Raw genomic sequence first — 57671 nt, forward strand, 5'->3', positions numbered from 1 at the left:
CGATCGCAAGGCGCCGGAAGGTCCTTGTAGCGGAGCTACCAGGGCCTTTCGGCAACGCCGCGAGCGTGCGTGCCGGGCGTCGCGAGCCGGGCGCCCCTTTTGTTCGCAGCTCTGAAGCGGGGCGGGGTCGGCGGGGGAGAACACATGCGACGGGCCCGCGCCGTCGGGGGATGTGCGGCGCGGACCCGTCGGTCCTGATGCCCTGCGGACAAGCCTCCCGGGCCTGTCGGCCTGCGGCCTGGCAGCCTCTGGCCTGTCGGCTTGGCAGCGTCTGGCGTGTAGGCCTGTCCGTCCGCTGGCCTGGCGGCCTGCTGGACGGCGGCCTGCTGGACGGCGGTCTGCCGGCCCGCGCCGGTGCGGCGGGTGGGCGGCCTTCGTCCGTGCGGCCGAGGGAGGGCCCCAGTCTGCCGACCGCCTCTGGAGAACGGCTCGAACAGCGGTCGGCGGACCGTGCCCCGCTCAGCGGGGTCCGTCGGGGCGGTCCGGGACGAGCCGCTGCGGCGCCGTCCAGGTGAGGCCGGTCGACTCGCAGGCGGTGGCGGGCCCGGCCCAGGGGTCCTCGCCGTGGATGTCGAGGATCTGCTCGCGCAGCCACAGGTCGAAGGGGTCCTTCGACTCCGCCCAGCGCTTCCTGGTCCGCTCCGGGTCCGCGGTCTCGAACTCCACGATCACGTGGTCCCGGTTCGGGCGCGGGTCGATGCGCAGCACCTCGTGGGTGATGCCCAGCCGCCGCCGGGAGGCCTCGTACTCGCGCAGGCGCGGCCCTTGCAGCTCCTGGGTGAGCCGGTGCCAGGCCATGGGCTTGCCGTTGCGCAGCGGCACGGTGCGCACCACGGACCGGGTGCCCTTCTCGCTGCGCCGGCCGCCCTTGCGGGGCGCCAGCATCCGCATGCCGAGCGCGGAGAACAGGTTGGACGCCACCCCGTGCGCCCAGCGCTCGGCGATCCTGCCCTCCTCGTCGAACCGCCAGACGACGATGCCGACGGAGACGAACGAGCGGCCGGTGGGCGCGACGCCCAGCAGGTCGCCGAGGTGGGTGCCGCGCCAGGTGTTGTGGATGACGACCATGTCGCCGTGCGCGCTGATGTCCTCGATGGTGACGTGGAAGTCGGGGAACGCCTCACGCAGTCCGCCGATGGTGTACTTCACGCCCTCGCGGCCCTGGGGCGCCCCGGGCAGGCCCTCGTGGTCGACGACGTCCGGCCGGTACAGCTCGTCGACGACGGAGAAGTCGCCCCGGTTGACGAACTCGGCGAAGACGCGCCGGATGCTCGCCTTGTTGCGTTCCTCGGTACTCTCCCACGCCGTCAGCGCGGGGTTCACGGTGGTCGCGGTGGTCACAGCGGCAGTCCTCTCTTCCTGGGCGTTCACGAACGCGCTCACGCCGCGGCGGCGGTGTTCGAGGCCCACCGCGTGGCATAGGCGACGTGTTCCTGTTCCGTGGTGCGCAAGGTGCGGGCCCAGCCGAGCTTCAGCACCCGGTCGCGCAGCCAGATGGCGGCCGGGTTCTGCAGCGCGCCCATCACGCCGATGCGGTGGGCGAGCAGCTGCATGGGCCGGGTGCGCTCCTGCCGCTCGGCCTCGTAGTCGCGCAGTGCCTCGGGGACGGTGGCGCCGGGCGCGGCGAGGTGTTCGGCCAGCACGAGGGCGTCCTCGACGGCGAGGCAGGCGCCCTGTCCGATGTTGAAGCTGACGGCGTGCGCGGCGTCGCCGAGCAGGGTGACCCGGCCCCGGCCCCAGACCGGGTCGGGTCTGCGGTCCACCACGTCGCCGCGGATGATGCTCTCCGGCACGGTGGCGTCGAGGATCCGCCGCACCGGGTCGACCCAGCCGGCGTGCCGGGCACGCAGCATGTCCAGGGTCTGCTCGGGCGTGCCCTCGTCGCGGCCGCCCGCCGGGCCGTTGGCGACGCTCATCCAGTGCACGACGCCGGGCGCGATGTCGTAGTACGTGAAGCGGGTGCCGGGGCCGAACAGGGCCTGGAAACTGCCGGGTTCGAACTCCTCGGCGCTCATCTTCGCGTGACCGCGCCAGGCGATGTAGCCGGTGTAGTCGGGCGGCTGGTGGCCGAGCAGGCCGGCGCGTACGGCGGAGTGGACGCCGTCGGCACCGATCAGGAGGTCCCCGTCCTCGGAGGTTCCGTCGGCGAAGTGCAGGCTCACCCCGTCGGCGTGCTCGGTGTAGCCGGTGACCTCGGCGCCGGTGACGACGGGCGCGTCCACGGCGTCGCGCAGGATGCCGTGCAGGTCGGAGCGGCCGATGGCGACGGTGGGCTGCCCGTAGCGCTCGATGAACTCGCCCACCGGGTAGCTGCCGATGGCCCGGCCGGTCGAGGTCGCGAAGCGGCACACGGACTGGACGGGGGCGATCTCGGTGACCTGCTCGGCGAGCCCGAGGTGGGCCAGGGCGAGCATGCCGTTGGTGAAGATGTGCAGTCCCGCGCCGCCGTCGCGCAGTTCGGGCGCGCGCTCGAAGACGACGGACTCGATGCCCTGCTGCTGAAGGGCCAGCGCGGTGGCGAGACCGCCGAGTCCGCCGCCGGCGATGAGGGCTCGGCGGATGGGGCGGGGTGCTGGTGCGGACATGTCCTTCTCCCGGGAGTCGGGGCGGATGGCTTGGGCGGGTGCGGGGAGCCGGTGGTTCAGCGGTTCAGCTGGGGCATCTCGGCGGCCGGGTAGCGGTCCCCGGCCGTGATGCCGTACGGGGCGATGGAGTCGATCGCCGCCAGGACGTCGTCGGTGAGCCGCACGTCGCTCGCCAGGACGTTCTCCTCCAGGTAGGTGCGGCGCTTGGTGCCGGGGATGGCGACCACGTCCTGGCCGCGGGAGAGCACCCAGGCCAGCGCCAGGCGGCCGACCGTGGTGCCGGTCGCGGCGGCGAGGTCGCTGAGCCGGTCGACCACGGGCAGGTTCCGGCGGATGTTCCCGCTCTCGAAGCGGGGCGCGATGTGCCGGAAGTCGAGGCCCTCGGGGATGTCCGAGGTGTCGCGGATGGTGCCGGTGAGGAAGCCGCGGCCGAGCGGGCTGTAGGCGACGAAGCCGATGCCCAGCTCGCGCGTGGTCTCCAGCACGCCGTTCACCTCGACGTCGCGGGTGAACAGCGAGTACTCGGTCTGCACGGCGGTCAGCGGGTGCACCGCGTGGGCGCGCCGGATGGTCGCGGCCGCCGCCTCGGAGATCCCCAGGTGCCGCACGAGCCCGGCCTCGACGAGTCCGGCGAGCGCGCCGAAGGACTCCTCCACGGGAACCTCGGGGTCGACCCGGTGCAGGTAGTAGAGGTCGAGGTGGTCGGTGCCCAGGCGGCGCAGAGTGCCCTCGATCGACCGGCGGATGTACTCGGGGCGGTTGTTGACCCGCCACGTCAGGCGGCCGTTGTCGATCTCGCTGCCCACCTTGGAGGAGAGCACGACCTGGTCGCGGCGGCCGGCGACGGCGCGCCCGATCAGCTCCTCGTTGGCGTACGGGCCGTACATGTCGGCGGTGTCGAGCAGGGTGACGCCCAGCTCCAGGGCCCGGTGGATGGTGGCCAGCGCTTCCGTCGCGTCCGCCTCGCCGTAGCCGATCGTCATGCCCATGCAGCCGAGCCCCTGGGCGGAGACGTCGAGGCCGGGCTTGCCCAGCGTGCGGTGTCCGATTGCCATGCGGTGTGTCTCCTTGGAATCACGTGGTGCGTCTGGTGTCCGGGGCGAGGACGTGCGGGCCGCGCTGCCCTGCCGGGGGGTCGGTCAGGCCGGGGCCGGTGCCTGCCAGGTCACGGAGAGGCCGGTGTAGACGTACCGGCTGGCCTCGATGCCGAGCAGCACGACGCGGTGGCCGGGGCGGATGCGTCCCGAGGTCCAGCCCGCGTCCAGCGACAGCGGCACCGCCGCGGAGCCGGTGGCCCCCACGTCGGCCAGGTTCTCCACGATCCGCCCGGTGAGCGCCCGGTTCTCCGCGGCGGACAGACCGGCGGACTCGTACTCGCCGGCGAAGTAGTCGGCGTTGCCCTCCGGCAGCACGATCGCGTCGAACTCCCCGAGCGGGCGGCCCTCCTTGCGCGTCAGCTCCTGGATCGCGCGGACGAACACCTGCGGCCCGAAGGACGAGGTGCCCGGCACGTCGATCTTCATCTGGATCAGCTGGCGGCGGCGCAGCTGCTCCGCCTGCGGCACGTCCGTACCGCCGCCGATGATCTCCATGCCCGGCTTGCGCAGACCGCCCACGCAGGCGTTGACGAAGGTGGACGCGTCCGCCCGCGGGCCGGCCGGGTCGTCGACGGGCTCGGCCCGCAGCACCACGGCCCCCGCGCCGTCGCCGAACGTGTACAGCGTCAGCCGGTCCCGCATCCGCACCCGCGCCGGGTCCTTGCCCAGGAAGAGCGGAGCCATCAGCGGCGAGACGGACTCGCTGCCCACCACGAGAGCGGTGCGCGCCGTCCCGTCGGACAGCTGCCGCCTGGCCAGGTCCAGCGCCTGCACCCAGCCCGCGCAGGCCCCGCGGATCTCGATCGCGGCGGTGCTCTCCAGGCCCAGGTAGTGCTGCAGGGTGGTGGCCACGTTGGGCAGCGTGTACTCCGGCGTCGCCGTGCACACCACGATCAGGTCGACCTCGCCGGGCTCCACACCGGCCCGCTGAAGGGCCTGGCGGGAGGCGCGCTCGGCCATCCGGCTGTTGTTGATCACGTGCTCGCCCGTGACCGGGTCGATCATCCAGTACCGGGTCCTGACCTGGATGCCGTCGAGGACGTCGTCCGGCAGCGGCCCGACGTACTTCTCCAGCGCGGCGTTGTCCAGCGGATCACCGGGCACATAGCTGCCGGTGGACAGGATCTTCACGTCGTACGCGGTGGTCATCGGCCGGACTCCGTTCTGCGCAGGGGGGCGGGGGAGAGGACGAGCGAGGTGTGGGTGCCGCCGAGGGACGAGCTGTTGACCACGACGGGGCGGTGGGCGCGGCCGTCGCGCCAGGCGCCGACGGCGAGGACCGCCGACAGGTGTGCGCCCGCGCCGGCCGGCTCGCCGAGCACCCGCTTCGGGGTCTCGAACCGCACCCGCCCCAGATCGAACACCCGCTCCACGGCGGCTCGTTCGGGGCGGTCGGCGGCGGCGAGACCGGCCGCGTTCGCCCAGACGGCGCCGACGTCCTCGGGACGCAGCCCGGCGCCGTCCAGCGCCGCGCGCATCGCCCGCTCCACGCCCTCGCCCGCCGGGTCCCAGCGGCCGATGCCGCAGGCGTCCGAGGCGGTCGCGTGGCCCAGGACCACGGCGTGGATCGTGGCACCGCGCCGCTCGGCGCTCTCGCGGCGCTCCAGCACCAGCGTGATGCCGGCCTCGGCGAGCGTGTACCGGCGCCCGGCCGCCGTACCGAACAGCGGGATGGCGCGGTACGCGTCCAGCGCACCCGGCGAGAAGGCCTCCACCGCGGGCACCAGCAGGCGCTCGGCGCGACCGGTGCGCAGCATGTCGTAGGCCGCGCCCAGGGCGGCGGCGCCCGCCGCGTGGCCCGAGGTCAGCGTCGACGTCGGCCCCTTGGTGCCGAGGGCCATGGCGACCTGGCCGGCCGCACCGTTGTACACGGTGGCCGGGAACACGGCCGGGTTCGCGGCCTGCGCGCCCCCGGACAGCACCGGCGCGGTGAACCGTTCGCTGCTCTCCATCGGACCGATCCCGGTGCCGGCCACCACGCCGGTCGCGGCCGTGGCGGCCGCGTCGCCGTCCGCGTCCGCGTGCCCCAGGGCGGCCCGGCAGGCGGCGACGGCGAGCTGGGAGACCCGGTCCATGCGCCGGCGCTCCCGTGGGGTGCCCGCGGCCGACGGGTCGAACTCGACCCGGGCCAGGCGCAGTCCGTCCTCGGTGGCACCCTGCCGCCGCCCGGCCGCGTACGCGTCCCAGAGCGCCTCGGCGCCCTCGCCCGCCGAGGTGATCACCCCGAAGCCGGTGACCACGACGTCGTCCGGGCGGGAGTCCGCGGCCGGCACGGCGGGGCCGCCGGGGCGGGCGAAGGCGACCGTGGCGTTGGCCCCGGCGAACCCGAAGTTGTTCGACAGCGCGGTGTCCAGCACCATCGGGCGGCCCGTCCCCGCGACCGGGTCGAGCCCGCACTGCGGGTCCTCCCCGGCGAAGGAGGCGGTGGGCGGCGCCATCTGGTCGCGCAGCGCCAGCACCGTGACGATGCCCTCCACCGCACCGGCCCCGCCGAGCAGATGACCGATCAGCGACTTGGTGCTGGACAGGGAGGTCTTCTCGGCGGCGTCGCCGAACGCGGCCCGCACCGCGTTGCTCTCCGCCGCGTCGTTCTTCTGCGTGCCGGTGCCGTGCCCGTTGACGTACCGGACGTCGTCGGGGGCCAGGCCCGAGGAGGCCAGGGCCGCCCGGATCGCCCGCGCCGCGCCCTCCCCCTCGGGGTGTGGCGCCGTCGGGTGGTGGCCGTCCGCGGACAGGCCGTAGCCCAGCACCTCGGCGACGACCGGCGCCCCGGTCCGCTCGGCCGCCTCCTGCGACAGCAGCACGAGCATGCCGCTGCCCTCGCCCAGCGACAGACCCGAGCGGCCCTTGGAGTAAGGGGCCGCGGGCTGCACGGAGAGCGACTCCAGGCTGCTGAACCCGGCGAACGCCGACTCGGTGAAGGCGTCGCTGCCGCCCACGAGCATCGCGTCCGCGCGCCCCGCCCTGATCACGTCCAGGGCGTGGGCGAGCGCGTGCGCGCTGGAGGCGCAGGCCGTGTTCGCGCTGAGCACCGGACCCTTGAGGCCGAAGGCGGCCGACAGCGCCTCCGCGGCGGCCTGCGGCGGTACGAACGTGTACCGGTGCCAGTCGGGGGTGCGGCCCTCCTGCACCTCCCGCAGCGCGAGTTCGGCGCTGCGCCAGCCGCCGTGGCAGGTGCCGTACGCGACACCCCAGCGTTCGGCCGGGATGTCCGTGCCCACCGTCAGGCCGGCGGCGGCCATGGCCTCCTCGGCGGCGGTCAGCGCGAAGTCCAGGCAGGAGTCGCGGACGCCGGAGCCCGGGGCGTAGTCGTAGGCGGGGCGGGGGCGTTCGGTGATCTCGCCGCCCACGGTGGTCTGGTAGCCGTCCATGGGCAGGCCGCGCACGGGCGAGATCGCGATCCGCCCCGCCCGCACCCCGTCCCACAGGGCCTCGGCGGAACCGCCCTGCGAGGTGATCGCGCCCACGGCGGCGACCACGACACGGACGGCCTGGTCCGGTACGTCACTCATGCTCTGCTTCCCTTTCTGGACGGGCCTGTCCGGCCGCTCACGCGGGCCTGGACAGACTGAGGGCCACGGCCTGGCCCTCGATGCCCCGGGCCAGCGCCATCGCGTGCGCGGGCCCGGCCTCCCGGGCGCTGCCGCGGACATGGTCCAGTGCGCACGCCGGGTCGGGGTCGTCGAGGTTGAGGGTCGCGGGCAGCGCCCCGTGGTGCAGGGCGAGCGCGCACACGGCGGCGTTCAGCGCGCCGGCGCCGCCGACGAGGTGACCCGTCTGCGGCTTCACGCTGCTCACCGGAACGGACGCGGCGGCCGTGCCCAGCGCGGTGCGCAGTCCCGCGCTCTCCGAGGCGTCCCCGAGCCGGGTGCCCGAGCCGTCGGCGGCGATGTAGCCGAGGTCGCCGGCGGACAGCCGGGCGTCCCGCAGCGCGTGCCGCACCGCCCGCGACACGCCCCGGCCCCCGGCGTCCGGCGCCGGCGGCGTACCGCAGTCGTGGCCGGCGCCGTAGCCGGTCAGCTCGGCGTAGACGCGGGCGCCGCGGCGCAGCGCCGCCTGCTTCTCCTCCAGGACCAGCAGCGCGGCACCCTCGCCGGGGACCGCGCCGCTGCGCTCCCGGTCGAAGGGCCGGTACGCCGCCTGGCCGCGGTCGTTGCGCGTGGTCAGGACGCCGAGCCGGTCGAGCAGCGTCATCGCCCACCAGTCGGTGGCGTCCTCGTAGCCGCCCGCGATCACCACGTCCGCGTCGCCGCGGCGCACCGCGCGCATGCCCCGGCCGATCGCGGTGGCCCCCGCGTCCGCGCCGCCCGCGAAGAACGCGCTGGCGCCCCGGATGCCGTACGTCTGCGAGATGTTGAACACCGCGCCGGGCTGGAGTCCTTCGACGAAGAACAGCGGCGGCATGATGACGTCCGCGTGCCGGCCGAGGTGCGCCAGGTCGGCCCGGCCGTCCGGGCGGCGGATGACCTTCAGCTCCTCGATCAGCTGGTCCATGCGGCCGATCGACTTGTTGCCCCCGAGGTAGAGGCCGGCCCGGTGGCCCAGCTCGTCGCCCCCGGCCTGGTTGTGCGGCAGGCCCGCGTCGTCGAGGGCGAGCCGGGCGGCTGCCAGCGCGAGGCGGTCGCCGCGGTTGATGGTGCGCAGTTGCCGCCTGGTGGCGAACCGGGTGGCGTCGAAGCCGGGTATCTCACCGCCCAGCCGGGTCTGCAGCGGCGACGGGTCGTAGGCCCGGATCGGGCCGATCCCGCACTCGCCCGCCACCATCGCCTTCCAGTTGGCCTCGGGGCCTTCCCCCAGGGCGGTCAGCAGGCCGATGCCGCTGACGACGACCTGGCGTCCGGTGCCGCTCATCGGTGCTCCTCCGTCTCCTCGGGCCGTCATCGCTCCGCCTTCTCGGCCCGCTCGTCCTCGTAACGCCCCACGACCAGACCGACGTTGGTGCCGCCGAAGGCGAAGGCGTTGATGAGGGCGTGGCGCACGTCGTGCTCGCGCGCCGTGTTGGGGACGAAGTCGAGGTCGAGCTTGCGGTCGGGGGTCTCCTGGTTGATGGTCGGCGGCACCAGACCGTGGTTGATCGCCCCGATCGAGGCGAACACGCTGAGCGCGGCGCCCGCCGAGGTGAGGTGGCCGGCCATCGACTTGGGCGAGCTGACCAGCAGCCGGTAGGCGTGGTCGCCGAACACCTTCTTGATCGCCGTGGTCTCCGACAGGTCGTTTCCGTGGGTGCTGGTGCCGTGTGCCGCGACGTAGTCGATGTCGGACGGTTCGAGACCGGCGTCCGCGATCGCGGCCTGCATGGACTCGACGGCCCCGCTGCCGTCCGGCGGCGAGTCGGTGACGCGCCAGGCGTTGAGGCTGGTGCCGTAGCCCAGGATCTCGGCGAGGATGTGCGCCCCGCGGGCGCGGGCCGCCTCCAGGTCCTCCAGGACGAAGGCGACGCCGCCCTCCCCGAGGACGAACCCGGACCGCTTCCCGTCGAAGGGGCGGCTGGCCCGCGTCGGGTCGTCGTTGTACTCCTTGGTCAGCGCCCCCAGCAGGCTGAAGCCCACCAGGTCGAGCCAGGAGGTCAGCGAGTCGTAGCCGCCCGCGAGCATCAGTGTCGCGTCACCCTCCTGGAGGGTGCGGAAGGCCTCTCCGATGGCGTGCGCGGAGCCCGAGCAGGCCGTGGACACGCCCAGCATCGGACCGGTCGCGTCCAGCATCCTGGCCATCGCGGCGGTGGGGACGCTCTGGCTGTAGGACAGCGAGTCCGAGGGCGCGTACGGGAAGAACGCGTCGCCGCGGCCGGTCTCCTCGCGCAGCGCCCCGACGTCCACCAGCCACTGCAGGTCCGGGCGGTCCACGCTGGCGCCCATGGCCACGCCCATGTCCGCGCCGTCGTAGGTGTCCTTGCCGACGCCCGCGTCGCGCAGCGCCTCCCAGGCCGCGCCCACGCCGAAGGTGCCCGGCCGCAGCAGCCGGCGCAGGCCGACCGAGGCGGGCACGGCCTCGGCGAGGTCGAAGTCCTTGACCTCGCCGGCGATGGTCACGTCGTGACCGGTGGTGTCGATCGAGGTCAACCGGCCGACACCGCTGCGTCCTTCGGCCAGGCCGCGCCAGGTGCTCTCGGCGTCGTTGCCGAGCGGCGTGACGGCGCCCATGCCGGTGACGACCACCCTGCGGTTCATCGCAGCGCCTCCGTCCCCGGCACCGGCCGGCGGCCGGCGCGGTCGGTCAGGTGGGACCGCATCATCGGCCTCCCTCGGTCGTGGACCGCCCCGGACCGGGCTGCGGGGTCCGGCCGTCAAGCCTCATGCCGATCGTCTCCTTCTGCGGTGGGTGTGCTGTGCGGTGCCGTGTCCGGCGTCTGGCGGGTGGGCGGCCCGGAGCCGGGGGCCGTGCCGGGCGGGTCGGCCGGGCACACCACGACGGCGTGGGCCACGGCGAGACCTCCGCTGTGGCTCAGGGAGATGTCGATGTGGTGCATGCCGAGGGCCTGCGCGAGGCTCTCCGCCTCGCCGTGCAGGCGTACCCGGGGGCGTCCGCCGCGGTCGTTGACGACCTCGATGTCCGTCCACTCCATGCTCGGGGTCATTCCGGTCCCCAGGCACTTGAGCACGGCCTCCTTGACGGCCCAGCGGCCCGCGAGGTGTTCGCCGGTGCGTCTGCGGCGGTCGCAGTAGGCCAGCTCGCGAGGGGTGAACACCTGCTCGCGCAGCCCGGGTTGCGAGGCCATCAGCTTCTCGACCCGGGCCACCTCGGCCACGTCGATGCCGGTCCGCACGCGCAGCGGCGGCGGGTCGGGGCGGTCGGGCGACCGCCCCGCGCCCGGCTCACGCAGCGGCTGCGGCGAGTGAGGCACGCTCGGCCACCAGGTCCGTCAGGTTCTGCACGGTGAACAGCGTCAGGACCTCGTCCGCCGTGAGCTTGCCGGCCAGTTCCTGCACGTCGATCTGCGGTAGGGACTTCTTGAGCTGGGCCAGGCCGACCTCGTTGATGATGTCGTCCTCGTCGGCGAACTCCTCGTCGGGGATGCCGCCCTGGAGCAGTTCGGCTATGTCCGCGACCTTGATCTTCACGTCCGAGGCCCGCTCGATGCGGAACAGGACGTCGAGCAGGTCGATGGACTCGGCGTCCAGGTCGCCCAGCAGGGTGGCCTCGGGCACGACCTCCTCGATGTCGAGGCCCAGCGCGACGGCGACGGCGTCCTGGACGATGGCGGAGAAGTCTTTCTCCTCGTACGACATGTGTTCTTACCCTTCGTGAACAGTTGTTGCGATGGGACGGGCCGGGATGGTGCGGCGGGCCGACGGCTGCCGGGATGGGTCAGGACGCCAACGGCTCCTGCCAGGTGTCCGACATGAGGGAGGAGTACAGCTGCGTCAGACGGCGCGGGTCCCCGCTGGAGCGGGTGCGGACCTCTTCGAGCGTCCGGCCGGCGAGCCCGCTGAGCACCCGGCCGGGGCCGATCTCGGTGTACGCGCTCACCGGGTGCCGTGCGGCCGTGCGCAGCACCTCGACCCAGCGGACGGGGCCGGTGAGCTGGCGCCGCAGCAGTTCCCTGGCCTCCTCGCCCGAGCGGACGTAGGTGCCGGAGACCGAGCTGATCACCGGCAGGACCGGATCGGCGAAGGGCCGGGCGGCGAGCGCCTCGGTGAACTCCTCCTCCACCGCCTGCATCAGCGAGCAGTGGAAGGGGGCGCTCACCTTCAGCGGCACGACCCGCTCGGCGCCGGCGCGCAACGCGACCCGGCCGGCCTCCTCGACGGCACGGGCGTGCCCCGAGATGACGGTCTGCAGCGGCTCGTTGTAGTTCGCGACCTGGACCAGGCCGAAGCCGTCGGCGTCGGCGCAGGAGGCCAGCACCTTGTCCGCGGGCAGGCCGAGGACGGCCGCCATCGCGCCGGGCACCTCGGCGGCCACCTCGCCCATCAGCCGGCCACGCAACCGCACCAGTTCCAGGGCCGATTCCAGGGACAGCACGCCCGCGGCCACCAGGGCCGGGTACTCGCCGAGGCTGTGGCCCGCGGTCGCCTCGGGCCGGTAGCCGGCCGTCCGCAGCACCTCCCACACGGCGAGGCTGGTCGTGGCGATGGCGGGCTGGGTGATCTCCGTGCGGGCGAGTTCCGCGGCGCTTCCGCTCACGCAGATCTGCGACAGCGGCAGGTCCAGGATCTCGTCGGCGCGGGCGAACAGCCGCCGGGCCGAAGGATAGGTGTCGAGCAGGTGCGCGGCCATGCCGGGCCGTTGCGAGCCCTGCCCTGGGAACATGGCCAGGCAGCTGGTCCGCGTGCCGTGGCCCTCGGGGCCGGTCCGAGCGGTCATCAGGTACTCCTTCCACGAGTCGGTGCGGGGGTGCGCTGCCAGCCGGCCGCGTCGGGTGCGGTGGCCGGCTCGGGGCGGTTCCAGGCGCCCGGCCCGGCCCAGCCGCGGCCGGGCGTCCGCGGCGTCTCCTGCGGGGCGGGGTCCCGGAGCACCGTGGTGAGCACGACCAGCAGCGCGGCCAGTTCCTCCGGTGTCGGGTTGCCCCGCAGCACCGACAGCGGGGCGACCGGTGGCGTGTTCACAGCGGCTCGTTGCCGTGCTTGCGCAGCGGCTGCCTGGCCCGCTTGGTGCGCAGCATGTCCAGGGACTTGATCAGCACCCGCCGGGTGTCGGCCGGGTCGATGACGTCGTCCACGTGACCGCGCCGGGCGGCGACGAAGGGGTTCATCAGCTGCTCGGTGTACTCCGCGACCAGCTCGCGGCGCGCCTTCTCCGGCTCCGCCGCCGAGCTGATCTGCCGGCGGAAGATGATGTTGGCCGCGCCGTCGGCGCCCATCACGGCCGTCTGGTTGGAGGGCCAGGCGAACGACAGGTCGGAGCCGATCGACTTGGAGTCCATGACGATGTACGCGCCGCCGAACGCCTTGCGCAGGATGACCTGCACACGCGGCACCGTCGCCTCGCAGTACGCGTACAGCAGCTTCGCGCCGCGCCGGATGATCGCGTTGTGCTCCTGGTCGGTGCCGGGCATGAACCCCGGCACGTCGACCAGCGTCACGAGCGGGATGTTGAACGCGTCGCAGGTGCGCACGAACCGTGCGGCCTTCTCCGAGGAGTCGATGTCGAGGACCCCGGCCATGGCGGCGGGCTGGTTGCCGACGATGCCCACCGTGTGGCCGTCCAGGCGGGCCAGGGCGCACACGATGTTCGGCGCCCACCTCTCCTGGACCTCCAGGTAGTCGCCGTCGTCCACGATGTGGCCGATGACCGTCCGGATGTCGTACGGCGTGCGGTCGTCGACCGGCACCAGGCGCAGCAGTTCCTCGCAGCGCCGGTCCGGTTCGTCCAGCGGCCGGGTGTACGGCGGCGTCTCGGCGTTGTTCGACGGCAGGTAGGAGAGCAGTTCCCGCACGCCCTCGAAGCAGGACTCCTCGTCCGGGGCCACGAAGCTCGCCACGCCGGTCCGCGTGCCGTGGGTGTAGGCGCCGCCCAGCTCCTCCTGGGTGATCTTCTCGCCGGTGACCGCCTGCACCACGTCGGGCCCGGTGATGAACATGTTGGCCATGCCCTCGACCATGAACGTGTAGTCGGTGAGCGCGGGGGAGTAGACCGCGCCGCCCGCGCAGGAGCCGAGGACGACGCTGATCTGCGGCACCACGCCCGAGGCGCGGACGTTGCGGGCGAAGAGCTTGCCGAAGCCGGCCAGGGCGTCGATGCCCTCCTGGATGCGGGCGCCGCCGCCGTCGTTGAGCCCGATGACCGGCGCGCCGACGGAGTCGGCGAGGTCGAGGAGCTGGTGGATCTTCGCGGCGAACGTCGCGCCCAGCGCGCCGCCGCGCACCCGGGCGTCGTGGGCGAAGACGAAGACCGTACGGCCGTCGACCTCGCCCCAGCCCGTGATCACTCCGTCGCCCTCGGGGTGGGAGTCCTCCATGCCGAAGCCCGTCGCCCGGTGCTCGGCGAACAGGCCGAGTTCGGTGAACGTGCCCGGGTCGAGCAGCGTCTCGATGCGCTGACGGGCCAGCAGCTTGCCCTTGGAGAGATGGCGGGCGTCGGCCTCCGGGTCGTGGCCGAAGTGGGCCTCCGCCCGGCGGGCGGTCAGCTCGTCGGTCAGATCCGTCATCGTCGCGGTGCGTGCCGGTGCCGTGCTCTCGGGGTCGGTCTGGTCGAGGTCAGGCAGCACGGCCTGGGGAGCGTCCGGAAGAGCCATTGCGGTCCCTCTCTGTCCTGCCCTGTCGCTTCGGGGCCTTCACAGCAACCCTCGGCCACGGGGATGGGCGCGGGTCTTGAGCGGGTCTTGACGGGACTGGAGCGCCTCTTGACGGGGGGTGTAAACCCAGGTCGGCGCCTATGAGCGGGGTGCGGTCAGGGGCCCTGGGACGCGCGCGGCAAGCTCCGCTCGGACGCCCCACGGCACCGGGGCGTGTTCCGCAAGCCCCGCCCGCCCCGCGGCGTCCGGCACGCACGCTCGCCGCGTTCGCGGGATCACCACGTACGCCTGGTACGGGGACGGCCCTCCGCCTCGCGATCGCACGCACCGGGTGCCGCGAGCTTCCCGGCCGGCCTTCCCGGTCACCGCACTAGACGGTGGGCCGGACGGCCTCGGCCGGCTCGCCGGCGCGGCCCGTCCTGAGTTCGGCCGCGAAGCTGCGCTGCAGGCCGTCCAGCCGGTAGCGGGTGGGCAGGTCGGCCGCGGGGGGCTCGGCCACGGTCAGGAAGTGGGCCTCCACCAGCTGCTCGCAGGCGTCCTCGATCGTCGCGAAGTCCTTGCCCAGCACCGGGCACGCCAGATCGGCGTCGAACTCGGACACCGTCAGGTCGGCCAGGCAGCGCAGCACCTCACGGGCGTCGTCGGGCAGCGCGTTGTAGGACGCGGTGAAGCTGGCGCGCACGCTCAGCGAGCTGTGCGTCAGCTCGTCGAGCCGCCGCCGCTCGTCGCTCAGCCGGTCCGCGTAGCGGCGCAGCGACCAGTGCGGCCGGGCGTTGAGCCGTACGGCGGCGGCGCGCAGGGCGAGCGGCAGCCCGCCGCAGTACCGGGCGATCGCGGCGGCCGCGGCCGGCTCCTGGGTGACCCGCTCGCCGCCCAGCAGCCGGGCCAGGAGCCGCACACTGTGCCCGTGCGGCAGCTCGGCCAGGGTCAGGACCCGGGCGCCGAGCGGCGTGCTGAGCCGGCCCCTGCTGGTGAGCAGCACGGCCGACTCCCCGCTGCCCGGCAGCAGCGGCTGCACCTGCTCGTCGTCGTAGGCGTCGTCGAGCGTGATCAGCAGCCGGCGCCCGGTGAGGGCGAGCCGGTAGACCTCGGCGCGCTCGTCGGGATCGGCCGGGATCTCGTCCGGCTCCGTCCCGAGGGCGCGCAGCAGCCGGCCCAGGATCGCGTGCGGATCAGCGGGACGCGCGCCGCTGCCGCGCAGCGCCGCGTACAACTGCCCGTCAGGGAAGGCGGACCGGAGCCGGTGCCCTAGACGCACGGCGAGCGCGGTCTTGCCGACCCCGCCGCCGCCGACGACCAGCACGGCGGGCGGCTGGGTCACCGAGGGGTGCGTCAACGTCCGCTGTGCGAGGTCGAGTTCGCGCTCGCGGCCGGTGAAGTCGGGCAGGTCCAGCGGCAGCATGTGCGGTACCGCGGACGGGGGCCGGGCCGGGACGGGATGCGGTCCGCCGCCGTGCGGCTCCGCGCTCCGCTCGGGCAGCGGGGCGGCAGCGGCCGCCTCGCCGCGCAGGATCGTCTCGTAGAGCTGCTGCACCCGCCGCGAGGGGTCGGTGCCCAGTTCCTTGGCGATCAGCGCGCGCATCGACTGGTAGTGCTCCAGGGCGTCGACGCTGCGGCCCTCCAGGTACAGGGCGAGCATCAGGCGTTCGCCGAGCTGCTCGGAGAGCGGGTCGGTCAGCAGGGCGGCGCGCAGTTCCGCGAGGACGGCACCGGGGCGCTCCAGCCGGATCTCGGTGTCGGCCCACTGGCTGAGTGCCTCGTGGTGCAGCTGGCGCAGCGTCTCGCGGACCCGGGCCGCCCAGTCGCTGTGCATGCCGCCCAGCGCGTCGCCCCGCCACAGGGTCAGGGCCTGCTGGAGCAGCACGCTGCGTTCCTGGTCGCCGAGCGTCTCCTGCTGGGCGTCCTTGAGCAGACGGCGGAACCGCACCAGGTCCACCGCGCCGGGATCCATCGAGACCAGGTAGCCGGCCGGCGACCTGACCAGGCCGATCGGTTCGGGCAGGTGAGCCGAGGCACGGGCCAGCGCGCGGCGCAGCCGGGTGACGTAGGTGTGGACGACGTTGCGGACCCCGGCGGGTGGCCGGTCCCCCCAGACGCGGTCGACGAGGGACTCCAGCGGCACCGGCCGCTCGGGATCGACCAGCAGGGCGCCGAGGATGCTGCGTTGCCGTGCGGGGCCGATGTCGGCCAGGGCGCTGCCCGTCCACAGTTCTATCGATCCCAGTATCCGGATCTCCATCGAAGACCACCCGTCCCTTCCGTGGCCGGAAAACTAACTCCGGCCGGTGCAGCGCTCCTCGATTCCTGCTCTGCCCCGCCGGAGCGGTTCATTCCGCTTGTCCGCCGGGACACTGGGCCGCGGACCTGCGCCCTTCCCCCGCCGCCCACGAGGGGCGGACGCGCTCCAGCGGAGCACGAGGGACAGGCGAGGGGAGCGGCCTAGCGTCACCGGACGAACCGAACAAGCCACTGCCTGAAGGAGTCCCCATGGCCACCGAGGAGCACGAGTTCACTCTGCCCGGCGCGGACCTGCCGCAGCCCGACGAGGACCTGCGCAAGCGGCGCGAGGCGGTCGTCATCGAGCACACCGTCGCCGAGGGTGCCTGGGACATCGACGGAGTGATCGCGACGTTCCCGCGCGGCGGCGTGTACCGCGTCATCCCGTTCGAGGAGTCCCCGCTGATCGGTGAAGAGGCCATCAAGAAGGGCTACTTCGCCGAACTGCAGAAGGCCTTCCCGGTCGCGGACCACAGCCTGTTCCACGTCCACCACACGCCGACCGCCGTGATCGTGGAGGCGCAGTTCCGCGCCAAGCAGGAGGCGGACTGGCGCGGCATCCCCAACCGGGGCAAGACCGTCGACGCCCCCGTGGCGATCTTCTTCCACTTCGACGGTGACGTACTGATCGACGAGACGCTCTACTTCGACATGGCCACCTTCGCCCGTCAGCTCGCCTGACCCCTCGCGCCGGGGCGCCCCCAGCCGGCGCCCCGGAGGCCCGGGTCCCGCCCACCGCCGACCGCCCACCGCCGACACGACAAGGACCACCCATGAGCGTGTCCAGGACGGACCGGAAGAAGAAGCCGCAGCCGACCCGCTCGGCGGGGGTGCGCCCGATCCTCCTCGAGGCAGCGGGCCTCACCCTGTCCGGCCTGCTGGCCGAGCCCGACGGCCCGCCCCGGGCCACCGTCGTCGCCGTGCACGGCGGTGGCATGCTCGCGGGCTACTTCGACGGGCAGGTCCACCCCGACCTGTCCCTGCTCACCCTCGGCGCCCGCCTCGGCTTCACCGTGCTCGCCCTCGACCGGCCCGGCTACGGCAGGTCCGCCCGGCAGATACCCGCCGGCATGACCCTCGGCGAGCAGTCCGCCGTGCTCTCCGCGGCACTCGGCGCCTTCGCCGCCCGGCACGCCGTGGGGCGGGGCTTCCTGCTGCTCGCCCACTCCTACGGCGGCAAGCTCGCCCTCACGACCGTCGCGGACACCCCCGGCCTGCTCGCCCTCGACGCCTCCGGCGTCGGCCACCGCTTCAGCGCCGGGCCCGCCGGCCGGCGGCTGCGCCGCAACCTCGACTGGGAGCGCAACTGGGGCCCGCTGAGCCTGTATCCGGCGGGCACCTTCCGCGCGGCCGAGGCCCTGGTCGCGCCCATGCCCGAGCGCGAGGCCTCCGAAGTGGACCTGTGGCCGGAGATGTTCGAGGAACTGGCGCCCCGGATCGACGTCCCGCTGCGGCTGACCTTCGCGGAGCACGAGGGCTGGTGGGTGCACGGGGAGGAGGACCTCGCCCACCTGGCCTCCCGGCTGTCCAAGGCACCCGTGCTCCGGATCGGGCACCAGCCCCGCGCGGGCCATAACATCAGCCTCGGCCTGGCCGCACGCTCCTATCACCTGAGCGCGTTCGCCTTCTTCGAGGAGTGCCTGCAGGCCGCCGCGGAGACCCGTCCGTGAACCCGGACGCGCGCCGTACCTCCCGGTCGGCCCCGTGCCGGCGCGGCGGCCGGGCAGGCCGGTGACGTCGGCACTCCCGCGGCCGGAGACCGGGCCGGACACCGCGCCGCCCGGCGCGGCCGGCGATGCCGCGACGCGAAAGGACGCACCGTAAAGCGGTGCCGATCGCCTGCTCGACCGCACAGGCGCGCGTCCATCCGGACACGACGCCTCGCACCTGTGCCCGCCACGCGGTGAGCACGGGTGCGGGGCGTCGTACGCGTGCCCGCCACGCGGCGGGCGCCGGCCTGCGCCCAGGAGAGAGCCCCGTCTTCGAAACACGCCCTAGAAGCCCGGTCCGTGCGGAGAAGACGCGGGTGACGGCGACGCCGCGTCCAGGCGGACCGGTTCCGTGCCCACCGCCGAGACCAGGGCACCCAGGCGACGATCCGTCAGGTCCGTGAAGTAGAGGTCCCCGAAGCGCAGCGGCGTCCCGTCCGCCCGGCCGTCCAGCGGGAGTTCCGAGAGATCGAGACGGCCGAGCGTGTCCAGATCCGTCCTGCCGATCTTGATCAGTGCCTCCTTGCGGACCCACTGACGCAGGAAGGCGCGGCCCGGGTCCGCGTCCGCCGCCACCAGGGCACGCTCGACGGGGGTGAGCGCACGGTCCATGACCCCGGGGCCGTGGACGCGTCCCAGACGCTCCACGTCGACGCCCACCGGGACACGGCCGGCGGCCGCGGCCACCACGCCGTCGGTGTGGGACAGGCTCAGATGCACGTCGGGACGGCCCGCGAGCAGCGGCCTGCCGTGGCCGGTCCCCTGGCACGTCGGGCAGCGCTGGGCGAAGGGCACCTCGTCCGGGGCGACGCCCAGCAGCCGTCCCGCGCAGAGCCGGACCAGGACGTGCGCGGCGAGGAAGTCCCGGCGGGCCGGCTCCCGGCGGAACCGCGCGAGGCGCCCCCGTTCCCGGGCGTTGAGCAGGTGCGTCCCCGCCGCCGGATGCCGCAGCACCTCGTCGGTGCCCGCCGCCACGGCCACCGGGCCGTCCGTGTCAGCCATCTTCGCGGCGCGGGTCGCCGTCAGCGGCCGTCGGCGCCGGCCAGGACGCGGTCCACCAGTCCGCCGACGGTGACCCCGGCCAGTTCGGCGCGACGGATGTTCACGCCGTACTCGCGTTGGACCGTGACCAGCAGGTCGGCGAGGTCGAGCGAGTCGATCTCCAGCGTGTCGATGACGGTCTGTGCGGAGGTGTCCTCCTCCGGAATTCCGAGGGCGACGAGTTCGGTGCGGAGCAGCCCGTGCACGGACTCCGCAGTCACCTCAGTGGACTGGGACATGGAGTTTCTCCTCATGGTTGCGCGGAAAGCGAGCCGCGGGCGATCTGGATGCGCTTTCACACTCTCTCCAGTCGCACTCGACAAATCCTTGAACGGCACTGGAAGAATCCTTGATGAATTCCCGAACAATGCTGGAATCGTGCTCATGAGTAGACGGGGAGAAGTGTGCTTCATCGGAGTGAGCGGGGGAATCCGGCCCCCGGGTTCGAGGGGTGTGATCCCGTCCGCCAACTGTCTGGGACTTGCTGTGAGCTGCGTAAATTCTGCTGTGGGCAGGGTTCGGACGGACCAGGAAGAGCATCCGAAAGCGGCCCGTACGCGCGGTCGCGGCGAGGCGCCGGCCTTTCTCCGATCTTCGATTTTTTCCACTGTGGCACCGGCTCGCCCCGGTGTCCAGATTCAGGCCGGAGGCGCGGAAGGCCCCTCGGGGAGTATTGCCCGCACCGATCGGCCCGCGTATTGTCGGTGCAATGCATGATGACGTCGTAATCACAGGCATAGGCGCGCTGACGCCGGTCGGAAATGGCCGGGAGAGCAGCTGGGAAGCGATCGTGGCGGGCCGGTCGGGCGTCGGGCCCATCACCGCTTTCGATCCCACAGGAATGGACACCCGGATCGCCGCCGAAGTGAAGTCGTTCCGGCCTTCCGAGCACTTTGACGCCAAACGCACCCGGCGCATCTCCCGGTTCACGGCGTTCGCCGTCGTGGCGGCGCGCGAGGCGGTGGCCGACGCGAAACTGGACATCGACGACGACAACCGGGACCGGGTGTCGGTCGTGGTGAACGCCGGGGCGGCGGGCTTCGACACCATCGAGGCGGCGACCAGGCTGCTGGTCGACGGCAAGGAGCCCAGCTCCTACTTCGTCCCCTACTCGCTGACGAACATGCCCGGTTGCGAGGTGGCGATCGACCTCGGCGTCCACGGTCCGGTCAACGCCAACGCGCTGGCCTGCGCGAGCGGCCTGTACGCGCTGCTGGACGCGCGGCGGCTGATCCTCTCCGGCGAGGCGGACGTGGTCGTCTGCGGCGGCACCGAGGCGGTGATCACGCGGTCCTTCATGAACGGCCTGTCCACCCTGGGCGCGCTCTCCCGGCGCAACGACGACCCCACCCGGGCGAGTCGACCCTTCGACGTGGACAGGGAGGGCTTCGTGCTGGGCGAGGGGGCGGTGATCATGGTCCTGGAGTCCGCCGAGCACGCCCGCCGGCGCGGGGTCACCCCGTACGCCGTCGTCAGCGGGGGCGCGTTGACCTGTGACGCCTTCCACGTCACCGCCCCGCACCCGGAGGGCGAGTACGCCACGGCCGCGATCAGGACCGCGGTGCAGCGGTCCGGGATCGCGCCCGAGGACCTCGACTACATCTGCGCCCACGGCACCTCCACCAAGGCCAACGACCGCACCGAGTCGAAGGCCATCCGCGCGGCGCTCGGCGCGGCGACGGACCGGATCGCGGTGAGCGGCCCGAAGTCGAGCGTCGGCCACATGGTCGGCGGCGCGGGCGCCCTGGGCGCGATGCTGTGCGCCCTGGCCATCCGGGACGGGGTCGTGCCGCCCACGATCAATCTGGACTCGCCCGACCCCGAGTGCGACCTGGACCATGTGGCCAACGTCGCGCGGCGGATGCCCGTGCGCACGGCGATGGCGAACGCCTTCGGGTTCGGCGGCCAGAACTGCGTCGCGGTGTTCAGCGCCCCCGAGGCCGCCTGAGAGGACGTCCCGGCCGCCGGGTCCGGCGACGCCCCGGCGCCCCGGGCCCGCCGGCCTCCTCCTCACCCGGCGGGCCGGACCCACCGTCCGCGACCGCCCGGACCGCGGGCCGCGCTCGTCCGGCCCTGCGAGCCGGTGCGGCCTACCGGCCGTCGCCCGCCCGCAGCCCACGCCGCCGGCCCCCGGCGCCACGCCGGCCCGGGGAGCGTCGACTGCCGCTCGCCGCAAGCCCGTCGGGGCAGTGAGCCGGGCCGTGGGACGGCCCGCGTATCCCCCGCCGGGCCCGCCCGGGACCACCCGGCGGCTGAGCAATATCAGAGATGGACGAACGGCCTGGAGACCACATGCTTGTAGCCATGTATGACAGGAGCACCGACGATCCGGCGGCCCCGGCGGTGCGGCCATGACGGCCGGGCCGTTCACCGCGACCGTCGTGGGCGGCGGCATCGGCGGACTGGCCGCGGCGGCGGCACTCGCACGGAGCGGCCTCGAAGTGACGGTCCTCGAACGCGCACCGAGCTTCGAGCCCGCGGGCTCGGGCCTGATGCTCTACCCGAACGGCGTCGCCGCCGCGGACGCCATCAGCAGCCGGCTCGGCCGGCGCATCCGCGAATCCGGGCACGTGATCCGGCCGCATGAGCAGCGCCTGCTGCTCAGCTCCTCCGGCCGGATCCTCGCACGCGAGAAGATCGGCCGGCTGGGCTGGCCCGACGGAACTCCGCCCATCTCCATCCTGCGCACAGCCGTGCAGGACGCGCTGGTCGACGAGGTCTCCGCGGCCGGTGCCGAGGTCCGGATGGGCACGGTGGTGTGCGACTACGCGACGGACGGCGGCCCCGTCTCCTTGCGGCTGTCCGACGGCAGCACGCACTTTGCGGACCTGCTGGTGGCCGCGGACGGGATCTGGTCGGCGGTGCGCGAGCAGATGCTCGCGGACGGGCCGCCCCGGTACTGCGGTTACACATCGGTGCGCAGCCACACACCGGGCGACTGGCCGTGGCCCCAGGGATTCGTGGCCAACGGGAACGGCGTCCAGATATTCGCCGCTCCGGTCGCCGACGGCACGCTGTACTGGACGGCCAAGATCACCGCGCCGCCCGGAACCTGGCGGCCGCTCGGCCCGGAGGCGGCGCAACGACGGCTGGGAGAGCTGATCGCCGGGTGGCCCGCCCCGATCGTAGGGCTGATCGCCGGCAGCGACCCCGCCGACGTCGCGGTCACCGACGTCCACGACCGTGACCCCGTGTCGCGGTGGGTGGACGGCCGCGTGGTCCTGCTCGGCGACGCGGCGCATCCCATGGCCCCCGCCCTCGGGCAAGCGGCCAACATGGCGCTCGAGGACGCCGTCGTCCTCGCCTCGGAGCTGCGCACGCACGTCGTGGACGGCGGCCGCGGGGACTTCGGCACCGCGCTGCGCGCCTACCAGCGCCAGCGGGTGGAACGCACCACCCGGGTGGTGCTCCTCTCCCGCCGCCAGGGCCTGCTGGACCAGGGAGCGGGCAAGGCCCGGTCGCTCGTACGCAACACCGCCATGAGTCTGCGCCGGCGCAAGGACGCGGCGCTCCACGACATCACCCGGTGGGCCGTCCCGGCCTCCGCGGCGTGACCCCGCCGACGTCTCCAGCCACACGGCCGGGAGGACACGATGAACAGGCAACGACGATCCGGCCCGGACCCGTCCCGGCACGGCACCGACGCACGGGCGGGCATGGTCCTCGCCACCGGGCTCAAGACCGGCCGAGGGCGGCCGGATCCGGCCGCGGAACCCGACCGGCCGAAGCGGTACGGACCGGCGGAGCTGATCCGTCTGCTCGCCGAGGACGTCCGCACCGTCGTCGAGCGTGACCCGTCCATACGCACGGTCGCGGAAGCCCTGCTGCATCCGGCACTGCCCGCCCTGGGCGTCCACCGCGTGGCGCACCTGCTCCACGAACGAGGCGCCCGGCTGACGGCGCGCGCCCTGATGACGTGCGCCCGGGCGCTCACCGGTACGGAGATCCATCCCGGTGCCACCCTGGGCCGCAGGGTCCTCATCGACCACGGCGCGGCCGTGGTGATCGGCGAGACAGCGGTGGTGGGCGATGACGTGACCATCTATCACCAGGTCACCCTCGGAGCGGTCGGCTGGTGGCGGGACAACCGCAGGCTGCCCGGGGAACGGCGCCACCCCGCCGTCGGCAGCGGTGCCGTGCTGGGCGCCGGCGCCACCGTCCTGGGACCGGTGGACATCGGCGACCGAGCGGTGATCGGGGCACAAGCGCTCGTCCTGACGGATGTACCGGCCGACACCCATGTGGTGGCTGAGAAGGCGGTGCGGAAGGCGCATGGCGCGCTGCCGAAGACAGCGTGGATGCCCTGACCGGCCGGCCTGTTCCCCGTCATCTCGTCCTCACCCCGGAAGAAGCGGAAGCAGCGAAAGCAGCGGAAGAAGCGGAGGAAGCGTGCAAGCAGATGCGACGGTGCTTCTCGTCGGCGCCACCGACCGTACGGTGAGGAAGGCGAAGGACCTGGGTCTGCGTGTCCTCGTGCTCCAGCACCCGGAGAGAGTCACGCAGGCGCCGTGTGAACCGGCCGATGTCGTCCGGGCCGTGGACTACACGGATCCGACCGCGCTGGAGGCGGCGGCCCGCGAGCTGTGGAGCACTACGGGATTCACCGCCGTCGTCTCCCTCACGGAGCCCGGCCTGGAAGGGGCGGGCCTGCTCAACGACGTGTTCTCGCTGGGCGGCACCGGGCTGGAGACCGCCAGGTGCTTCCGGGACAAACTGGCCATGCGCCGTCGCCTGGCCGCGGCCGGCGGCACAGCGGTCACCGTCGCCGCGGCGCCGCTGACGACCCGCCGTGACCTCGACGAGTTCGCCGACCGGCACGGTTACCCGTTCGTCGTCAAGCCGAGGAACGGCACGGGCAGTTACGGGGTCTTCCGGGTCACCGGCCCCGAAGCGGCGGACAGGGCGTGGGCCGCGGTGGGCGCGCTGAACGGGCATCCCATGGCCCGCACGACCATGCCGTTCTCCGTCGACGGTTTCCTGATGGAGGAATACGTCGACGGTCCTCAGTTCAGCGCGGAATCCCTCAGCTTCGACGGCCGTCACGTGGTCGTCGGAATCACCGAGACGCATCTCGCCGTTGACAGTTTCGCGGCCTTCTCCCACGCCATGCCCGCCCGGCTGGACGGCGCCGACCACGCCCGCGTCCTCGACGCCACGAGCCTGTTCCTCGATGCGATGGGGCTGCGGGACGGGCCCGCGCACACCGAGTTCAGGCTCAGCGAGCGGGGACCGGTGGTCATAGAGTCGCACAACCGCTTCGGCGGCGGCGCCATCAACGAACTCGTGCGCGGTGCCTACGCGATCGACCTGGAGACCTACGCGCTCGGCTGGCCCTTCGGTCTGGTGCCCGAGCTCTCCCGGCCGCCGCGGGCGCGGAACGCCGCCGCGGTCCGCTTCCTGGTCGGCGGCCCGGGACGGGTGGAATCGATCACAGGGGTGGAGGACGCGCGAGCGGAGCCCGGTGTCCTCACGGCCGAGATGTGGGTCGAGCCGGGCGACACGGTCCGTCCGGTCGAGGACTCCTGGGACCGCCTGGGGCTGGTGGCCGCCACCGCGGACACCAGCGAGACGGCGGTCCGTCTCGCGGGCCGGGTCCTGCGGGACACCATCCGGATCCAGGTGCGAGGCGAGGACGGCGTCCTGCGGCCCGCACGCCTCGCCGTCCCGGACGAGGCTCAGCGCCGGCCGGCCCACGGCGGGTCCGCCGTCCCGGTGGCCGCAGCGGACTGATGCCCGCCCGCACGCGCCCGCACGCGGCCGCCGAAGGCGGCGCGAACGCGGTGCAGAAGCGCCCCGGGCCCGCCTCCTGACGGGCCCGGGGCGCTTGTGCGCCGAGCCTTTCGCCCCCTTCGCCACCGCGGCTGACCTGACCGGCTCCTACTGCTTCGGCGGGGTGCTCGCGGCGTCGTCCGCCGGGCCGGGGACCGTCGTGGCGCGCAGCAGGCCGCGCACGAGGGCGATCCGGTGGTCCGTCTCCTGCTCCGACGCGGCGTCGATCACCACGTGGCCGTGCCGGCTTCCGGAGTTCTTGATCTCGGGGACCGTGTCGCCCGGCGTGAACGGGAACTTCAGCTCGTGCACGAAGGGGAGCGCGCGGATGGCGTCCAGCCCCTCCACCGAGACGAGCCGTCCGGGACGGAGCTGGAAGAAGGAGACGCAGCCCACCCGGTGGGCGGTGTCCACCTGGACCGGCTTGCCGAGGAGCGCGCGGAAGATGGCCGTCTCGATGTCGAACCCGGAGGCGAGCGCGATGGCCCGGTGGATCCGGTCGCCGGGGGCGCGGGTCTGCGACTCGACGATCCTCGGGCCGTCCGGCGTCAGGATGACCTCCGTGTGCGCCGGTCCGAACCGGTAGCCGGTCTCGTCCAGGAACCGGAGGACCAGGTCGGTGACCGCCGCCCGGTCGGGTTCGGCCAGGGACGCGGGATGGACGTGCCCGATCTCGGTGAAGCCGGGCGGCGGCGTCTTCCGCTTGGCCGTGACGCCCACCACGTGGTGGGTTCCCTGACCGGTCAGCGTCTCGACGCTGAACTCGGGCCCGCGCAGGTACTCCTCGAGCAGCACGGGACCCGTGTAGCCCTGGTCGGCGAGCCGGTCCTCCCAGTCGTCCATGTCCCGCGCCTCGTGGATGAGCCGTACGCCGCGGCTGCCGGAGAGCAGGGCGGGCTTGGCCACGACGGGCAGTGCGAGCCGCGGCAGCAGCGCCCGGGCCTCCCGCGCCGATTCGGCAACGGCGGTCCGCACCGGTGACAGACCGCGGTCGCGCAGCAGTTGCCGCATCGCCGTCTTGTCGTTGATGACGCGCAGCGCCTGCGGCGGGTTCGGGGCGAGCCCCAGCGCGTGCGCCTCCTCGCAGACGGGGAGCTGGGTGTCCTCGTTGCCCAGGTGCAGGACGTGTGAGACGCCCAGCCGCGTGGCCGTCCGGGTCACCAGCCGGCGCAGCCCGGCGACGTCCCGGAAGTCGGTGAACAGCAGTTCCTCGGAATACCGCGCCACTTCGTCCCGGTGGTCCTGCGGGATGCGGTCCGGGTCCCAGATGGAGAAGACCCGGAAGCCCTCCTCGGTGGCCTTGCGCACGTACGCGCGCCACGGCATCACCATGAGGATCTTGTCTGTCATCGCTGCGCTCCATTCACTTGTGCGGTGAGCGGGCCGCCGTACTCCGTGCGGCCGGAGGGCCGGTCACGACGGCGGACCCGCGCCCGCGGGCCGTCGGCGGACGAGGCGTGTGCCGGGAGGATCTCGGTGCCGCCGGCGACGACGCTCCGCGCCCGCGGCCGTGCGCGCCGGCGGGCCGGGTGCCGCGTCCCCCGGCGGACCGCCCTCACGTCTGCTGCGCGCTTTCCTGGGCGACCAGGGCGGGCTGGGCGGCCGCCTGTGCGTCGCGCACCCGGAAGAGCGACCGGTACAGAAGCATCGCGCCGGCCCCGAAGACCCCGAACAGCACGCTCATCCCGACCGCCGGGACCAGCACGCCGATGGTCACGCAGAGCGAGCCGACGATCATCCCCAGCTGCACGTTGATCTGGTACACGGCCATGTACCTGCTGCGGTCCTCCACGGGCACCAGATCGGCCAGCAGGACCTGCCGGATCGGCACCGACATGATCTCGCCGATGGTGAGCACCACCGCGGCCGCGAGCAGCAGCCAGGGGGCGTTGCTCGCCCCCCACACCATGTATCCGGCCGTGAAGAGGCCGATGCCGCCGAAGATGCGCTGCCGGTCGGACAGGCGGCGGAACAGCCAGGCGGCGAACAGCGCCAGACAGACCACGATGAGGGTGTTGGCCGCCCGGAGGATGCCGAGCATCTCGACGCCGTCGACGGTCGGCCGCCACCCGCCGACGGCGAGCAGTTGCCGCCGGCCGAAGTCGTCGCTGAGGCGCACGGCGATGTAGTACGAGATCTGGATCTCGATGCTCCGGATCAGCAGGGCGGACAGGATCAGGCGGGCGAGGACGCTGTCGCGCACCGCGGCCATGTAGCCGTCCAGCAGCGTCTTCAGCCAGCCGCGGTCCCCTCCCGCGGCCGTGTGGCCGCGCGGCGCGGTCTCGCTGATCGCGACCAGGGTGACGAGTGCGATGACGCTCGCCAGCACCGCGGCGCCGGCGAGGAGGTAGAAGAAGTACCGGCCGTAGACGAAGCCGCCCACGAGGGAACCCATGAGGAACGCCAGGTTGATCGACCAGTAGTTGATCGTGTAGATCTGCGCCCGCGTCTCTTGCGTGGACACGTCCACCATCATCGCGTCGTTGGCGGGGACCGCGATGCCGAAGAGGCTGGTGCTCAGCAGATAGCAGCAGAAGGTCGCCGTTCCCGAGTGCCACCACGGAGAGTTCGCCAGCGCGAGCAGCACGAGGGCCGCGGCGCTGCCGGTCTCGCCGACCAGGAGGGTGGGGCGCCGGCCGAGGGTGTCGGACATGTGGCCGCCGACGAACGTGCACCCGACGACGGCGACGGCGATCGACAGGGTCATCAGGCCCGCCGTGGCCGCGCCGTACAGGTGCGAGAAGTGGATCACCATCAGCGGGGCGAGCATGATGTCCAGGAACTTCCGGACGAACCCGACTCCGATGCGCAGCTTCAAGTTCCGGTGTACGTCGGCGGTGATCATGTATACCTCGAAATCCTGGTCGGGCGGTGGGGGGAGCCGGTGCCCCGGGCCGGTGCCGGCGGGCCGGACACGCCGTTCAGCCGGCCCGGCCCGCGGCCGGACGGGACGTGGGGAGCGAACGCAGATCCGGCAGCGCGAGCAGGACCGGCGGATCGGTCGGCCTGCTCGGGCGCAGGCGCAGCGACACGCTCAGGACCGTGTGCGGCCCGACCGTGACCGCCTCGCGCCGGTCCACGAACAGCAGTGGGCGGGGGCCGTGGTCCAGGCCGGTGGCGCGCGCGGCCGCGACGGCGTGGACGAACCACGTCCCGGGCGGGACGTTCGGCAGGACGCAGCGCAGGGGCTGGTCCCCGGCCGCGTCGATGATCCTCGCGGCGACGGGCGGGCTCTGGAGGATGGGGGACGGGAAGAACCCCACGTACGCCCGCAGGCCTGAGCACCCGCCGGGAAAGGAGAGGGTCACGGTCGCCGTACCGCGTGACGCGTGCACGTGGTTCTCCGGCGGGAGAAGATCGAGTACGGTGCCTTCCCCGAGATGACGGAACTGGCTCGGCGGCATGCCGACACTCTGGGTGAAGTAGTTCGTGAACGACCCGAGGCTCTGATATCCCACGGCCGACGAGATGTCCGTGATGGTTCTCGTGGTATTGATCAGCAGGCGCTTCGCCTGATGGATGCGTACCGCGGACAGGAATCGGCCAGGGGTGACGCCGGTGATGTCCCGGAATGTGCGAGCGAAGTGGAAGCGGCTGAGCAGGGCGCATTTCGAGAGTTCGTCCAGCGAGACCGGCTCGCTGTACCGCTCCCAGATGTACGCGATCGCCCGTTCTATGGATTCGCGGGGGGTGCCCTCGTGGACCTCCGGCGCTGCCCGGCACCTGGCTGCTGTCACGACCGACATTCTGCGCCGCCGCGATATCGCTCCGGTCGAGCACGGCTCGAGCACGGCTCGAACCGGGGTGGGCCGGGCCGCGGCAGACCGGGTGTCAGCAATATGGGATATGGCTCGGACTGTGCGCCCGGCGCACGCTGAGAAGCATGCGAGGCGCCCGTCATCCCCGCCGGCGGAAGCCGTCGGCGTGAACGAGACGGCGGAGAGGAATCCTGATGGACGAGGTCCGGAAGATTTTGGCGCCGGTGGTGGACGAACTGCTGAAGCCGTTCAGCCAGGTCGCCGAAACCGAGCTGCAGAGCATGGCCGCCATTCATGAACGATATCCAGGAATAGCCAGATTCCGTGAACGGCTCGGGGACACGCCGCTCATCGAGGTCCCGTCGGCCCCCGGTGGCGCGACCATTCTCGCGAAGTGCGAATGGGGAAACCCGGCGGGGTCGCTGAAGGACCGCGTGGCCTACGCGCTGGTGTGCGACGCCATCAGGCGCCACGGGGACCGGCCCGCCGAGGATCTCCGGCTGGTGGAGTACTCGGGCGGGAACCTGGGGCTGGCGCTGTCCTGTCTGTGCGCGGAGGCGGAGATCCCGCTGCGTCTGGTCGTGGCGTCGTTCACGTCCGAGAGCGTGCTGGACACGTTGCGGTCCCGGGGGACCGCGGTGGACATCGCCCCGCAGGAGGAGGGCTTCCTCGGCACGATCAGGCAGGCGCTGCGGATCGCGGACACGGGCGACTCCTGGCAGCTCCTTTTCCAGCACGTCAACCCCGCCAACCTGACGATCCATCAGGCGACCACGGGCACCGAGATCGTGAAGCAGCTGGCCGGCCGCAAGCCGCACACCTGGGTCGCCGCCATCGGTACGGGCGGCACCCTCATCGGCGTGCTGAACATGCTGCGCGCCGTCAATCCCGGCGTCCGCGCGGTGGGTGTGACGCCGGCGGAATCCCCCTACGGGCACGGCGGGGCTCCGGCGACACCCCAAGGACTGTGCGGCACCGGTGGACTCGGGTACGGCCTCAAGCAGCCGTTCGTGAAGGCGTACGAGCACCACGTCGCCGCGCACCGGCAGGTCTCCTATCCGGAGGCGCTGGAGGGGGCCGCGGAGTTCTACAGCCTCACCGGCACCCGGATCGGCACCTCCGCCTCGGCGAACTGGCTGGTCGCGCGCGAGATCGCCGCGCAGCTGCCGTCCGACGAACTGGTGGTCACCATGTTCGCCGACGCCGGAAATCCCGAACAGTGGAAGGCGATAGGCGCATGACCACGTCCGCGGGGCAGCCGGGGAGTCCTGAACACGTCCTGGGTCAGTTCCGGGACATCGCGGTCGGCCCGACCAGGTTCATGACCGTGTACGCCTGCTACGAGCTCGGCCTCCTGGACCACCTCCGGAAGAACGACGGCACCGGGGTGTCGGCCGCGCACCTGGCCGAGGCGGCCGGCGTCCGGCCGGACGCCGTCGAGCAACTGCTGCACCTGCTCGTCAAGGAAGACCTCGTCATCCACGACGAGAGCGCCGGCGGCTACCGGGCAGGCGGCCTCGCCCGCCTCTCCGAGGACGAGTTCGCCCGGGCCATGCGCCTGATGACCATGATCAAAGAGGTCTGTCTGCGGCAGCTCTACCACCTGGCCGACAGCGTGCGGACGGGAAGGGTGGTCGGCCTGGAGGAGATCTTCGGGTTCCACGGCAACCTCTACGAGGCGTGCGCCGAACACGAGCAGCTCCGTACCGCGTGGTCCGCGATGATGGACCAGACGACGTCCCTCATCGACCCGTGGTTCTTCGAGAACGTCGCCATCGAGCACGGCAGCAGGGTGCTCGACCTGGCGGGGCACACCGGGCTGGGCGCGATCCTGACGTGCGAGCACAACCCGGAGAAGAACCTCCAGGTGGCCTGCTTCGACTTTCCGGAGAAGCGGGACGATGCGCTGGAGAACTTCCGTGCGCACGGTGTCGAGGAGTCCTGCTCCTTCATCGGCGGCGACGTGTACGACGGCCTTCCCGAAGGCTTCGACGTCGTCCTGGTGAAGCATTTCCTGGATCAGCTCGGCAAGGAGAACGTGTTCCGGGTGCTGCGCGCCGTGTACGACTGCCTGGAGCCCGGCGGGCGGATCTACGCCCTGGTCCCGACCTACCCGGAGAACGTGAAGGACTCGAGCCAGGCGGACTTCTTCCCGGCGTACTTCCTCGGCTGCAGCACGGCCGAGGGTGGTCCGCAGAAGGTCTCCACCTACCGGCAGTGGATGGAGGAGTGCGGTTTCACCGCCATCGAGACGATCACGCACGAGGCGGACCTGCGGCCTCCCGAGATGATCCATGTGCACAGCATTCTCTGCGGAGTGAAGGAATAGCCGGTGAAAAAGCGAATCCTGCTGGTGCACAGCCGGTCCGGTCCGCCCCTTGATTTCGCGCTGCCCCGGCTGGCCGCCCGCGGAGAACTCCACGTGCTCGCGTTCCGGCCGCTGCCGGCCGGGGCGGAGGCGTTCTGCGCGTCGGTCGTCCCCGCCCACGAGCGGCGGCTGAAGGGGGACGAACTGGTCGACGCGATCGTGGAGGCGGCCCTCCGGGTCGGTGCGGACGCGGTGTGCGGCCTGTCGGAGTACACGGTGGTCCCGGTCGCGCTGGCGGCCGGACGGCTGGGCCTTCCCGGCCCGGGCCCGGGTGCGGTGTCCTCGCGCGACAAGCGGTTGATGCGGGCCGCCTGGGAGAAGGCCGGGGTGCCGCAACCGGCGTACCGGACGGTGACCTCGGCGGCGGACCTGCGCCGGGCGTTTCGCGAACTGCGGCCGCCGCTGCTGCTGAAGTCGGCGTGGGGCGCCGGCTCGACCGCGCAGCTCGTCATCTCCGCCGAGGAGCAGATCGGCCCGGCGTGGCAGGAGGCGTCCGCGGTGATGAAGGCGGCGGACGCGGCGAACGTCCTCATGCTGGAGGTCCCGGGCGCGGAGGACGACTTCCTCGCCGAGGAGATCATCCCGGGGACGACGCGGTCCTGGTGGGAGGAGGGAAGCGGCTACGGCGACTACCTGAGCGTGGAGGGCATCGTCGTCGAGGGTGTGTACCACCCGGTCTGCATCACGTCGAGGCTGCCGACTATCCCGCCCTACATGGAACTGTGCAACATAGCGCCGTGCGAACTCCCGCTGCCGCTGCAGCGGGCGATCGAATCGGTGGCTCGCGCCGCGGTCGACGCCCTCGGGCTGCGGACCTGCGGCACGCACACGGAGATCAAGTTGATGGCGGACGGGGAGCTGGCGCTGATCGAGTCCGCCGCGCGCTTCGGCGGCGCCGCGATCCTCGCGCAGATCGAGCACGTCTACGGCCTCGATCTGATCGGGATGCTGGCCGACGCGCTGCTCGGGCTCCCGGCCGGCCCGCCCGATTCCATGCTGACCGGGCAGGACGCCGAGGGGGCCGCGTGCACGCTGTCCCTTCTCGCCACGAACGCCGCCGGGGACCCCTGGTCGAAGGACCTGGTCTGGGACAGCCGCGTGGTCGACTGGGCGTCCTTGGTGACACCCGGTTCGAGGATCGAGACCGTGCCGAGCCTGACCGTCCCGGACGGGACGCCCATGCCGAAGTACGAGCGCAGCGGCGGAAAGATGGTACTGGGCGGAGTCCTCTACCTGGAGTCCGCGGATCCCGTGACCCTCGTGCACGACGCGTACGCGGTGCTGAACGGCCTGGAGGACGCACTGGCACGCGGATGGCACGAGCAGGCCGCGCAGGAGTCCGCGACACACAGGGGGGTTGAGTAGATGAGCACGATCGACATCCGGCGCATCGGCGGCCGCATTGGCGCCGAGATCACCGGTATCGACCTGGGCGCCACGATCTCGGATCAGCTGTTCTCCGAGATCGAGCAGGCGTTCCTCGATCACAAGGTGCTGTTCTTCCGCGATCAGGACATCACCGACGAACAGCAGCTGGCCTTCGCCGGCCGCTTCGGCCCGCTCACCCACCGGCATCCGCTGATGCGGACCGCCGAGCAGAGCCCGCAGGTCCTCGTCGTGGACGGGGAGGACCAGCGGGCCAACCACTGGCACTGCGACATCAGCTTCACCGAGACCCCGTCACTGGGCACCACGCTGCGCAGTGTGGTGCTGCCGCCGTACGGCGGAGACACGCTGGTGGCGAGCGGCGAGGCCGGATACCGGGACCTCCCCGCCGAGTTGCGGGAGATCGCCGACCGGCTGTGGGCGGTGCACACCAACCGTGCGGAGCAGCCGCGCCTGGGCACGGAGCGGGGTGAGAAGGTGCGCCGGGCCTTCCTGGCCAAGCGGTTCGAGACCGCGCACCCGGTCGTCCGCGTCCACCCGCGGACGGGCGAACCCGCCCTGTTCCTCGGCGGCTTCGCCCAGCGCCTGGTGGGAATGACCCTCCGGGAGTCGCGGCCGATCATCGACGTGCTGCAGTCCTACACGCTGCGTCCGGAGAACCAGGTCCGCTGGACCTGGCGGCCGAAAGACGTGCTCATCTTCGACAACCGCTGCACGCAGCACTACGGCGTCGACGACTACGACAGCCACCGGCGGCTGCTGCACCGGGTCTCGGTCACCGGCGACGTGCCGGTCGGCCTGGACGGGAAACACAGCTACGCGATCCACGCCGGCGACGGCGACGAGGAAGGGCGGTAGACATGTCGTTGCCGGATTCGTTCGCGCGGCGGCTCCGCGCCCGCGAGCAGCTCACCGGTTACTGGATCTCGTGCGACAACCCCGTCGCGGTCGAACGCATCGCCCGGCTCGGCTACGACTACATCGGGGTCGACGGCCAGCACGGGGTGCTGTCGCAGCCGGGTTGGAACGCCGCGATGATGGCGGTGGACGCGGGACAGCGCGCCGCGGGCCTGATCCGGGTCCCCTCCGTGGACCCGGTCGCCATCGGCGCCGCTCTGGACACCGGAGCCCGCGGTGTGATCGTGCCCATGGTCGAATCGCCGGAGCAGGCCGAGACCGCGGTGCGGGCCACCCGGCACTGGCCCGCGGGGACCCGCAGCCTGGCCGGCCCCGTGCGGGCGCAGTTCCGGCTCGGTGACGTCCCGGCCGAGATCGACGAGGGCGTGGTCTGCATCGTCATGATCGAGACGATGGCCGCCCTGAACGACCTGGACAAGATCTGCGCGACCCCGGGCCTGGACGCCGTCTACCTCGGACCGGCCGACCTGTCCGTGGCGCTCGGCGGACGGTACTTCGGTGATCCCGCGGTGCGGCCGGCCCTGCTGGAGGCGACGAACGCCATCGCCGAAGCCGCACGGCACGCGGGTGTCGCGAGCGGCATCCACTGCATGGACGGGGAGAGCGCGGCCCGGTGGCTGTCGGAGGGTTACACCTTCGCCACCGTCTCCAGCGACATCACCCACCTGGAACAGGTCGCGGCCGCGCACCTGGCGGCAGCCCGTGGGGCGGGGGTCTCGTGAGCGCGGAAGGCCGGATCCACCAGTCCGTCGAGGAACTGGTCGGCGGCACCCCACTGCTTCAGTACCGGCTGCCGGGCGTCCCCGAGGGAGTGCGGACTCTGGCGAAGCTCGAGATGCTGAACCCGCTCGCCAACGTCAAGGACCGGGCGGTGCTCTACATGTTCCGCGCCGCCCAGCGGTCCGGGGAGCTCGCGGAGGGCGGGACGGTGATCGAGTGCTCCTCCGGGAGCACCGGGATCTCCCTCGCCGCGCTCTGCCTGCGGCACGGTCACCGCTGCATCATCGTCATGCCGGACAACGCCACCGTGGAACGGCAGCTGATCCTGCGCAAGCTGGGGGCCGAGATCCGGTTCGTGCCCCATGGCGACGGGCTGCCGGCCGCATGGGCGTACGCGGAGCGGCTCCAGAAGTCCATACCGGGCTCGTGGCTGCCGCACCAGGACACCAACCCCGCCAACGCGCTGGCGCACTACGAGACCACCGGCCCCGAACTGTGGCGGGACACCGCGGGCGAGATCGACGTGCTGGTGTGCGGCGTCGGCACCGGCGGCACGCTGACCGGGGTCGCACGTTTCCTCAAGGAACGGCGTGACGTCCATGTGGTCGCCGTCGAGCCCACCGGGTCGGCCGTCCTCTCGGGAGGCGAGGCGGGAGCGCACTGCATCCCCGGGATCGGGGCGGGCTACGTCTCGGAGATCACGGACCTGGCGCTCATCGACGAGGTGATCGCGGTGTCGGACGAGGACGCGGCCGGCACGAGCCGGGAGATCACCCGGGCCACCGGCCTGCTCGCCGGGATCTCGTCGGGGGCCGCGGCCCATGCCGCCCGTGTCGTCGCCAGGCAGCCGCGATGGTCCGGGGCGACGATCGCCGCGGTGTTCCCCGATTCCGGTGAACGCTACCTCTCGACCGGCGCGGACTGAGGGGCCGGCGGCCGGGTCTCTCCCGCCGCGCGTGCGCTGCGCGGTGTCCTGCGGTGCCCGCTACTCTCAACGCACGTACGACGAGCGGGAGGAGACGGTCACGTGCCTCGGGACGGGTCGGCCGACGGGGAGGTGACCCCGGCGGCCGTGGCCCAGGAACGCCGGCTGCGCCGGGACCTGGGCTTCTGGGGGCTGACAGCCATCGCGTTCTCCAACATCGTGGGCTCGGGGTGGCTGTTCGCCGCGATGTACGCGGCGCGGACGGCGGGCCCGGCGTCCCTGCTGTCGTGGGTGGCGGCGGGCCTGTTGTGCCTCCTGGTGGCGCTGGTGATGATCGAACTGGGCGCGTCCCGGCCCGAGGGCGGTGGCACGGTGCGCTGGCCGCTGTACGCCGGGGGGCGGCTGGTGGGCACGCTGATCGGCTGGTCGGTGCTGCTGTCGGTGGGCGGTACCGCGGCGGAGATCAGCGCGATCATGCAGTACGCCGGGCACTACCTGTCCGGGATCTACCGCGACGGCTCCCTGACCGTCGTCGGTCTCGGCGTCGCGGCGGCGCTGAGCGTGGTGCTGACGGTGCTGAACTGGTTCGCGGTGCGGATGTTCGCGCGGCTCAACAACCTGCTGTCGGTCTTCAAGATCGCGGTGCCCGTCGTCACCGTGGTGGCGCTGCTGGCGTCCGGCTGGCACGCCGGGCGGCTCACCGACCACGGCGGATTCGCGCCGTACGGATACGCCGCCTGTCTGTCGGCCCTCGCCGGTGGCGGCATCGTGTACTCGGTGAACGGTTTCCAGGCGCCCCTGGACTTCTCCGGCGAGACCCGCAACCCGCGGCGCACCGTGCCGGCCTCGGTGCTGACCGGGATCGCCCTGGCCGTCCTGATGTACCTGGCGTTGCAGGTCGCGTTCCTGTTCACGGTGCCGGAGGGCGCGCTCGGGCACGGCTGGCACGGCGTGGACTTCGAGTCGCCGTTCGGCCAGCTGGCGCTGCTGCTCAACCTGCACTGGCTGTCGGTCCTGCTGTACGCGGACGCCGTCGTCTCGCCGGGCGGTTCGGCCTACGTCGGTGTCGCCCTGGACGCCCGGCACACGTACGCACTGGCCAAGAACGGCACGCTGCCGCGCTGGTTCATGACGGTGGAGGCGCGCTCGGGCATCCCGCGCCGAGCGCTGGTGCTGAACCTCGCGGTGATCATGGTGTTCCTGCTGCCGTTCGGCGGCTGGCAGGACATCGTGAGCGTCATGGGGGACATGTACCTGCTGACTTACGCGGCCTCCGCGGTGGCGGCCGCGGTGTTCCTCGCCGATCCGGGCAGCGGCACCGCGGGATGGGTGCCCGGCCTGCGCTGGATCGCTCCGGTGAGCTTCACGGTGGCGGCCGAGTTCGTGTACTGGTCGGGCTGGCACGATCTGCGGCTGGCACTGCCCCTGGTGCTGGCCGGCCTGCTGGTGTTCCTCGCCATGCACCGCACCGCCGGGGCGGGCCGGCCGCTCCTGCCGGAACTGCGCACGGGGGCGTGGCTGGTGGTGTTCCTGGCGGTGCTCACGCTGCTGTCCTGGCTCGGTTCGTTCGGCGGTTCCGGACGGCTTCCGGCGCCCTGGGACTCGCTGACGGTGGCGGCGTTCGCCTTCGCGGTGTTCTTCTGGGCGGTGCGGGCGGGCACCGGCTGGCTGCGGGCCTCCCGGGGGACGGACGGCGGCTTCCTCCCCGGCGCGGCGCCGCCCGAGGGGCCGTCACCACGCCCGTAGACGTGCCGAGTGAGCACCCGACGTCCGCAGCGCCGCGGCGACTTGGCCGCCCGGCGCGCCACAGCGAGCGGCACGACCACTTCACCGCACGTCCGTGGCGCGCCGGAGGAGCCTGGCGCGACGCATCGCCCCGCACGCCCCCTCCCCTCGCCGGCGCACCCGCCCCGCGGGCGTCGAACCCGCGGGGCGGACACCCCGGAAAGCCGCTGGGGTCACGCGCGGGCGCTCTGCGCCGTGAGCGGTTCGCGCGGCATCGCGGCCGGCAGCCAGCGTCCGGTAGGGCTGCCGAAGCTCCGGTCGGCCGCGTCCCAGACCACCTCTCCGGCCCGGAGCGTGGTCAGCACCCTGCCGGCCATCGTCCACCCCTCGTACGCCGACCAGCCGCACTTGGCGTGCACGTCGTGGGCGGAGAGCATCCACGGATCGTCCGGGTCGAAGATCACCAGGTCCGCGTCGGCGCCCGGCTCCAGACGGCCCTTGCCCGGCAGCCGGAAGAGCGCCGCCGGCGTGGCCGCCAGGTGCTCGACGAGCCGCGTGATCGCCACGTCGCAGTCTTCGTCGGGCCACCGCCGGCGCATCCCGGTCCAGACGGCGACGGCCAGCTCCTGCACGCCGGGGATCCCGGGCGGGGCGTCCGGCACCGGCAGGAGCTTCTCCGCCATGGTGTGCGGGGCGTGGTCACTGCCCAGGGTGGCGACCTCGCCGCCGCGCAGGGCGGCCCAGAGCCGGTCCTGGTCCGCCGTGGAGCGGATGGCCGGCGACAGACGGGTACGCGCTCCGGTCCGCAGCGTGTCGTGGTCGGTGAACGACAGGTGGTGCGAGGTCACCTCGAAGGTGAGGGGCAGTCCCTCGGCGCGTGCGGCCGCGAGCAGGTCGACCTCCTCCCCGCTGGACACGTGCAGGATGTGCGCCTCGGTGCCGTGGCGGCGCACGAGCCCGATGACATCGGCCACGGCCGCGATCGCACCGCTGCGCGGCCGTGAACGCTCGTAGGCGGCGTAGTCCCGCAGCCGCCCGCGCACGCCGTCGAGCATCGAGAACAGGGTGTCCCGCTCGGCGTGCAGCACCAGTCGGACGCCGCCGGCAGCGGCGGCGGCGAAGATCCTCTCCAGCTGGTCGCGGTCCCGTACGACCGTCGGCGCGGTCTGGTGCCCGGCCATGAAGACCTTGGCGCTGGTGGCGATCGCGGGGTCGAGGCCGGCGAGCAGTTCGGGGTGGTGCGGGTCGGCGCCCAGGTGGAACCGGAAGTCGACCAGCGACGACCCGGCCACCAGCGCGGCCTTCGCCGCTATCGCCTCCGGTGTCAGCCCCGGAGGCTTCGTGTTCGGCATGTCGATGACCGTGGTGACGCCGCCCGCCACGGCGGCCCGGCCGGCGTGCTCCCAGTCCTCCTTGTGCTCCAGGCCGGGGGTGCGGAAATGCACATGGGAGTCGATCAGCCCGGGCAGGACGTAGGCGTCGCCGGCGTCGAGCCGTGGCACCCCCGGCGCGGCCTCGTCGGCGCCGGTGACGGCGGCGATCCGGCCGGCGGACACCACGACCGCGCCGCGTCGCACTCCCGTGGGCGTGACGAGGCGCCCGCTCACCACGAGATCGGCACGTTCCGGGCTCAGTTCTCCCATGACTCCGCCACCAGCTCTCGGCACAGATCGTTGGTCGGGCCCATCAGGGTGACCGCCCGGGCATCGGCGATCAGCCGGTTCAGCCGGTGATCGACGACGTAACCGGCGGACCCGAGCATGCGGGAGACCTCCAGGCACATCTGCTCGGCGGCGGCCGAGGCGTGCAGCTTGGCCTGCAGCGTGGTCCGGCCCGGATCGTCCGACGACCGGTGGCCCGCGCGCACCACGAAGGCACGCGCCGACTCCAGCAGCGTGCTGAGCGAGACCATCTGGTGCCGGACGGTCTTCGCCCGTGCCTCGTCGAGGCGGGCGCGGTGTCCGGCGGCGAGGTCGTACACCGCCTGGGCGATGCCGATGGACACCGCGCCGAGCGTCGCGCCGCTCTCCCGCACGCCGGCGATGATGGCCGTCGCGTGTCCCAGCGGTCCCAGGCGGTCGTCGTCGGTGACCTCGCAGTCGCCGAGCTGGACGAAGCCCGTCGCCGATCCGCGCATGCCGACCAGTTCCAGGCTCAGGTCGGGTACCAGTCCGGGGTTGTCGCCGCGCACGAGGAAGAAGGTCTGGCCGGCCGAGCCGTAACTGCTGTGCGGGTCGTCCTGTGCCGCCGACGTCTGCACGAGCACCAGGTAGAGGTCCGCGACCCCTGCCCCGGTGGTGAACGCCTTCGCGCCGCTCAGCAGCCACCGGCCGGCCGGGAGCCGCTCGGCGGTGGAGGCCAGCCGCTTCTTGGCGGCCCCCGCCCCCGTCTCGCTCCACGCGGACGCGGCGAGGAACTCGCCCGAGGCCAGGGCCGGCAGGTACCTCGCCTTCTGCTCGTCGGTCCCCCATTCGTCGATGCGCGCGCACACCGCGAAGTGCTGGAACAGGATGATCGCCACGGACGGGTTCACCGTCGCCACCTGTTCCACCACCCGGTTGACGGCCGCCGCGTCACCCCCGGCGCCCCCGTACGCCTCCGGGACGGCGGTGGCGAGCAGACCCGAAGCCCGCAGCCGCGCCAGCGCCTGCGGGTCGGGCTTGCCGCTGACGGCGGTCCGGGCATCGGACGCGCGCAGCATCTCCAGGATCGGCGGGTCGAGGACGGGCCCGACGGTGCGGACGACGTCCTCCGTGCGGATCAGGCTGGAAGCGACAGACATTCTCCGAACTCCCTGGGTCGGAAACGGGTGAGCGATTCGGGGAAGAACGGGCCGTGGTACCGGACGGTCTTGTTGCCCACGGCGACCCAGGCGAGTTCGGTCCGGCCGTCACCGATCCGGGTCGTGGCGGTGACCGCCGTGCTCCCGCCGGCGGTGCGGATGTCCACCTGGCCGCCGGGACAGCCGGCCTCGCGTGCGGCGAGCCAGGGAACGGTCTCCGGGATGCAGCTCGCCGCCCCCAGGCAGACCGCGCCGGTCAGTGCCAGCGTGGGGTGCCAGCCGGGGACGGTCACGGCCCGGGCCGCTATCCGTCCGGCTCCGTCGGGAACGACCACCGCGATCTTGGGGAACGCGCCGTCGGGCGACCAGTCGAGCAACCGGGCCGCCGCCGAGCGGATCCGGCCCAGCCGGTCGAACAGGCCGGCACCCCCGGCGAACAGTTCCGCGGCGTCGCTCACCCCGGCTTCACGCGCGCCGACGAAGACGTACGGGTTGCCGGAGGAGACCATGGAGACGGTCACCTTCTCGTCGTCCACGTCGAGAGTCGTGCGCGGCTCGTCGCGCAGCAGCAGACCCGTCACCGGGACCGGGGGCGTGTGCAGGAAGTACATCGTGCACCGGGCGGTCTCCCGGTCGGCCTCCTCGGTCTCGCACACGAGGTGGTCGCCGTTGTTGAGGACGTGCACCCGGACCCGGTCCCCGGGGCCCTGCCGGGGAAGCATCCCGGACCGCCCGGCGGCCATCACGGAACACAGCACGGAGTGCCCGCACGAGCCGCGCAGATCGAACCGCGCCGGACCGTCCGGCAGCGCCTGGATGAAGCGGTAGTCGAGATCGAACAGCGGATGCGGCGAAGGCTCGATCAGCGCGATCTTGAGTATGTGCGCCCCGCCGGCCCGGACCAGCCGCCGGCGGACCTCGGTGAGGGCCTCCAGCAGCGGCTCCCGCTCCCTGGGGAACTGCCGCGCGTCGAGGACGAGGGTGGGGCAGGGGCTCCCGGACGCGTAGGCGATGTGACCGATCACGCGACCATCGCTCCCCTCGCGGCTTCCACCCGTGCGCCGGGCCGGAACCGCTCCCGCCAGACCTCGTGCACCAGCAGGGCCCAGAGCGTCAGCGCGGCGGTGTCGTCGGGGCGCTCGGCCTGCGCTGTGAAGAGGTTCCGCACGGCGCCGGGGTCGAGCTGGCCCGCGGAGCGCAGCCGGCTCGCGCCGAGCATGTCCTGGGCGAAGTCCCACAGCGGCTGCCCGGGGGCGAGCATCGCGGTGAGCGGCAGGGTGAAGGGCTGCTTCGGGCGGTTCAGGACGTCCATCGGCAGCAGTCCGGAGGCGGCCGCGTAGAGCGCCCGCTTGACCCGGCCGCCGCTGATGCGCATGTGGTCGGGCAGCGCCCGCCCGAAGGCGACGACGTCGCGCTGGCAGAACGGCAGCCGCACCTCGACCGAGTGCGCCATGCTCAGGTGGTCCACACGGCGCAGGTGGTACGCGGGCAGACGGTATTCCATCTCGAAGGCGGTGATCCGGCCCAGCGGGTCGTCGCCGTCGCGCAGCAGGCGGCTCGCCCGCTCGGGAAGCGCGGCCGTGCGGGCCACCTCGTCGGCGTAGTCCTCGGTGTAGAGCAGGCCCCGCAGCCGCGCGGGGGCGACGGCGAGGGCGTCCGCGTACGACGCGCCCCACGCTCCGCGGGCCTCCGCCGCCGCGCGCATCCGGTCGTAGCCGCCGAAGACCTCGTCCGCGCCGTCGCCGGTCAGCGCGACCTTGAAGCCGGCGTCCCGTACGGCGCGGAAGAGGGCGTAGGTGCTGAGCGTGATCGGGTCGGCGTTCGGCTGGCCCAGGTGCCACACGACGTCCGACACCAGGTCGGGGAAGGTGGCCGGATCCAGTTCCACCTGGTGGTAGACCGCCCCGGTCCGCTCCGCGATCTGGCGCGCGAAGCGCCGCTCGTCCCCGGGCCAGGAGCCCTTGTAGGAGAGGTTGAAGGTGTGCAGGTCGCTGCCGTCCTCCGCGGCGAAGGCCGTGACCAGTCCGGAGTCGAGCCCGCCGGAGGTGATGGAGGCGAGCGGGACGTCGGCCGCCCGGAGCCGGCGCACCTCGTCGCGCAGCATCGCGCGCAGCCGGCCGGGGATGTCGTCGCCCGGCAACGGGCCGGGCCGGGGCGGGTTCCGGCGCAGGACGCGCAACCCCGAGGCCCGGTCGCAGACCGCTGTGGCCGCCGGCGGCAGCGCCTTGATGTCGCCGAACATCGTCTGCTCGCCGAAGGGCGTCTTGGTCGCGAGGTAGGCCTCCAGCCCCGGCGTCCAGGCGGTGCGCGACACCGCGTCGAACGCGAGCAGGGCGGGGATCTCCGAGGAGAAGTGCAGCGCTCCCGACGCCGGGTCCCACCGGTAGTACAACGGCTTCATGCCCACGTGATCGGTGGCGAGCACGAGCCGTGGCTCGGCGCGCCGGTCGAGGACGGCGATCGCGTACATGCCGTCCAGGTGCTCGGTGAAGCCGTCGCCGTACATGTCGTACAGCGCGGGGAGGATCGACCCGTCGCAGCGGTCGGAAAAGGTGTAACCCCGCGCGCGCAGCCGCTGCCGGAGCTCGTCGTGGTTGTAGATCTCTCCGTTGAAGACGACTCTTATCCGGCCGTCGAGAAGCTCGTACGGCTGCTGGCCGCCGTCCAGATCCACAATGGCCAGCCGGTTGTTCCCGACGGACCACATCGCGTCGTGCGCACTGCCCTGGCCGTCGGGGCCACCGTGCCGCTGAAGCGCGCCCACCGTCCGAAGTTCGCGCGGGGTCACCACGCCATTAAAATGACCAAATATCCGACACATCGCCCGACTCTCGCCTGTGTGAATTAATGGGAAATGGACTATCAGTACCGATGTGACGGTGGGTCGAATCCGTCTCCTGGCTCAGCGTGCGGCTTCTGCCGGTTCCGCTCTCACCGAGAAAGGAACCGGTCCTCGTTCATCCCATGCATTGCCCCAAGTTGACCAGCCCGACCTAGAAGCGGGCTAGAGCGTCGGTCCGGCACGGGGGCGCCTTCGCGCGCCCGGCGCGGCGCGTCAGCCGGGTCCGCGCGGCCGGCTGCGGCCGGGCAGGGGGCCGTCTGACGGCGCCGGTGCCGGACGCCCGTGAACCCTGGCACACCCCCCGTCCGTTTCCGGTCAGAGACAGTTTCCGGTCACAGACATGTGTGAGCGCGAGTGTGAGTGCGAGCACGGGTGTGAGTGCGCGTACGGCCCCGGGCCGGCCGCTGAAAGGACAGGGCATGGGTATCCCCCCTCACCTTCCCCTGGAGGTGACCTCCGAGGAGGTGCGGGAGCTGGGGGAGATGATGGTCTCCCGGCTCGCGGAGTTCGTACGGGAGGTCCCGGGGCGCCCGGCCGGCCCCGCACCGCACGGGGAGTCCGTCACGGAGCTGGTCGCGCCGTTCACGGCGGCACCGCCGGAGGAGGGCGGTGATCTCTCCGCGCTGCTGGACCGGCTCTGCGAGGCCGCCGGTCTGGCGATGGAGACCGCCGGCCCCCGGGTGATGGCCGCGATCCCGGGCGGCGGGATCTACGTCTCCGCGCTCGCCGAGTTCTTCACCCGGACGGTCAACCGCTTCGGCGGGCTGGCCGCCGCGGCCCCCGCGCTGACCGCCATGGAAGAGAGCGTGCTGCGCTGGATGGCCCAGGACGTGTGCGGGCTGCCCGCGGGCAGTTCCGGCATCCTCACCACGGGCGGCTCGATGGCCAACCTGTCCGCCGTGGTCGCGGCCCGGCACAGCCGCCTGGGGGAGTGCCTGGAGAACGGGACCCTCTACCTCGGCGCGCAGACCCACCACTCGGTGGCGAAGGCCGCCCGGATCGCCGGGATCAGGGAGCACAACGTCCGTCTCGTGCCGACGACGGACCGGCTGCACCTGGACGTCGCGGCGGCGGCCCGGATGATCCGCAGCGACCGGCGGGCCGGGCTGCGGCCCTTCCTGCTGGTGGCCACCGCCGGGACCACGGACGCCGGCGTGATCGACCCCCTGGACGACCTCGCCGCCCTGGCCGCCGAGGAGGACGTCTGGTTCCACGTGGACGCGGCCTACGGAGGGTTCTTCCGGCTGACCGAGCGCGGACGCCGGCGGCTGGCCGGGACAAAGCGGGCGGACTCGGTCACCCTCGACCCGCACAAGACCCTCTTCCTGCCCTTCGGCACCGGAGCGCTCGTCGTACGGGACCCCGCGGCGCTGACCGCCGCGCACCAGGGCACCGGAAGCGTCCTGCAGGACGTCGGCTCCTTCGAAGCGCTTCCCGACTACGCCTACCGGGGCGTCGAACTGAGCCGGGAGAACCGGGGGACACGTGTGTGGCTCCCCCTGCACCTGCACGGGGTGTCGGCCTTTTGCCGCGCACTCGACGAGAAACTCGACCTCGCCGAGTACGCCTACGAGAAGCTCACCGGCATGCCGGAGCTGGAGGTTCCCCTCCGGCCGGAACTGAGCACCGTGACCTTCCGGGTCCGCCCGCGCGACGCGAGCCCCGAAGCCGTCCGGGAGGCCGACGAGGCGACGCGCCGGCTCCCGCGGCGCATCAACGCGAGCGGGCGCGTACTGATCTACAGCACCGTCGTCGAAGGCCGCCAGACCGTCCGCATGTGCGTCGTGGCGTACGCGACGCACAAGGAACACGTGGACGAGGCGCTGGAGGAGACGGCGGCCGCCGTCGCGGCGCTCTGATCCGACGGGTCGGTGCATTCCTGCAGAACATGAACGAAATCTTGAAAAGCCCAGGAATTCAGGGAAATCCAGTACATCGGGGGAATGGAATGGCTCGTTTCGGTCTCTATGACGCGTGGAACGAATCGGTGGGGGAGTTCCTGTGCACGCAGTGGGACCGGGCCTGTGACGCCCTGGTGGTCCCCGCCGGCGAGGCGCGGACGGCGAGTGCCCTGCTCAGAGAGGCGCTTGAACCGTGGTTCGCCCTGAAGATCGGCGCTGAGTGCCGCCGTCCGTCGTACGTGGCCGAGGACGGGTTCCCGGCGGAGATGTCGGTCAAGTGGTCGGCCTCCCGCCCGGAGATACGGGTCCTCTTCGACATCGGATTCGCGGACGCGCGGCCCGATGTGACCGCCCTGACCGCCACCGTCCGGCTGGCCGGGCGACTGGGCGCCTCGCTCGACGGTTTCGAGCGCACCGGTGACCTGTTCCTCGACGGCCGGCTCGGCGTCCCGGCCCCCCTGTGGCACTCACTCGTCCTGCGCCCCGGCGAACCGCCCTCCCTGAAGGCGTACTTCGGGCTGTACCGCTGGGGGACGAGCGAACGCGAGGCGGTGGTCGCAGCCGCCATGGAACGCCTGGGCATGGGGGAGGCATGGGCCGCGACCTCCGCCGGGATGGACCTCGCCCGGCACGAGCTGGAGTTCTTCGCCCTCGACCTCTCCGGCGCGCCGCAGAGCCGGGCGAAGGTCTACCACCGCAGTGCCACCGCCACGCTGGACGAGCTGAACGCCCTTGCCGCACGCGCCCTTTCGCACGATCCCGTACGGGCCGGACGCGGCTACCGGGCCCTGGCCGGCGGGGACGGCAACGACGCCGGCGAGGCCGCCCTGACCTGCCTGGCCTTCCGCAAGGGCTGCCGCCAGGCCGAGGAGGCGACGACGTACCTGCGCATGAGCAGTCTGGCCCGCAGCGAACGGGACACGACCGAACGCGTGGCGGCGCTCCTGGAGAGCGAGGGCATCCCCACCGGCCCCTACCGCGACCTCGTGGACGCGCTCGCACCCCGGCCGCTCGAAGCCTTCCTCGGCCTCCAGGAACTGGTCAGCTACCGCACCGTCGGCCGGCGCGCGGACATGACCACCTACTTCCGCTTCCCCGTCTACCCGATCACCCGCAACCCGCCGCGGTCCACCCGGCGCACCACGCTCGCCCCCGTCGCCGCCCCGGCGTTCCGCGGCGACTGACGGGCTCCCGGCGGCCGCCCCTTCGGGCCCGGCCCGGCGAGCGCCTTTCCCCGCCTGCCGCCCGCCCTCTCCTCGTCACTGCGTCCCCTCCCCCGTGTCCTGCTGCGGCCGCAGCCGCCGCCCCACCATGTGAGATGCGTTCCTGCGGCCGGATCCGGAGCGGTTAGGCTCGCGGGATTCCCGGCGCGAGGGTTCCGGGCCGGGCCCTGCGGGGGTGGGATGGACAAGGGTGTGTTCGGTCGGTTGCTGCGGGAGGCGCGGCAGCGTTCGCTGCTGACGCTGGAGAGCCTCGCGGACGCGTCGGGGGTGAGTGTCCGGGCCATCAGTGACATGGAGCGGGGCAGGAGTCTGCCGCGGCAGGCGACGCTGGCCGAGCTGATGGACGCGCTGGAGCTGGGGGAGGAGGAGCGGCGGCGGCTGGTGCAGGCGGCCGCTCCGGGCCGGCGGACCGCGCAGGTCCCGCAGCAACTGCCGCCCGATCTCGCGGTGTTCCGCGGCCGCCAGGACGCGCTCGACACCGTGCACGGGTTCCTGGAAGGGACCGCCGGCCGGGGCCGCCACGTCGTCATCTCGGCGATCGGCGGCATGGCCGGGGTGGGCAAGACGGCGCTGGCGGTGCACTGGGCGCACCGGGTGGCGGACCGTTTCCCCGACGGCCAGCTGTACGTGAACCTGCGCGGCTTCGAGGATTCGGGGTCCCCGCTGGACCCGGGAGAGGTGCTCGGCGGGTTCCTCCGGGCGCTCGGGGCGACCAGCGCCGACATCCCGCCCGGCGCGCGCGAGCGCGGTGCCCTGTTCCGGGAGCGGACGGCCGCCCTGCGGCTGATCGTGCTGCTGGACAACGCGCGCGACGCCGAGCAGGTACGGCCGCTGCTGCCCGCCTCGGCGGGATGCCTGACGCTCATCACCTCGCGCGACCGGCTCTCCGGCCTCGCCGGGGAGGAGGGCGCCTCCCTGATCGGCCTGGACGTGTGGAGCCAGGAGGAGGCCCTTGCCGCACTGGCCGCCAGGATCGGTGAGGACCGGTGCCGTACCGAGCCCGACGCGGCCGCCGAACTGGTGGAGCTGTGCGGGTACCTGCCGCTGGCGGTGGCCGTCGTCGGCGCCCAGCTCAGTGCCGCGCCCCGGATGTCCCTGCGGCGGGGCGCACGTGAGCTGCGGGAGGCGAGCCCCCGCCTGGACGCCCTGTCGGGCGACGACCGGCGGGTCGACGTCCGTGCCGTCTTCTCCTGGTCCTACCGCGCCCTCGCCCCCGGTACGGCACGCTTCTTCCGCCACCTCTGCCTGCACCCCGGACCGGCGGTGTCCGCCGAGGCGGCCGCCTCCCTCGCCGCCGTCGGGATGGCCGAGGCCCGCCGCCACCTGCGCGAACTGACCACGGTCAGCCTGCTGTCCCGCGACGCCGACGGCCGGTACGTCCTGCACGACCTGGTACGGGCCTACGGCGGCGAACTCGTCGAGCGGGAACACGACGACCGCCTCGGCGCCCGGACCCGCCTGCTGGACTACCTGCACCACAACGCCCAGGTGGCGGGCCACGCGCTGGAGGCGCGGCTCGGAGCCGAACCGGCCGGCACCCCGGCTCCTGGCGTGGTGTCGGTCGCGATCGACGGCCGGGCGGAGGCGCTGGCCTGGTTCCGGCAGGAGGAGGCGGTCGCCGCCGCCGCGCTGCGGACCGTCGACGACGCGCGGCTGCTGCCCCGGCTCGCCGCACTCCCGACGGCGTGGGTCGGGTACAACGCGGTCGCGGGCCGCTGGGCCGAGGAGATCTCCGCCGAGCGCATCGGGCTCGACGCGGCCCTCCTGCTCGACGACCCGGCCGCCGTCGCCAGGGCCGGCGCCAACCTGGCGCGTGCGCTGGCCGAGACGGGCCAGTCGGCCGAGGCCGACGAACAGGTCGGCCTGCTGCTCAAGCACGTGCACCGGCTGGATCCCGCGGAGCGCGCCGCCACCGAGCGGAGCATCGGGTGGGTGCGCGGGCGGCAGCAACGCTACGGCGAGGCCCTGCACCACGCGCGCGGCGCCCTGGCGCTGTACCGCACCCTCGGCCGGCCGGCCCTGCTCGCGCGGGAACTCAACGCCGTCGGCTGGTACCTCGCCCTGCTCGGTGAGTACCGGGAGGCGATCACCATGTGCGAGGAGGCGCTGCCCATCCTCCAGGAGAGCGGCAACCGCCGTAACGAGGCGGCGACGTGGGACAGCATCGCCTACGCCCGGCAGCGCCTGGGCGAGTCCGGGAATGCGGTCGCCACCTACCGCAGGGCGCTGAGCCTGCTGGAGGAACTCCAGGACGACTACAACCAGGCCGAAGTGCTGGACCACCTCGCGTCCGCCCAGCTCGAACTGGGAGACACGGACGAGGCGCGGGCGAGCTGGACACGGGCCGCCGAGCTGCTGCGTGCGTTCGGCAGCCCGCGCGCCGAGCAGATGAGGGCCAAGGCGGACGCCCTGCCCTGACCGAGGGGCCACCGGACCGACGCCCCCGGACGGGCCACCGGACCGGACACCCTCGGACCCGGACACTCGGGACTCCGGACCCCTCCGCCCCGGCGGTACGGCTCCCGGTCGGCGCCCGTCGGCCGGTGAAGGGGCGTCGCCCGCGACCCCGTACCGCTCAGACGGCCGTCGGGTCCGCGGCGCGCAGTTGGGCGATTCCCCAGTCCAGGGCGGCCTCCAGGTGGGTGAGGCGGCCGGTGGCGAGCAGGAGGGCCACTCCGCCCTGGATGCCGGCCAGCAGGGCCGCCGAGGCGGTGTCCACCTCGAACGCGTCCGGCAGACGGCCCGTGCGCACCAGGGCCCTGATCCCCTCGGCGATGTGCTCCTGCCACCTGCGCATCAGCTCGACGACCACGGCCTGCGCCCCGGGAGAGGCGGTACCGACCTGTCGGAGCAGTGAGCCGAGGGGACACGTGTCGCCCTGCTCCCGGTACCGGGCGACGACCGAGTCCCGCCACCTGTCCCACGCGTCCCAGTCGTCCAGGTGCCCCAGATGCGGCTGCTGGTCGTCCAGGACCCGGTCCGCCTCGAAGTGGGCGACGGCGAGCAGGAGTTGGTCCCTGCCTTCGGGAAAGTAGTGGAACAACTGGCTCTTGCTGGTCCGGGTCCGCTCGCGGATGTCGTCCAGTGTGGCCGTGATCCCCGCTTCCCGCAGGACCTCGGCGGCACCGGCGACGATCCGCCGCCGCGTCGCCTGCCCCTTGGGTGTCAGCACATGGGCCATACTCCAGCTCCCCTTCACCGGACCGGTGCGTTTCATCCTACGGCCGCCGGTGTCACCGGCCGGGGGCCGGACGCGCCCCGCCCGGCAGGCAGGGGGGACCGAACGCGCCGCCCCCGCCCCGGCTCTACGGCCCCCCGCCCGCAGGTGGGCAACCCGCGCTCCCTGGCAGGCGGGGCCCCGAACACCCCTGGCAGGCGGGGCCCCGAACATCCCTGGCAGGCGGCGACCCGAACGCGCCCCCGCCGCCCCCGGCCCTACTCACCGGCCGTCCGCGCCCCCGCCGCCCCCGGCCCTACTCACCGGCCGCCCGCGTCACCGCCGCCCCCGGCCCTATTCCCCCACCGCCCGCGTCACCGGCACCCGCGCCGCCCGCGCCCCCGGGCCCAGCGCGGCCAGCACCCCGATCACGGCCGCGCCGAGGAAGAACAGCAGCAGCGACGCCCACGGCACGGAGATCACCGCGCCCGTCTGGCCGGACACCGCCGCCACCCCGGCGGCGCCGCCCGCCAGGATCCCCAGTCCGGCGCCCAGCAGGGACACCACGACCGACTCCACCCGCAGCATGGAACGCACCCCCGCGCGGTCAAGACCGACGGCCCGCAGCAGCCCGATCTCCCGCACCCGTTCGAACACCGCCATGCCCATGGTGTTGGCGACCCCCAGCGCCCCGATGCCCACCGTGACGCTGAGCATCGCGTACAGCACCGACAACAACGGACCGAACGCCTCGGCCGCCTCCCGCCCGGCGTCGCCCCGGTCCTGGACGACCAGCAGCGGATTGTCCAGGGCGCGGCGGACCTCCTGCTTCAGGGCGGCGATACCACCCGGCCGCGCGCGCACCAGGACGGAGGTGACCGGGCCGCCGCGCGCCACACCTGCCCCCGCCAGGGCGCTCTCCGGGAGGAGGGCCGGGCCCAGGGCCTCGGGGCCGTCGTAGACCGCGACGACCGGCCGGTCCAGGGAAGGCCCGCCCGGCACGCCGGCGTCGGACAGCTCCCGGCCGGTGAGGCGGTCACCCGGGCGCCAGCCGTGTTCGGCGGCGAGCGCCGAGCTGACGGCGACTCCCCGCGCCAGGTCGTCCAGGGACCCGGCGCGCACGGTCAGGTCGCCGAGGCGCCCCCGTCCCACGGCGTCCGGATCCACGACGGCCGTCCACAGCGTCGAGCCGTCGCGCAGGCGGAACGCCGCCTCCCGCACCGAGGTCACCGCCGCCGCGTGCGGCAGCCGCGCGACCTTCCGCGCCGTGTCAGCACCGACCTGGGCGAAGTCGACGGCGGTGATCCGCAGGTCCGTCGGCATCTGAGCCTGCGCCTTGCGGTCCGCCGTGGCGCTCAGGGACGACAGTGCCACGGTGACCGCGCTGACGAGCGCCACACACACGGTGAGCGCCCCCGCCGTCGCCGCGGTGCGCCGGGGGTTGCGGCACACGTTGGCCAGCGCCAGCACACCCCGCACCCCGGACACCCGCCGCAGGGGCGCGCGCAGCACACGGGTGAGCGGCGGAGCGAGCACCGGGACGAGCAGGACCAGTCCGCCGAGCAGCACCGGCAGGCCGACGGCGAGCACCCCGAGGTCCCCGCCGGCGAAGGCCGGCAGCAGCGCGCCGACGGCCGAGGCCGACAGCCCGGCGAGGGTGCGGCGGCGCAGCGAGGGCGCCGCCGCGGGCAGACCGGTGCGCAGCGCCGCGACCGGGGCGACGGCGGAGGCGCGCAGGGCGGGCACGCAGGCGGCCGCGGCGGTGACGGCGACCCCGACGGCGAGGGCCGTCAGCAGCGGGACGGCGGCGAGGGGCTCCAGCGGGGCCGCGACCGCCGGTCCGCTCGCGCGCCCGAACAGGGCACCCAGCGCCCCGGCCACGCCGATCCCGGCCGCGTACCCGGCCAGGGCGGCGGCCGCCCCCACCAGCACCGCCTCGCCGAGCACCGTCCGCAGGACCCGCCCGCGGCTCGCGCCCACCGCCCGCAGCAGGGCGTGTTCGCGGGCGCGTGCGGCGCTGAGCATCGTGAAGGTGTTGCCCACCAGGAAGGCCGAGACGAACAGGGCGATGCCCGCGAACACCAGCAGCAGCGTGCCGAGTTTGGCGCGGTCGGGCGCCGCCGCGGCCCGCGCGTCCAGCTCCGCGCGGGTGACCGCCTCCAGGCCGGCGGGCAGCGCCCGCGCCACGCGGTCCGCGAGCACGGCGGGCGGGGTGCCGGGGGCGGCCGTCAGTGTCACCGACGCGTACGCGCCCGGCGCCGGCGCGAACAGCGAGCGCGCGGTGGCCTGGTCGAACGCGGTGACCGTACCGCCGGCGGCGACGGCGGGGTCGTACACGGTGAAGACGCCGGTGAGCCGGACCGAGCGGACCTCGCCCCGTACGACGATCCGCACCCGGTCCCCGACCCGGTACCCGCCGCGCCGGGCCGACCAGCGGTCGAGGGCGACCTCACCGGGACCGTGCGGGCCGCGTCCGTCCGTCAGGGGGTAGCGGGGGTCCCGTCCACGCCGGTCCGGTACGAAGTTCACCCCGGCCGCCTCGGACGCCGGACCCACCAGGGTGCCGTCCCGCGCCACGAGGAACGCCGGGCCCGCCAGGGTGCCGCGCGCCGAGGCCGCCCCGGGCAGGGCGGACAGCCGGCGCAGCAGCGCCTCGTCCGGTACCGGGGCGGTGCCGGACGGCCCCGGGGCGCCCGTGGCGCGCACCTCCACCGACACGTCGGGCCGCGAGGCCCGCTGGAGCCGGTCGGCGCCGGCGGCCAGGGAACGGCTGTACAGCAGCGAACCGCTGACACAGGCGACACCGATCAGCACCGCCAGGGCGGGCAGTGCGAAGCGGCGCAGGTCGCGGCGGACGGAGCGCAGGACGGTACGGAACATGAGGCCTTCCAGTGCGGCGGCCGGGGAGGGGGACGCCCGGGGAGAAGGGGCAGGTGTCCCGATCCTGGCCGCCGGCGGGGCGCCGCCGGATCGGCCGGAGGACCGAAACCCGCCGGCCGGTGGGCGCCGCGCCTCGGCCGAACGGTCGAGGCGCGGCCCGCTGCGGGCCCGTAACCTGCACAGACATGAAGCAGTTCTTCGACGTCCCGGCCGTCCGCCGGATCGCTGCCCCGGTGACCCGCCGGATCGGTGCCCCTGCGGGCCGGCGGATCGCGGCGGTCTGCGCGGGGGCCGTCCTGCTGGCCGCGGTGGCCGCCGAGGGGACCGACACCGGGTCCGTGCCGTCGGCCGCGGCCTGGACGGTGTCCGGCGGGCTGGCCCTGGCCGCCCTCGCCGTCCCCCGCGGCCGCTTCGGCCGGACGGCCCTCGCCGCGGTCGTCACGTCCTGCCTGGTGTCCCTGGTGACCCAGCGCACGGGCGTCCACGCCGAACACACCTTCGGCGTCGTCGAGACGTGCGCGCTGCTCCTGGTCGTCGCCCGCGCGCTGCGCCTGCGGCCGCCGCTGCGGGCCGCGGCCCTGGCCGGGGGCGCGGTGACCGCCCTCACGGTGATCTTCCTGCGGCTGCCGCCGGCCGAGTACGGGCGGGCGGGCTCGTTCGCCGTCCCCGTCCTGTGGGGCGCGGCGGCCCTCGCGGCGGTGCTCGGCCTGTACCTGCGGCTGCTCGACAGGTTCCGCGAGCGGGAGCACGAGACCGCCCTTCAGCAGCAACGCCTGGACTACGCGCGGGAATTGCACGACTTCGTCGGCCACCACGTGACCGCGATCATCGCCCAGACCAAGGCCGTGCGCTTCGCCTCGGCCGCCGGGCGGCCGCCGGACGCCGGGGAACTGGACGGCATGCTCGCGCAGATCGAGGAGGCCGGTTCGCAGGCGATGCAGTCGATGCGGAGCATGGTGGCCGTCCTGCGGGATCCGCGGGGGCCCGGGGCCGTGGCGGGGCCGGGCGCCGGTCTCGCCGACCTGCGCGCGCTGACGGCGCGCTTCTCCGCTGCGGGCCCGGCCGCCGGACTCACGCTCGACCCGCGCCTGATCGCCGCGGAGCTGCCGCCCGGCATCGCCACCACCGTGCACCAGGTCGTGCGCGAGGCGCTGACGAACGTGCGCCGGCACGCGCACGGCGCGAAGGCGGTCACGGTGGACGTCCGGCTGGGCGGCGACACCGCCCGGCCGGTCGTACGGGTCTCGGTGTGCGACGACACGGAGGCCGCCGTCGGGGCCGCGGCCGGCGCCGCCCGGCCCGCGCGCGGCGGGCGGCACGGGGCCGGGCAGGCAAGCGGATCCGGGTACGGCCTGGTCGGGCTCCGCGAACGCGCCGCCATGGTCGGCGGGACGGTCACGGCGGGCCCGCGCCCCGGTGTCGGCTGGGTCGTCGAAGCGGACCTCCCGCTGCCGGGCCCCTTGCCGGTCCCCTCGTCCGCTTCCCCGCCCGGCGCCTCCTCCCCGTCCTCCTCCGCGCCCGGCTCCTCGTCCGCTTCCCCGCCCGGGCCGCCCGCCCTCGGCACGGACGCCGCCCGGGCTGCTGACACCCTGGGCCCATGACGATCAGAATCCTCATCGCCGACGACCAGCAGATGATCCGCTCGGCCTACGGCATGATCCTCGGTTCGCAGCCCGACATGGAGATCGTCGCGTCGGTGGCCGACGGTGCCACCGCGGTCCAGGAGGCCAGGCGTCTGCGCCCGGACGTGTGTCTGCTGGACATCCGCATGCCGGGCCTCGACGGTCTGGAGGCGACCCGGCTGCTGGCGGGCCCGGAGGCGGACGAGCCGCTGAACGTCCTCATCGCGACCACCTTCGACGTCGACGAGTACGTGTACCGTGCCCTGCGCAACGGGGCCTGCGGCTTCCTGCTCAAGGACGGCTCGCCCGCGCTGCTGGTCGAGGCGGTCCGGGCGGTGGCCGCGGACAACGCCCTCATCTCGCCGTCGATCACGGTCCGGTTGCTGAAACACATGACGGACGCGGCCTCGGAAGCCGTGACGCGCGCCGGGCGCCCTGAGCGTGCCGGGCGGCGGCCACCGAGCGAGTCGCGTACCGCCCGCGAACTCCCGCTGACCGCCCGGGAGACGGACGTCGTACGCCTCGTCGCCCGGGGCCGCACCAACGAGGAACTGGCGGCCGAACTGCACGTCTCGCTCTCCACCGTGAAGACGCACCTGGGCAGCGTGCAGCGCAAGCTCGCCGCCCGCAACCGGGTGGAGATCGCCGCCTGGGCCTGGGAGAACGGCGTGTGCGGCGGCCGGGAGGGGCGGGAGCTCTGAGAGAGAGGAGAGCGGGCCGGTGCGGTGGACTGCCGCTTCCGCTTCCGCCCGGTCTCACTCGTCCTCGGTGATGAAGCCGCTCAGTGCGGCAGCGACGGCACCGGGCTGTTCGTCGGGGATGAAGTGTCCCGAGTCCGGCACGGCGATCCCGGTGGCGTGGCCGGCCCACGGCCTGAGGGAAGCCGCCATGTCGGGGATGGAGCCGTGGCTGCCGGAGATCCCGAGAACCGGGACCGTCAGGCGCTGCCGGTCCAGCGCCTCGTGGTTCTTCCGCGCCGACTCGGCGGCGTCCCGGTAGTAGGCCAGAGAGGCGCGGAGACCGCCGTCGGCGGCCACGGACGCGGCGTACTGCTCGATCTCGGCGTCGTCGAAGGTGTCGGGGGAGAGGGTCTTGGCCTTCAGGAACCAGCCGACGTACTCCCGTTCGCGGCCGGCGAGCAGGGTCTCGGGCAGGTCGGGCACGAGGTGGAAGGCGAAGTGCCAGGTCTTCCACGCCTGCTCGGGGTCGGTGGGAACGGCGTCGGGGAGCGTGATGCCCGGGATGCCGGCGTCGAGCAGCGCGAGGCCGCGCAGCCGGCTCTGGTGCTTCAGGGCGAGGGAGAAGGCGACCCACGCGCCGATGTCGTGGGCGACCAGCCAGTATGCCGGGACTCCGAGCGCCTCGACGGCGGCGTGGACGTGCGCGGCGACCGTGTGCGTGTCGTAGCTGATGTCAGGGCGTTCGGAGTGGCCCTGGCCCGGCAGGTCGATCGCGATGACGTGGAACCGGCCGGCCAGGTGCGGCATCACCTTGCGCCATGCCCACCAGGTCTGCGGGAATCCGGCGAGCAGCACGACGGCCGGACCGTCCGTCCGGCCGCCCTCGACCGCGTGGAGCCGGACGCCGTCCGCGTCGACCCAACGGTGGGTGAAGCCGGCCAGGTCGGGCAGCGGCAGGCCGCGGACCGGGTTGCCGAGGACGCGGGGGGCGCTTGCGGGGTCGTTCATGGTTCTCCTCCACTGGCGTGACGAACGCGACGGCGCCGACCGCGAGCACGTGGTGCGCGGGTCGCCGCGCTGTGCGGGCCGCGGGGCATGGGGCCCTGATCACGTCTTCACCCTAACCCATCTTGAACTGATCGTTTCAAGATGGGATGATGGTCTCCACCCACAAGGCGGAGCAGGAGGGAGTGCGGCATGGCGGGCAGGAAGCAGTTCGACATCGCCACGGCGCTCGACGCCGCGATGATCCAGTTCTGGCGGGCCGGCTACGCGGACACGTCGGTGGACGACCTGTCCCGGGCGACCGGACTCAACCGCAGTTCCATCTACTCCTCCCTCGGCGACAAGGACACGCTCTTCCTGCGCTGCCTGGAGCGCTACAGCACGCGGTACGGAGACAAGTACGACGCCGCGTTGTCCTGTGCCGCCGACCGCCCCCTGGCAGCCGCGCGGGCGTTCTTCGACATCACCCTGGAACGCATCGCGGACCCCGGTCTGCCCGACGGGTGCCTGGTGGCCCAGACCGTCATGGCGACCCCGGCGCTGAGCGCGAGCGTCGCGGCGCGCGCACGGGAGGCGATCGGCCTCCAGCACACCCGGCTGCGCGCCGCGCTGAAGGCCGGCCGCCTGCGCGACGAGGCGGCCGACTCCTTCGCGGCCCACCTCGCGGCCGTGAACCAGTCCCTCGCCGTCATGAGCAGAGCCGGAGCGAGCCCGGAGCAGCTGCGCGCCGTCGTCGACGTGACCCTCGACGCGCTGGCGCGGACTCTCGGCGCGAGCGACGGGGACCCGTCCGGCGCGAGCGACTGAGTCGCGGCCGGTACGAGTGGCTGAGTCGCGGCCGGTACGAGTGGCTGAGTCGCGTGCGGTACGAGTGTCAGAATCTCGTGCGGCCTGATCGGCGGGGACTCGTCCGGCCCGAGCGGACCCCGCCGTCGCACCCGCCCGGCCGCCGGTCCGCCGGCAGCGCGTCAGGGGAGCCGGACCAGGTGCACCGCGCAACTGGCCCAGTCGCCCGGCGCCAGGCCGGGGCGGTACCCGTACTCCGCGAGGACCGTGGCATGGTGGACCTCGCCCGTCCGCGCGTCACGGTAGCGGGCCCCGGGGGTGAGCCCCCGCAACCGCACCGGGAGCTGCGGGACTCCGTGCCGAGGCCCGCGCCGCCAGGCCAGCACCAGCGTCTCCGCGCCGTCCCCGGCGGCGTACTGCACGACCGTGGGGCCCTCGCCGTGCGGGCCGGACAGCCGGTACAGATCGCCCTGCTGGACCAGGTGACGCACCTTCTTGTACGCGGCCACCAGCTCGGCGCCCTCCGCCAGTTCGGCCTCCGACCAGCGGGTCAGGTCGCCGCCGATGCCCAGCAGCCCCGCCATCGCGGCATGGAAGCGGAAGCGCAGCGGCACCGTGCGCGCGGTGAGCTGGTTCGGCACGTCCGTCACCCAGGCGGACAGCACACGCGCCGGATGGATCTGGCCGAAGCCGTGCTGGATCACCAGACGGTCGACGGCGTCGGTGTTGTCCGACACCCACGCCTGGTCGGTGCGGGCGAGGATGCCCAGGTCGACGCGTCCGCCGCCGCCGCTGCACGTCTCCACGCGCAGCCCCGGGTGATCGGCCCGCAGCCGGTCCAGGACGCCGTACAGGTTGCTGACGTACGCCGTCCACAGCCGGTCGCCACGGTCACCGTCATCGCCGCCGGGGCCGTCACCGCCCGGGTGCCCCGCGCCCTCCCGCCGGGGCCAGCCGGCCTCGCTGAACGGGCGGTTCATGTCCCACTTGAGGAAGTCGATGCCGTGCTCGCCGACCAGCCGGGTGAGCCAGCCGTACGCCCAGTCGGCGACGTCGTCCCGGGCGAAGTTCAGCACGAGCTGGTGGCGCAGCTCGGTGCGGTCGCGGCCGGGCACGTGCAGCACCCAGTCGGGGTGCGCCCGGTACAGGTCGCTGTCCGGGTTGACCATCTCCGGCTCCACCCAGAGACCGAAGCGCATACCGAGCCCGTGCACCGCGTCCACCAGCGGACCGAGCCCGCCGGGGAAGCGGTCCGGGGACGGCGTCCAGTCGCCCAGCCCCGCCCGGTCGCTGCGGCGTGCGCCGAACCAGCCGTCGTCGACGACGTACAGCTCGACACCCAGCGCGGCGGCCCGCTCCGCGAGCGCCTTCTGGCTCCGCTCGTCGACGTCGAAACCGGTGGCCTCCCAGGAGTTGTACAGCACGGGTGCCACCTCCTGCGCGTGGGGCAGCACATGGCGGCGGACATACGTGTGCCAGGCCCGGCTCGCCGCGCCGAAGCCGCCCTCGGTGAACAGCCCCGCGAACACCGGGGTGGTGAACTCCTCGCCCGGCGCGAGCGGCACGGACGTGCCCTCGTGGCCGGCGCCGCCGGTGAACCCGGCCCGCCCGTCGGGTGTCCGCTGCACCGTGATGCGCCAGCTCCCGCTCCAGGCCAGGGCCGCGCTCCACACCCTGCCGTGCTCCTCGGACGCCTCTCCGTCGTCCAGCATCACCCAGGGGCCGGCGTGGTGGCTGGTGATCCCGCGCCTGCTGGTCAGCACCGTCTCCCCGGGCGGCAGCGGGTCGCGGCTGAGCTGGTTCTCCGCCGACCACTGGCCGGTCACGTGACTGATCCGGCAGCCGGGCAGCGGCGGCAGCGACCAGGCCGCCGAGTCGGCCCGCAGCAGGGCGAGGTGCCGGTCCCCGGCGTTGCGCAGCACCGTACGGCGCTCGATGACGTCCGTGTCCGCGCGCACCGTGTAGTGCAGCGCCACGTGCAGGGGGTACAGGCGGTCGCGGAACTCCAGGACCAGTTCCGCGCGGCCGGGCGCGGGTTCGAGGACGCGGTGGCCGGCGGGCTCCCACTCGAAGGCGCGTGAGCCGTCCGCGTAGCGGACCTGGAGGGACGGCGGGCCGTAGCGCGTGCCGCCGTCCACCGGGAGTTCCTCGCCCACCGGCGGCCGTCCCTCGAAGCTGCTCGCCGCCGCCGGGAGCGGGACGGCGAGGTCCACCGCCTCCGGCAGGGTCAGCCGGGGCCCCCAGGCGAGATGGCAGGGCGCACCCGTCTCGTCGACGCGCAGGGCGTAGGAGGTGCGGGGCGTGGTCAGCAGCCAGACCCCGCGGTCCGGGGCGTGGGAGA

Annotated in this window: 45 protein-coding genes (1 of these 45 running past the window's edge); 19 read left to right on the forward strand and 26 right to left on the reverse strand. The window is 73.4% G+C overall.

Features of this window, described 5'->3' with window-relative positions; genetic code table 11:
• Positions 1 to 459 precede the first annotated feature (459 nt).
• The 13 genes from ABZ719_RS28005 to ABZ719_RS28065 all read right to left on the reverse strand — a co-directional run bounded on the left by ABZ719_RS28005 (position 460) and on the right by ABZ719_RS28065 (position 16095).
• Positions 460 to 1341: an ester cyclase gene (locus ABZ719_RS28005; RefSeq protein ID WP_366727950.1), complete on the reverse strand. Its 882-nt coding sequence runs from the start codon at positions 1339 to 1341 to the stop codon at positions 460 to 462.
• Between the two features lie 38 nt (positions 1342 to 1379).
• A complete protein-coding gene (locus ABZ719_RS28010) occupies positions 1380 to 2585 on the reverse strand; it encodes an FAD-dependent monooxygenase (protein ID WP_366727951.1) in 1206 nt (401 codons plus the stop codon).
• Between the two features lie 56 nt (positions 2586 to 2641).
• Positions 2642 to 3640 carry an aldo/keto reductase gene (locus tag ABZ719_RS28015; protein ID WP_366727952.1) on the reverse strand — a complete coding sequence of 333 codons (999 nt, stop codon included), beginning with the start codon at positions 3638 to 3640 and terminating at the stop codon, positions 2642 to 2644.
• Positions 3641 to 3724: 84 nt separating this feature from the next.
• Positions 3725 to 4831, reverse strand: a complete 1107-nt coding sequence (locus ABZ719_RS28020; RefSeq protein ID WP_366727953.1) for a 3-oxoacyl-[acyl-carrier-protein] synthase III C-terminal domain-containing protein — start codon at positions 4829 to 4831, stop codon at positions 3725 to 3727.
• Positions 4828 to 7194: a beta-ketoacyl-[acyl-carrier-protein] synthase family protein gene (locus ABZ719_RS28025; RefSeq protein WP_366727954.1), complete on the reverse strand. Its 2367-nt coding sequence runs from the start codon at positions 7192 to 7194 to the stop codon at positions 4828 to 4830. Before ABZ719_RS28025 ends, ABZ719_RS28020 begins: the two co-directional genes overlap by 4 nt.
• Positions 7195 to 7231: 37 nt before the next feature.
• Entirely contained in the window at positions 7232 to 8533 is a 1302-nt protein-coding gene (locus ABZ719_RS28030; protein ID WP_366727955.1) for a beta-ketoacyl-[acyl-carrier-protein] synthase family protein, read from the reverse strand.
• 26 nt (positions 8534 to 8559) lie between these two features.
• Complete coding sequence (locus ABZ719_RS28035; protein ID WP_366727956.1) at positions 8560 to 9849, reverse strand: beta-ketoacyl-[acyl-carrier-protein] synthase family protein; 1290 nt, start codon at positions 9847 to 9849, stop codon at positions 8560 to 8562.
• 116 nt (positions 9850 to 9965) lie between these two features.
• Positions 9966 to 10523: a holo-ACP synthase gene (acpS, locus tag ABZ719_RS28040; RefSeq protein ID WP_366727957.1), complete on the reverse strand. Its 558-nt coding sequence runs from the start codon at positions 10521 to 10523 to the stop codon at positions 9966 to 9968.
• Positions 10495 to 10908 (reverse strand): acyl carrier protein, encoded by a 414-nt coding sequence (locus ABZ719_RS28045; protein WP_037858989.1) that lies wholly within the window; start codon positions 10906 to 10908, stop codon positions 10495 to 10497. The genes acpS and ABZ719_RS28045 overlap by 29 nt, the downstream gene beginning before the upstream one ends.
• 79 nt (positions 10909 to 10987) lie before the next feature.
• Positions 10988 to 11986: an ACP S-malonyltransferase gene (gene fabD / locus ABZ719_RS28050; RefSeq protein WP_366727958.1), complete on the reverse strand. Its 999-nt coding sequence runs from the start codon at positions 11984 to 11986 to the stop codon at positions 10988 to 10990.
• The gene (locus ABZ719_RS28055) at positions 11986 to 12228 is read right to left on the reverse strand and encodes an acyl-CoA carboxylase subunit epsilon (protein WP_366727959.1); all 243 of its coding nucleotides are present in this window, start codon (positions 12226 to 12228) and stop codon (positions 11986 to 11988) included. The genes fabD and ABZ719_RS28055 overlap by 1 nt, the downstream gene beginning before the upstream one ends.
• A complete protein-coding gene (locus tag ABZ719_RS28060; protein WP_366727960.1) occupies positions 12225 to 13856 on the reverse strand; it encodes an acyl-CoA carboxylase subunit beta in 1632 nt (543 codons plus the stop codon). Before ABZ719_RS28060 ends, ABZ719_RS28055 begins: the two co-directional genes overlap by 4 nt.
• A 370-nt stretch (positions 13857 to 14226) precedes the next feature.
• Positions 14227 to 16095: a BTAD domain-containing putative transcriptional regulator gene (locus tag ABZ719_RS28065; RefSeq protein ID WP_366727961.1), complete on the reverse strand. Its 1869-nt coding sequence runs from the start codon at positions 16093 to 16095 to the stop codon at positions 14227 to 14229.
• A 248-nt stretch (positions 16096 to 16343) separates the two neighbouring features.
• On the opposite strand from ABZ719_RS28065, the gene ABZ719_RS28070 reads away from it, so the two are divergent.
• Together ABZ719_RS28070 and ABZ719_RS28075 are read left to right on the forward strand one after the other, a co-directional pair.
• Complete coding sequence (locus ABZ719_RS28070; protein ID WP_037858985.1) at positions 16344 to 16814, forward strand: nuclear transport factor 2 family protein; 471 nt, start codon at positions 16344 to 16346, stop codon at positions 16812 to 16814.
• 92 nt (positions 16815 to 16906) lie between these two features.
• Positions 16907 to 17803, forward strand: a complete 897-nt coding sequence (locus ABZ719_RS28075; RefSeq protein WP_366727962.1) for an alpha/beta fold hydrolase — start codon at positions 16907 to 16909, stop codon at positions 17801 to 17803.
• A 324-nt stretch (positions 17804 to 18127) separates the two neighbouring features.
• Here the strand turns inward: ABZ719_RS28075 and ABZ719_RS28080 are convergent, their stop codons facing one another.
• Positions 18128 to 18844 (reverse strand): 4'-phosphopantetheinyl transferase superfamily protein, encoded by a 717-nt coding sequence (locus tag ABZ719_RS28080; RefSeq protein ID WP_366727963.1) that lies wholly within the window; start codon positions 18842 to 18844, stop codon positions 18128 to 18130.
• Positions 18845 to 18864: 20 nt separating this feature from the next.
• Positions 18865 to 19122 (reverse strand): acyl carrier protein, encoded by a 258-nt coding sequence (locus ABZ719_RS28085; protein WP_366727964.1) that lies wholly within the window; start codon positions 19120 to 19122, stop codon positions 18865 to 18867.
• A 470-nt stretch (positions 19123 to 19592) separates the two neighbouring features.
• Here ABZ719_RS28085 and ABZ719_RS28090 point away from each other — a divergent pair, with 470 nt between their 5' ends.
• From ABZ719_RS28090 to ABZ719_RS28105, 4 genes are all read left to right on the forward strand, one after another.
• On the forward strand, positions 19593 to 20831 hold the full coding sequence (locus ABZ719_RS28090; RefSeq protein ID WP_366727965.1) for a beta-ketoacyl-ACP synthase II: 1239 nt from the start codon (positions 19593 to 19595) through the stop codon (positions 20829 to 20831).
• Positions 20832 to 21234: 403 nt separating this feature from the next.
• Positions 21235 to 22437, forward strand: a complete 1203-nt coding sequence (locus tag ABZ719_RS28095) for an FAD-dependent monooxygenase (protein WP_366727966.1) — start codon at positions 21235 to 21237, stop codon at positions 22435 to 22437.
• Between the two features lie 192 nt (positions 22438 to 22629).
• A complete protein-coding gene (epsC, locus tag ABZ719_RS28100) occupies positions 22630 to 23190 on the forward strand; it encodes a serine O-acetyltransferase EpsC (protein WP_366728001.1) in 561 nt (186 codons plus the stop codon).
• A gap of 82 nt (positions 23191 to 23272) precedes the next feature.
• On the forward strand, positions 23273 to 24613 hold the full coding sequence (locus ABZ719_RS28105) for an ATP-grasp domain-containing protein (RefSeq protein ID WP_366727967.1): 1341 nt from the start codon (positions 23273 to 23275) through the stop codon (positions 24611 to 24613).
• Positions 24614 to 24760: 147 nt separating this feature from the next.
• Here ABZ719_RS28105 and ABZ719_RS28110 read toward each other — a convergent pair whose 3' ends face one another.
• The 3 genes from ABZ719_RS28110 to ABZ719_RS28120 all read right to left on the reverse strand — a co-directional run bounded on the left by ABZ719_RS28110 (position 24761) and on the right by ABZ719_RS28120 (position 28389).
• Entirely contained in the window at positions 24761 to 26002 is a 1242-nt protein-coding gene (locus ABZ719_RS28110; protein WP_366727968.1) for an ATP-grasp domain-containing protein, read from the reverse strand.
• Between the two features lie 205 nt (positions 26003 to 26207).
• Positions 26208 to 27497 carry an MFS transporter gene (locus tag ABZ719_RS28115; RefSeq protein WP_366727969.1) on the reverse strand — a complete coding sequence of 430 codons (1290 nt, stop codon included), beginning with the start codon at positions 27495 to 27497 and terminating at the stop codon, positions 26208 to 26210.
• Positions 27498 to 27573: 76 nt separating this feature from the next.
• Positions 27574 to 28389 carry an AraC family transcriptional regulator gene (locus tag ABZ719_RS28120; protein WP_366727970.1) on the reverse strand — a complete coding sequence of 272 codons (816 nt, stop codon included), beginning with the start codon at positions 28387 to 28389 and terminating at the stop codon, positions 27574 to 27576.
• 215 nt (positions 28390 to 28604) lie between these two features.
• Here ABZ719_RS28120 and ABZ719_RS28125 point away from each other — a divergent pair, with 215 nt between their 5' ends.
• The 7 genes from ABZ719_RS28125 to ABZ719_RS28155 all read left to right on the forward strand — a co-directional run bounded on the left by ABZ719_RS28125 (position 28605) and on the right by ABZ719_RS28155 (position 36473).
• Positions 28605 to 29651 carry a pyridoxal-phosphate dependent enzyme gene (locus tag ABZ719_RS28125; protein ID WP_366727971.1) on the forward strand — a complete coding sequence of 349 codons (1047 nt, stop codon included), beginning with the start codon at positions 28605 to 28607 and terminating at the stop codon, positions 29649 to 29651.
• Positions 29648 to 30739, forward strand: a complete 1092-nt coding sequence (locus ABZ719_RS28130) for a methyltransferase (RefSeq protein WP_366727972.1) — start codon at positions 29648 to 29650, stop codon at positions 30737 to 30739. The genes ABZ719_RS28125 and ABZ719_RS28130 overlap by 4 nt, the downstream gene beginning before the upstream one ends.
• 3 nt (positions 30740 to 30742) lie before the next feature.
• Positions 30743 to 32143, forward strand: a complete 1401-nt coding sequence (locus tag ABZ719_RS28135; protein ID WP_366727973.1) for an ATP-grasp domain-containing protein — start codon at positions 30743 to 30745, stop codon at positions 32141 to 32143.
• Positions 32144 to 33022, forward strand: coding sequence for a TauD/TfdA family dioxygenase (locus ABZ719_RS28140; RefSeq protein ID WP_366727974.1), 879 nt, complete (start codon positions 32144 to 32146; stop codon positions 33020 to 33022).
• 2 nt (positions 33023 to 33024) lie between these two features.
• A complete protein-coding gene (locus tag ABZ719_RS28145) occupies positions 33025 to 33804 on the forward strand; it encodes an aldolase/citrate lyase family protein (RefSeq protein WP_366727975.1) in 780 nt (259 codons plus the stop codon).
• Positions 33801 to 34727 (forward strand): cysteine synthase family protein, encoded by a 927-nt coding sequence (locus ABZ719_RS28150; protein ID WP_366727976.1) that lies wholly within the window; start codon positions 33801 to 33803, stop codon positions 34725 to 34727. Before ABZ719_RS28145 ends, ABZ719_RS28150 begins: the two co-directional genes overlap by 4 nt.
• A 102-nt stretch (positions 34728 to 34829) precedes the next feature.
• A complete protein-coding gene (locus ABZ719_RS28155; RefSeq protein ID WP_366727977.1) occupies positions 34830 to 36473 on the forward strand; it encodes an APC family permease in 1644 nt (547 codons plus the stop codon).
• Between the two features lie 212 nt (positions 36474 to 36685).
• Here the strand turns inward: ABZ719_RS28155 and ABZ719_RS28160 are convergent, their stop codons facing one another.
• Genes ABZ719_RS28160 through asnB form a run of 4 tightly spaced genes read right to left on the reverse strand, consistent with a single transcriptional unit; the run spans position 36686 to position 42055 of the window.
• Entirely contained in the window at positions 36686 to 38095 is a 1410-nt protein-coding gene (locus tag ABZ719_RS28160; RefSeq protein WP_366727978.1) for a dihydroorotase family protein, read from the reverse strand.
• Positions 38083 to 39234 carry an acyl-CoA dehydrogenase family protein gene (locus ABZ719_RS28165; protein ID WP_366727979.1) on the reverse strand — a complete coding sequence of 384 codons (1152 nt, stop codon included), beginning with the start codon at positions 39232 to 39234 and terminating at the stop codon, positions 38083 to 38085. The genes ABZ719_RS28160 and ABZ719_RS28165 overlap by 13 nt, the downstream gene beginning before the upstream one ends.
• Positions 39213 to 40259: a hypothetical protein gene (locus ABZ719_RS28170; RefSeq protein ID WP_366727980.1), complete on the reverse strand. Its 1047-nt coding sequence runs from the start codon at positions 40257 to 40259 to the stop codon at positions 39213 to 39215. Before ABZ719_RS28170 ends, ABZ719_RS28165 begins: the two co-directional genes overlap by 22 nt.
• Positions 40256 to 42055, reverse strand: a complete 1800-nt coding sequence (asnB, locus tag ABZ719_RS28175) for an asparagine synthase (glutamine-hydrolyzing) (protein ID WP_366727981.1) — start codon at positions 42053 to 42055, stop codon at positions 40256 to 40258. Before asnB ends, ABZ719_RS28170 begins: the two co-directional genes overlap by 4 nt.
• A 440-nt stretch (positions 42056 to 42495) precedes the next feature.
• On the opposite strand from asnB, the gene ABZ719_RS28180 reads away from it, so the two are divergent.
• From ABZ719_RS28180 to ABZ719_RS28190, 3 genes are all read left to right on the forward strand, one after another.
• Positions 42496 to 43935 carry an aminotransferase class V-fold PLP-dependent enzyme gene (locus ABZ719_RS28180; RefSeq protein WP_366727982.1) on the forward strand — a complete coding sequence of 480 codons (1440 nt, stop codon included), beginning with the start codon at positions 42496 to 42498 and terminating at the stop codon, positions 43933 to 43935.
• An 89-nt stretch (positions 43936 to 44024) separates the two neighbouring features.
• Positions 44025 to 45161, forward strand: coding sequence for a hypothetical protein (locus tag ABZ719_RS28185; protein WP_366727983.1), 1137 nt, complete (start codon positions 44025 to 44027; stop codon positions 45159 to 45161).
• Positions 45162 to 45380: 219 nt separating this feature from the next.
• On the forward strand, positions 45381 to 47618 hold the full coding sequence (locus ABZ719_RS28190) for a tetratricopeptide repeat protein (protein ID WP_366727984.1): 2238 nt from the start codon (positions 45381 to 45383) through the stop codon (positions 47616 to 47618).
• A 157-nt stretch (positions 47619 to 47775) separates the two neighbouring features.
• On the opposite strand, the gene ABZ719_RS28195 is transcribed toward ABZ719_RS28190, so the two are convergent.
• Complete coding sequence (locus ABZ719_RS28195) at positions 47776 to 48381, reverse strand: helix-turn-helix domain-containing protein (RefSeq protein ID WP_366727985.1); 606 nt, start codon at positions 48379 to 48381, stop codon at positions 47776 to 47778.
• Between the two features lie 330 nt (positions 48382 to 48711).
• Complete coding sequence (locus ABZ719_RS28200) at positions 48712 to 51237, reverse strand: FtsX-like permease family protein (RefSeq protein ID WP_366727986.1); 2526 nt, start codon at positions 51235 to 51237, stop codon at positions 48712 to 48714.
• A 185-nt stretch (positions 51238 to 51422) separates the two neighbouring features.
• On the opposite strand from ABZ719_RS28200, the gene ABZ719_RS28205 reads away from it, so the two are divergent.
• Together ABZ719_RS28205 and ABZ719_RS28210 are read left to right on the forward strand one after the other, a co-directional pair.
• On the forward strand, positions 51423 to 52838 hold the full coding sequence (locus ABZ719_RS28205) for a histidine kinase (RefSeq protein WP_366727987.1): 1416 nt from the start codon (positions 51423 to 51425) through the stop codon (positions 52836 to 52838).
• Positions 52835 to 53560 (forward strand): response regulator transcription factor, encoded by a 726-nt coding sequence (locus ABZ719_RS28210; protein WP_366727988.1) that lies wholly within the window; start codon positions 52835 to 52837, stop codon positions 53558 to 53560. The genes ABZ719_RS28205 and ABZ719_RS28210 overlap by 4 nt, the downstream gene beginning before the upstream one ends.
• Before the next feature lie 54 nt (positions 53561 to 53614).
• On the opposite strand, the gene ABZ719_RS28215 is transcribed toward ABZ719_RS28210, so the two are convergent.
• Positions 53615 to 54547: an alpha/beta hydrolase gene (locus ABZ719_RS28215; RefSeq protein WP_366727989.1), complete on the reverse strand. Its 933-nt coding sequence runs from the start codon at positions 54545 to 54547 to the stop codon at positions 53615 to 53617.
• Between the two features lie 189 nt (positions 54548 to 54736).
• Here ABZ719_RS28215 and ABZ719_RS28220 point away from each other — a divergent pair, with 189 nt between their 5' ends.
• Positions 54737 to 55351, forward strand: coding sequence for a TetR/AcrR family transcriptional regulator (locus ABZ719_RS28220; RefSeq protein ID WP_366727990.1), 615 nt, complete (start codon positions 54737 to 54739; stop codon positions 55349 to 55351).
• A 161-nt stretch (positions 55352 to 55512) separates the two neighbouring features.
• Here ABZ719_RS28220 and ABZ719_RS28225 read toward each other — a convergent pair whose 3' ends face one another.
• Positions 55513 to 57671: the 3' portion of an alpha-galactosidase gene (locus tag ABZ719_RS28225; protein ID WP_366727991.1), read on the reverse strand. Its footprint extends 10 nt past the window's final position; 2159 of the gene's 2169 nt are visible here — the last part of the coding sequence; its start codon lies off the right edge, out of view; its stop codon occupies positions 55513 to 55515.

Source organism: Streptomyces sp. NPDC006743 (assembly GCF_040703815.1).
In the GTDB taxonomy this organism is placed as follows: domain Bacteria; phylum Actinomycetota; class Actinomycetes; order Streptomycetales; family Streptomycetaceae; genus Streptomyces.

Bases quoted from the DNA above. Each gene is read 5' to 3' on its own strand.
- ABZ719_RS28010 (WP_366727951.1), bottom strand. From the start codon at position 2,585: ATGTCCGCACCAGCACCCCGCCCCATCCGCCGAGCCCTCATCGCCGGC.
- ABZ719_RS28015 (WP_366727952.1), bottom strand. From the start codon at position 3,640: ATGGCAATCGGACACCGCACGCTGGGCAAGCCCGGCCTCGACGTCTCC.
- ABZ719_RS28020 (WP_366727953.1), bottom strand. From the start codon at position 4,831: ATGACCACCGCGTACGACGTGAAGATCCTGTCCACCGGCAGCTATGTG.
- ABZ719_RS28025 (WP_366727954.1), bottom strand. From the start codon at position 7,194: ATGAGTGACGTACCGGACCAGGCCGTCCGTGTCGTGGTCGCCGCCGTG.
- ABZ719_RS28030 (WP_366727955.1), bottom strand. From the start codon at position 8,533: ATGAGCGGCACCGGACGCCAGGTCGTCGTCAGCGGCATCGGCCTGCTG.
- ABZ719_RS28035 (WP_366727956.1), bottom strand. From the start codon at position 9,849: ATGAACCGCAGGGTGGTCGTCACCGGCATGGGCGCCGTCACGCCGCTC.
- ABZ719_RS28045 (WP_037858989.1), bottom strand. From the start codon at position 10,908: ATGTCGTACGAGGAGAAAGACTTCTCCGCCATCGTCCAGGACGCCGTC.
- fabD (WP_366727958.1), bottom strand. From the start codon at position 11,986: ATGACCGCTCGGACCGGCCCCGAGGGCCACGGCACGCGGACCAGCTGC.
- ABZ719_RS28060 (WP_366727960.1), bottom strand. From the start codon at position 13,856: ATGGCTCTTCCGGACGCTCCCCAGGCCGTGCTGCCTGACCTCGACCAG.
- ABZ719_RS28065 (WP_366727961.1), bottom strand. From the start codon at position 16,095: ATGGAGATCCGGATACTGGGATCGATAGAACTGTGGACGGGCAGCGCC.
- ABZ719_RS28070 (WP_037858985.1), top strand. From the start codon at position 16,344: ATGGCCACCGAGGAGCACGAGTTCACTCTGCCCGGCGCGGACCTGCCG.
- ABZ719_RS28075 (WP_366727962.1), top strand. From the start codon at position 16,907: ATGAGCGTGTCCAGGACGGACCGGAAGAAGAAGCCGCAGCCGACCCGC.
- ABZ719_RS28080 (WP_366727963.1), bottom strand. From the start codon at position 18,844: ATGGCTGACACGGACGGCCCGGTGGCCGTGGCGGCGGGCACCGACGAG.
- ABZ719_RS28085 (WP_366727964.1), bottom strand. From the start codon at position 19,122: ATGTCCCAGTCCACTGAGGTGACTGCGGAGTCCGTGCACGGGCTGCTC.
- ABZ719_RS28090 (WP_366727965.1), top strand. From the start codon at position 19,593: ATGCATGATGACGTCGTAATCACAGGCATAGGCGCGCTGACGCCGGTC.
- ABZ719_RS28095 (WP_366727966.1), top strand. From the start codon at position 21,235: ATGACGGCCGGGCCGTTCACCGCGACCGTCGTGGGCGGCGGCATCGGC.
- ABZ719_RS28110 (WP_366727968.1), bottom strand. From the start codon at position 26,002: ATGACAGACAAGATCCTCATGGTGATGCCGTGGCGCGCGTACGTGCGC.
- ABZ719_RS28115 (WP_366727969.1), bottom strand. From the start codon at position 27,497: ATGATCACCGCCGACGTACACCGGAACTTGAAGCTGCGCATCGGAGTC.
- ABZ719_RS28125 (WP_366727971.1), top strand. From the start codon at position 28,605: ATGGACGAGGTCCGGAAGATTTTGGCGCCGGTGGTGGACGAACTGCTG.
- ABZ719_RS28130 (WP_366727972.1), top strand. From the start codon at position 29,648: ATGACCACGTCCGCGGGGCAGCCGGGGAGTCCTGAACACGTCCTGGGT.
- ABZ719_RS28140 (WP_366727974.1), top strand. From the start codon at position 32,144: ATGAGCACGATCGACATCCGGCGCATCGGCGGCCGCATTGGCGCCGAG.
- ABZ719_RS28145 (WP_366727975.1), top strand. From the start codon at position 33,025: ATGTCGTTGCCGGATTCGTTCGCGCGGCGGCTCCGCGCCCGCGAGCAG.
- ABZ719_RS28160 (WP_366727978.1), bottom strand. From the start codon at position 38,095: ATGGGAGAACTGAGCCCGGAACGTGCCGATCTCGTGGTGAGCGGGCGC.
- ABZ719_RS28165 (WP_366727979.1), bottom strand. From the start codon at position 39,234: ATGTCTGTCGCTTCCAGCCTGATCCGCACGGAGGACGTCGTCCGCACC.
- asnB (WP_366727981.1), bottom strand. From the start codon at position 42,055: ATGTGTCGGATATTTGGTCATTTTAATGGCGTGGTGACCCCGCGCGAA.
- ABZ719_RS28180 (WP_366727982.1), top strand. From the start codon at position 42,496: ATGGGTATCCCCCCTCACCTTCCCCTGGAGGTGACCTCCGAGGAGGTG.
- ABZ719_RS28185 (WP_366727983.1), top strand. From the start codon at position 44,025: ATGGCTCGTTTCGGTCTCTATGACGCGTGGAACGAATCGGTGGGGGAG.
- ABZ719_RS28190 (WP_366727984.1), top strand. From the start codon at position 45,381: ATGGACAAGGGTGTGTTCGGTCGGTTGCTGCGGGAGGCGCGGCAGCGT.
- ABZ719_RS28195 (WP_366727985.1), bottom strand. From the start codon at position 48,381: ATGGCCCATGTGCTGACACCCAAGGGGCAGGCGACGCGGCGGCGGATC.
- ABZ719_RS28200 (WP_366727986.1), bottom strand. From the start codon at position 51,237: ATGTTCCGTACCGTCCTGCGCTCCGTCCGCCGCGACCTGCGCCGCTTC.
- ABZ719_RS28205 (WP_366727987.1), top strand. From the start codon at position 51,423: ATGAAGCAGTTCTTCGACGTCCCGGCCGTCCGCCGGATCGCTGCCCCG.
- ABZ719_RS28210 (WP_366727988.1), top strand. From the start codon at position 52,835: ATGACGATCAGAATCCTCATCGCCGACGACCAGCAGATGATCCGCTCG.
- ABZ719_RS28215 (WP_366727989.1), bottom strand. From the start codon at position 54,547: ATGAACGACCCCGCAAGCGCCCCCCGCGTCCTCGGCAACCCGGTCCGC.
- ABZ719_RS28220 (WP_366727990.1), top strand. From the start codon at position 54,737: ATGGCGGGCAGGAAGCAGTTCGACATCGCCACGGCGCTCGACGCCGCG.